Origin of the sequence: Kaistella yananensis, from assembly GCF_026107505.2 — a bacterium.
In the GTDB taxonomy this organism is placed as follows: Bacteria; Bacteroidota; Bacteroidia; order Flavobacteriales; family Weeksellaceae; genus Kaistella; species Kaistella yananensis.
In genome coordinates this window covers 114,020-171,690 of record NZ_JAPCHZ010000005.1, presented here as the reverse complement: position 1 = coordinate 171,690, position 57,671 = coordinate 114,020, and the positions used below count along the sequence as shown (strand labels likewise).

The following is a 57,671-nucleotide window of genomic DNA, read 5'->3' as shown; positions in this document are numbered from 1 at the left end:
GTAAATGATATGATGTTTAACGCAGACCTCGGGATTAATCTCGAAACCGTGAAATCTGAATTTTCACTTCTGAACGAAAATTCTTCAAATTTTTTAAATGCGACTTTATCGCCGAAAATGACGTTCTTCAAAGGAAAATCTTATCTGATGATCGGGTCGGATTTCTCTTTCCTGAATGCTAAAAATTCAAATAATATTCTTGCAGAAGAAGTTAAAAACAATAAAACCTACTGGTTCCCAAAAGCTGAACTGCAGTTTGCGGCTACAGACGAATTTAAATTTTATGCCGGCGTAGAAGGCGGTTTGAAAATGAATACCTATGCAAATATGCTGGAAGAAAATCCGTATCTCGTTTCTGATCAGGAACTTCGTGCAACAGAAACCAAATACAAAGGGTATATCGGGTTGCGCGGCGATGTAAGTCAGATGATTAAATATGATGTGAGCGCAGGTTACGGAAAAATGAATGACATCATGTTCTTCCGTGCCAATGGTCTTTTCAATGATGCGTTTACCTTAGACCGTGCGCCGTATGATTTTGCGAATACCTTCTCTGCTGTGTACGATAACGGAACGGTAAGCGAGGTGAAAGGAACCCTGCAGTTTTTCCCGCTGGCCAATCTTGTTTTGGATGCCGAAATGTATTTTGCAAAATATGACCTTGATAACTACGAACATATCTACAATAAGCCTTTGCTACATGCAAGTTTGGGAGGTAAATACTTTTTGTTAGGCAAAAAACTTCATCTGGGCGCGAAAGCGATTTTCGGATCTGATAAGACCACAAATTCTTTTTCTTTCACAGAATCAGGAACTTCGCCTAATTTATTTGTGTCAGAAGAGAATACCGATGATAAAGTTGGGGGCTTTGCAGATTTAAATCTGTCTGCGGAGTACAAAGTTCACAAAAATTTCAGTATTTTTGCACTCGGAAATAATTTACTGAATACAAACTATCAGACTTTCAAAGGATATAAAGTTTTGGGAGCGCAGTTTTTGGGAGGTGTGAAGATTTCTTTTTAAAAAATTAATGAGGATTTAATTTAAAATTCATCATCAAAAATTTTTAATGGCTCGGTAGTTCAATTGGATAGAATATCAGATTTCGGCTCTGAGGGTTGGGGGTTCGAGTCCCTTCCGGGTCACAAAATCGGCAAACTTCTTTGAAGTCTGCCGATTTTTATTTTACTTTTTACAGCGTAAGATTAGTTATTGGTAACCTTAAGAGTTACATCAATATTATTTCTTGTTGCGTTAGAGTAGGGACACACCTGATGTGCCTGTTCCACTAATGACTGCGCTTCTTCCAGTGATACTCCGGGCACATTCACATCCAGTTCCACTTCCAGACCAAAACCACCGTTTTCGGTTTGTCCGATTCCAACTTTGGCATTTACTTTTGTTTCGCCCGCCGCAGATTTGGATTTTCTAATCATCAGATTCAAGGCGCTGTCGAAACATGCCGCATATCCTGCGGCGAAAAGCATTTCGGGGTTGGCATAATCATCATTTTGTCCACCAAGCGATTTGGGAGTGCGTACATCGAGTTCCAGAATTCCGTTGTCACTTTTTACGTGTCCGTCGCGTCCGCCTGTTGCGGTGACGCTAGTTGTGTATAATGTTTTCATTGATTTTTTTATTTTTTATTTATTTTATCTAAAATTTTAGAAATCGCATGTTTCAGTTCCTGTACATCAGTTTCCGAAAGATTCAACCTATCATTCATTTTTTCGGGAATCAGGCAAGCTTTGTCCTGAAGCCTTTCCCCTTCATCAGTCAAGGAGATTTCTACAACCCGCTCATCCTCAATTTTTCTTTGCCGTACAATATAAGATTTTGCTTCCAGCCTTTTCAACATTGGAGTTATCGTACCGCTGTCTAGAAAAAGTTTTTCACCAATCTGATTTACCGTAAGCCGCTGATGCTCCCAAAGTACCATCATTACCAGATATTGCGGATAGGTAATATCAAGTTCTTCAAGTAACGGACGGTAAAGACCTGTGATTTCCTTTGCGATAACATACAAAGGGAAACATAGCTGATTACCGATTTGTGGAGTTTTGTGCTGATCCATGGGAGGATTTAGTGATTTTCTAAGTTATTTTTTGATGATGAATTCATCCATTGGGATACGAACTTTTTTCATCTTTGAAAGCCAGTCGTTCTCCGAATCTCTGTATCCTAAGTACAGTAAAGTTACACTTTTCAGTCCCAATTCTTTTAAACCCAAAATTTCATCGACCACCTCATTGCTGAAACCTTCAGCAGGAGTGCTGTCAATTTTCAGTTCCGCCGCCTGTGCCATAGCTAAACCTAGTGCGATGTAAGTCTGTCTTGCAGTGTGATCGAAATTTTCTTCTGCGGTCTGTGCGCCGTAGATCACTTTTAGTTGATCGGTATAACTGCTGAAACGACCGCGTGGCAATTCCCGAACATCGGTATGGTAATCGTAAACTTTGTCAATTTTTTCCGCCGAATAATTGTCCCAGGCTGCGAAAACCAAAACATGGGAACAATCTCTCATTACCTCCGGGTTCAGGGCTCCTTTTACCATTTGCTCTTTCAGTTCCTGATTTTCTACGACGATTACGCGGAAAGGCTGTAATCCGGAAGAGGTAGGCGCAAGTCTGGCTGCTTCCAGAATTTTATTCAAATCTTCTTCTGAAACTTTTTTGGTGGAATCATACGCTTTTACTGCGTGTCTCCATTTTAAATCTTCAATTAATGACATTGTATTTTTTTTAAATTTTACTATTTCGAGTTGCAAATATAGTCAACAATTATATTGCGCACAATCTAATTACGTGATAGATATTTTGAATCAATAATCAGGGACAAAAAAAACCGCCTAAGTAGTCAGGCGGTTTCTATTAATAGTTTATTTTCTTAATCCATTTTCTTGGCATCAGCAACAAATTGTGCTAAACCACTGTCGGTTAATGGGTGTTTAAGTAAATTTAAAATCGAAGCTAGGGGAGAAGTCACCACATCTGCGCCAATTTTCGCACAGTTGATAATATGCATTGGTGAACGGATAGATGCTGCAAGAATTTCAGTATCGAACATATAATTATCAAAAATAATTCTGATTTCTTCGATTAAATTCATTCCATCAACTGAAATATCATCTAATCTACCCAAGAACGGAGAAACATAAGTAGCACCTGCTTTTGCAGCCAGCAATGCTTGTCCGGCAGAGAAAATCAAGGTGCAATTGGTCTTAATGCCTTTGTTTGAGAAATATTTAAGAGCTTTCACGCCGTCTTTAATCATTGGGATTTTCACCACTATATTAGGATGGAGCGCTGCCAATTCTTCACCTTCTTTTACCATTTCTTCGTAAGTTGTGCTTAAAACTTCCGCAGAAATATCTCCATCAGCAATTTCGCAAATGGTTTTGTAATGGTTCAGAATCGCCTCTTTTCCGCTGATGCCTTCTTTTGCCATAAGCGATGGATTGGTGGTTACACCATCTAAAATTCCTAAATCCTGGGCTTCTTTAATCTGCTCAAGATTGGCAGTGTCGATAAAAAATTTCATGTATTTATTTTTATTAGGTACTTTATTATGAGCTGATTTTGTCATGAAGATGGAGTAATAAACAGTTCAGCATCATCTTTTCTAAATTTTCACAAAGATAACATATTAACCAGCAATATGGAAATGATAATTGGTTTTATAAAAGCATTAAACAAGCAAAGGCTCAGACGTAAAAAAACCTTACGGTTTCGCGTAAGGTTTATTCTTATACAGGTTAAATTTTAAGTTTCCGAAAGAATTTCTTTATGTTATCATCGAAATTCCTTCGTGCGACTCATGGTGTTTTAATGGGAGTGGCAGCCGGATTTCAGATTTTGCTGCCAGGGCAATCATTTTCATAATAAATTCTTTTGATTTTGATTCTACTCTGGACGTGTTTTCGAATGAAAAAACATGTACGGCGCCGGCGTTTTTCAAAATTGTTCTTGCTTTTTCAAGCTTTTCAGCATTTTTAGAAAATATTCCGGCAACTAAATTTTCCGATTTTTTTCTCAGCACTTTTACCGGTGTATTCGCATATATGCCGAGAAAAGAACCTAAATACGCGCTTAACAGGTTTTTCCTGTCATCTGACAATTCTTTGCAGGCTAGTTTAAGATTTTTCAATCCTGTTTTTTTGAGGATTTTTGCTGCGTTTACTGCCTCATCACAACTTGAAAATAGTCCTACAACTGTTGTTTTCATTGTACTTGTATTTGTTAATTGATATTTGCCATTACAAATATATGCGTAACATAGTTTTTAAAAAACCGTGATGTAACCCTTTTTTACATCAGTGTTTTTAGGATGTGTTTATGTTTTTAAACAAAAATCCCGCGTTGCTGCGGGATTTTCTTTACGATGGAATTCGGTTTTATTTAAATTCGCTCATTTTTAATTTCCTCAACAATTTCCGGATTCAGCAGGGTAGAGGTATCGCCAAAATTCGCGAAATCGCCTTCTGCAATTTTTCTTAAAATCCTTCTCATAATTTTACCGGAACGGGTTTTAGGCAAGGCAGATACAAACTGAATTTTATCGAGTTTCGCAATCGGCCCGATGGTATCACTGATCACCTGGTTAATTTCCTTACGAAGATTATCCCGGTCGCGGCTTTCGCCGGTATCTTTCAGAATCACATAGCCGTAGAGTGCGCTGCCTTTGATATCGTGCGGATAACCCACAATCGCAGACTCTGCAACAGCCGGATGCTGGTTAATACTGTCTTCAATTGGAGCCGTTCCCAGATTATGCCCGGAAACGATAATCACGTCATCTACGCGTCCTGTTATTCTGTAATAACCTACTTCATCACGTAAAGCACCGTCGCCGGTGAAATATTTCCCCGGAAACGCGGTAAAATAGGTTTCTTTATACCGCTGGTGGTCGCCCCAGATCGTTCTGGCAATTCCCGGCCACGGAAAACGGATGCAGAGATTGCCGTCTACCTGGTTGCCAGTGATTTCATTGCGTTTGTCATCCATCAGAACAGGCTGAATTCCCGGTAGCGGAAGTGTTGCATAGGTCGGTTTTGTGGGGGTTACAAAAGGAATGGGCGAAATCATGATCCCACCTGTTTCTGTTTGCCACCAGGTATCTACAATCGGGCATTTTTTCTTGCCTACATGGTCGTTATACCAATGCCAAGCTTCATCATTGATCGGCTCTCCTACGGAACCGATAACCCTTAAACTCGAAAGGTCATGTTTTTCAACCCATTCATAAGATTCCTTAGCAAGCGAACGGATCGCGGTAGGAGCCGTGTAAAACTGTGTCACTTTATGCTTATCTATAACTTCCCAGAAACGGTCGGGTTCGGGGTAGGTGGGAACACCTTCAAAAATAACCGTCGTTGCGCCGTTTGCCAGCGGACCGTAGAGAATGTAGGAATGTCCCGTGATCCAGCCAATATCCGCCGTACACCAATAAATATCATTTTCTCTGTAATTGAATACATTTTTGAAAGTATAAGCCGTGTAAACCATGTATCCGGCAGTGGTGTGGAGCATTCCTTTTGGTTTTCCTGTGGAACCCGAAGTATAAAGAATAAACAGCGGATCTTCAGCATCCATAATAACAGAAATAAAATCTGCCGGTGCTTTTTCGTAAAGCGGTTCAAGCCAAAAGTCGCGTCCTTCCTTCATCTTCACTTCGCCGCCGGTTCTTTTTACTACCAAAACTTTTTCTACTGTGGGACAGTTTTCTACTGCTTCGTCGATGATTCCTTTCAGATCGATGGCTTTATTGCCTCGGTAACTTCCATCCGAACAGATGATAAGTTTCGCTTCACAATCGTTAACACGTGAACTCACCGCAGAAGCCGAAAATCCGGCAAAAATAACGGAATGCACCGCACCCAGTCTTGCACAGGCCAACATTGTTACCGCCAATTCCGGAATCATCGGAAGGTAAATACATACGCGGTCGCCTTTCTGGATTCCCAGATCACGCAGCACGTTAGCCATTTTGCAGACCCTGTCCCGCAGTTCGTTATAAGAAATATGCTGGGCTTCTTCTTTCGGATCGTTGGGTTCCCAGATAATCGCGGTTTTCTCGCCGCGGATACTCAGATGCCGGTCAATACAATTTTTGGTGATGTTGAGTTTGGCGTTTTTAAACCATTTGATTTTTGCTTCCTGCATGTCATATTCCACCACTTTGCTCCAACGCTGGTACCATACAAAGTTTTCATCGGCAATTTTATCCCAGAATTTCTTCGGGTTTTTTATCGATTTCTTATACTGCTTGAAATAATCGGGAAGATCATCAATGAAATAATTTTTCATAATATTCTTAATTTTTTTTGTTTTACTGTTTTTTTTGAAGCCGGGAACCTGCTGTCCGCTCATACTCCTCGCGGCCGGGTTTGACCATTGCATGCTGCGGGGTAACCGCTTCCATCAGGGCTAGGGCGCTGTTATTTTTCCCAGGTTTCGGTTTTTGATTTAAATTTTATCTCTTTTATACACATTCATCATTTCCTGTAATTCCTCTACAATGCTTTCATCATCAATTGTCGAAGGCATTTGGTATTCTTTCCCGTCCAGCATTGTGCGGATGAGTTTCCTTAAAATTTTACCGGAGCGGGTTTTCGGAAGCCGGTTGACTACCATTGCATTTTTCAGACAGGCAACTGCACCAATTTTTTCACGCACGAGGGCAACAATATCTTTTTCTAGTTGGTCCTGATCTGCCTTTGAACCAGATTTTAAAACCGCGATGGCAAACGGAACCTGACCTTTCAAATCATCATCAATTCCAACCACGCAGCATTCGGCGACATCTTTATGTGCGGCGACCACTTCTTCCATTTCAGCGGTAGAAAGGCGGTGTCCGGCAACATTAATCACATCATCAACCCTTCCGGTAACGAAAACGTAGCCGTCTTCATCCATAATTGCACCGTCGCCCGAGAAATAATAGCCCGGAAATTTCGACAGATATCCAAATTTAAACCGTTCCGGATCGCCCCAGATTCCCGTTAACGCGCCAGGCGCCAGCGGAAGTTTAATGACCAAGTATCCTTCGTGATGTGCTTCAAGTTCATAACCTTCTTCACTGAAGATTTTAATATCATAGCCGGGAATCGGCTTTCCGGCAGAAGCTCTCTTGATTTTTACGTCTTCAACACCCGTCATCAGCCCCAGCATCGGCCATCCGGATTCGGTTTGCCACCAATGGTCAATAGCCGGTACACCGACGAATTCTTCATACCAGTCGAGGGTGGCAACATCGCATCGTTCGCCTGCCAGAAACTGGGTTCTCAGCGACGATAAATCATATTTCTTTATAAATTCGCCTTCAGGATCTTCTTTTTTAATGGCTCTGATGGCCGTAGGCGCTGTAAACATCACCGAAACTTTATGCTCCTCGATTACACGCCAGAAGGTTCCTGCATCCGGCGTTCCAATGGGTTTTCCTTCAAAAATAACAGTGGTGTTTCTGTTAATCAGTGGGGCATAAACCGAGAAACTGTGACCAACCGCCCAACCGATATCGGAAGCTGCCCAAAAAGTTTTGCCTTCGTTGGCGCCGTATATATTTTTAATCGCAAATTTCATAGCTACGGCATGTCCGCCGTTATCGCGAACCACACCTTTGGGCTTTCCGGTAGTTCCGGAGGTGTAAAGGATGTAAAGGGGATGGGTGGATTCTACTGGAACACAGTCTACAGGTTCGGACGTGGCGATAAGTTCTTCGAAATCAATTAAATTATTCTCGGTTCCAAAATGGATTCTGTTGCCCAGAAGTTTGCGGTCGTACACCACGATGTGTTCCGGTTTGTATTCTGAAATTGAAACAGCTTCGCGCACAAAAGGCAGATAAGGAATCCGGCGCGAAACTTCCATCCCCGAACTTGCGGTAATAATGGCTTTAGGATTGCAGTCGTCGATTCTGATCGCCAGTTCGGTAGGGGCAAAGCCGCCAAAAACCACGGAATGCGTAACGCCCAGTCTTGCGCAGGCCAGCATAGCGAAAACCGACTGTGGAATCATGGGCATGTAAATAATCGCGGTGTCGCCTTTCTGTAAGCCTAAATTCTGCAGTCCTCCCGCAAATTTTGCCACCTGGTCGCGTACTTCGCTGTAGGTGTATTTTATGATTCGGGAAGTTACCGGAGAATCATAAATAAGGGCCACCTGATCACCGAAACCGTCGTTAATATGTTTATCTAAAGCAAGATAACAGGTGTTGAGTTCACCATCTGTAAACCAGGTTGGGTAACTTTGGCCATCGTCGGTGAGGATTTGGGTTGGTTTTTTAAACCATTCAATATTTTCTGCCTGTTCTGCCCAAAATTTCTCTTTATTTTCCACGCTTTCGCGGAACATTTTGTGCGCTTTCATATCTTAAGTTTTATTTGATTAAATTTTCTACCTGTTCGGTTAGTTTTTTAATAGAGTAGGGTTTTGTTACATAGGCATCAGCGCCCATTTCCAAACCTTTGGAAATATCAGCATCTCCGGTTTTGGCGGAAAGAAAAATCACTTTGATACTGCGGTACGCCTCATTTTTACGGATTTCTGCCAGCGTGCTGTATCCGTCGACATTCGGCATCATAATATCAAGCAGAATAATATCGGGAATCTGGGTTTTTAGGATTTCCAGGACTTCAGAACCGTCTCTGGCGATGAAGACTTCGTAGCCGGCTTTCCGGAAGGCATATTCCAGGGTCATGATGATTTTATGTTCGTCGTCTGCAATTAATATCTTTTTCATGTGGTTTCATTTTTAGTGGGCAAAAAAATCTCAAACTTAACACCGATTTCTTTGTTTTTGGCTTCGATGTTACCGCCATGGGCACTGATGATTCTCTTACATATGGCAAGTCCAAGTCCACTTCCTAAAGGTTTTCTCAGATTTTGGTTCTTGCTCTGGTAAAATTTCTCGAATACATACTGCAAATCTTCCGTCGGAATTGTTTTGCCGGTATTAAAGATTGAGATTTTCAGCATGCTATTTTTTTCCTGAAATTTGGTCTGAATCATTCCCTGTTCGTTGGCGAATTTCAGCGCGTTCCCAAGGATATTCTGAAAAACCTGAATCATTTTCATTTCATCATATTCAAAAATCTCATTCTTCAGTAAATTGACTTCCGAATGGTGAAGATGTTTCTGCTCAAAAAGTTGCAGCAAAGGCTTCAAAGCTTTATGATATGTCTCGATAATATTATTTTCTGCAAGATTCAGTGGCGTTGTTCCGGCCTCGAGTTTATCCAGAAAAAGAATGTCGTTGATGATTTCTGCAAGCCTGTCGCTTTCAGAAATGATGTTGCCCAGGAAATCTTTTTTAATTTCCGGCGGCATTTCTTCATCATCCAGAAGCAGCTCACTCGTCGCACGGATCGCCGTGATGGGCGTGCGTAATTCGTGCGCAACAGAATCGAGGAAATCGTCTTTCTGTTTGTCTTTAATCACCAGCGTTTCGTTCGCGTTCTGCAGTTCTTCCGAAAGTTTTCTGAGCTGCTGCGAATGCTCGGTGAGCTGCTTGTTCATGGAGATGTTTTCTTTCGATTCTTCCAGAATTTTCAACACTTCCGGCAGGGTAATTTTGTCTTCTTTTGTAACGCCTTCAATTAAAATCTTTGCTGATGCGGTACCGATTCTTCCACTGAGAAGGTTCTCTGAAAATTTGATGAACCGGGAATCGGCGCTGTCGTTTTCATCAGAAAGATTGTATTTGAGATTAAATATTTTCAGCGCCTGCCTGGTTTTCTTTTCGCCTAGAAATCTCGTTAGGATGTTTGTGATGTCTGAAATATTGGCGGTTCCTTTCCAAATATAGGCATTTTCGTGATGCTGTATATAATCGTTGATGTCCACATAAAGTTCGGCAAAATTCCGTTCTCTGTAATTCCCCGCTACAAAAGATGATATTATCATAAATAGGCCGCCGTTTACGAGCAGACTCCAGAAAAACGCACTGGCCACAGGCGAGAGGTACGCTAATTTAAAAAAGTTAAATACCGCTGAATTCTGATAGGTTGTTTCAAAATAATTCGGCAGGATAAGATTGAAATAACAGATAAGTACGCCTGCAATTATTCCGGTTACTGCGCCGGCATAACTGCCTCTGCGCCAGAATATGGCACCGAAAAAAGCCGGCGCCAGCTGAGCAATAAGAACAAAAGCGGTAAGTCCCACCGAAAATAAGGTGGCACTGCTGATGAGGTATTTGTAAAAGACAAAACCCAGGATGATGAGTGAGAAAATACTGAATTTCCTGATGTTTACAATGGTTCGGTTGTTGGCATATTCGGTTTCGGTTTTCAGACTGTTGAGCCAGCCGTAAGGGATAATAATGTTGTTTGAAAGCATAACCGATAGGGAAATACTCGAAATAATGATCATCGAGATACAGGCGCTGAGACCGCCCAGAAAAACCATTCCTGCAATCATCATGTTCCCGAATTTCTGCGGAATGAGGATTGAATAGAATTCGGGATTTACATTTTCTCCGAAGAACAGGATTTTGCCGCCCCAGGCAATAGGGAAGACAAAGAAATTCATCAGCAGAAGATAAAGCGGAAAAAGCCAGATGGCAGTTTTCAGGTGTTTTTCGGTTCTGTTTTCTATAATTGTGGTGTGAAACTGCCTTGGAAGAAGAAAAATCGCCGTCATCGAAAGCATGCACATCAGAAACCAGTTGAAGGCGCCCTCCAGTCCGTTGAACTTATTTTTCTGTGTAAAATCGGGTAATTTTGAAGCTTTTTCATAAATGTCATCAAAACCGTTGAATACGCCGAAAACAACAAAAACTCCGAGAATGATAAAGAAAATCAGTTTCAGGAAACTCTCCACGGCAACAGCTGAAGTAATACCGAGTCTTTTCTCCGAAGCATCGACATATTTGGTGCCGTAATAGGCAGAAAACACCGCAATGATCAGCACGACATATGTGGCAGTATCCAGAAAAATATTGTCTGAATTGGCCGTGTGGGTCATCAGGTGAAAGGTATCGGAGATCGCTTTGATCTGTAAACCAATGTACGGAATCACCGCCAGCATACACACAATGGCAACGATTGCGCCCAGAGACCTGCTGTTTCCGTACCGTAAAGAGATGAAATCGGCAATGCTGCTTATTTTATGAACGCGGGAGATTCTGATGATTTTCGAATTGATATAAATCCACGCTGGAATAATGATTACCGGACCGATGTAGATCGCCAGGTATTCCAGACCCTGGTTGGAGGCCACGCCGATGCTTCCGTAATACGTCCACGCTGAACAGTACACTGCCAGCGACAGGGAATAAATGTAGGGATTATTGATCCAGAAGTTGCTCTTCTTTTTTTCTGCCCAGAAGGCGATGAAGAACAGCAGCCCCAGATACAGGATCACCAGTAAAAACAGCAGCGGACTACTCATCGAATTTCCAGAATATTAAAAATGACGCGATACTGGATGCCAGCCAAATCATAAACAGGTACAGATAAATCATCGGCAGCCCCAAGATTTCCTGTGTGTGATTAAACAGAAGTAAAACCGGCGCATTGAGCATCACAAATATGGTGATGCTCAAAATAACCAGTTTCTGCTTGTGTCTTTTTTTCATTTACAAGTTTCTTTTAAAACTTTAAGAAAGGTTTTTTAAACCAGAACTTTAAATTTTGTCGTCCGAATATTCGCCTTTGAAGGAGTACCACCCGAACACTGCCAATCCGCCAACGATGATGGGGACAAGAATCACCAGGATAATCCATCCGAATACATTATCTTCTTGCTTATCCGACATGATTTTCGGGATTCCGAACACGCTTAAGCCATAGTACGCTACTACCGCAGCCAAAATAAGCCATACAATTCCTAATATTTTTTTTACTGAATCCATTTTTTTTGTTTTTTAAAGTTAGAGAAAAATCCGGAAACCGGGGACAACGGTGTGGTAATTTTCAGGTTTCCGGGATTTGTTTTTGTTGGTTTACTGGTGGTCTTCTTCAAGACTTTTATTTTTGGTTTTAAGGTAAAGCGTACCAATTACCAGACATACTGCCGCTACAATGATCGGGTACCAAAGTCCCTCAAGATACCATTCGGCGTGCCCTGCATCTTTGCCCGAAGTCACCAGATAAGTAGCTACTGCCGGCAGCAGACCGCCAAATATTCCGTTACCGATGTGATAGGGCAGTGACATGGAGGTGTAGCGAATGCGGATTGGGAACATTTCTACCAGAAAAGCGGCGATTGGGCCGTAAACCATCGTTACGAAAACCACCTGCACAAATACCAGAAATATCAGGAGCCACCGCGTATCCGGATTTACCGTAATGCTTTCTTTAATCAGTGGTGCTTCAGCTTTTCCGTTGGTCATCACCGGTCCTGCTGCAGCCCAGTGCACAATACTGTCACGTTTCAGCAAAGTTCCGTCTGTAAATGTTTTTTCTGTGTGGAAACTGATAAGGCTGTCTCCTGCAATTTTTTCATGGGCTTTGGCGGTTCTTTTTTCCACAAGACCTTTTTCTGCCAGTACTTTGTCTTCAATATTTACAGCGGTGTACATGGTTTTGTAAATGGGTCTGTAAGCAATAATGGCGATCAACATCCCAATCATCATGATGGGTTTTCTGCCGACTTTGTCGGAGAGCCAACCGAACAGAATAAATAGAGGAGTTCCCAGGAACAGCGCCAGAGCCATCATGGAATCCACCTGTGCAGAATCTATATTCATCACTTTTTGCATGAAACTCATGGCGTAAAACTGCCCGGTGTACCAAATGACACCCTGTCCCATTACCGCTCCGAAAAGAGCAAGAAGCACGAACTTGAAATTCAGCTTATTACCGAAGCTTTCTTTCAGAGGATTGGTTGAGGTTTTTCCTTCTTTTTTTGCCTGCGCAAACAAAGGTGATTCCTTCATATTTCTTCGGATGACGTAAGAAACCCCGACCATAAGAATTGAAATCCAGAACGGTATTCTCCAGCCCCAACTGTCGAATTCTTCAGGTGTAAGCGAAGTTTTGGTGACCAAAATAACGATAAGTGAAATAAACAGACCTGCCGTTGCGGTGGTCTGGATCCAGGAAGTCCAGTACCCGCGGCGATGAGGCTGCGAATATTCAGCGACGTAGGTTGCGGCGCCACCGTATTCTCCACCAAGAGCAAGTCCCTGTAAAAGTCTCAGAATTAACACCAAAACAGGCGCGGCATAACCAATGGTTTCGAAACTCGGTACACATCCGATAAGAAAGGTGGAGAATCCCATGATTAAAAGCGTCACTAGGAAAGTGTATTTTCTGCCGATGATATCACCGAGCCTGCCAAAAAACAGCGCGCCAAAAGGTCTTACCACAAATCCTGCCGCGAAGGTGGCTAGGGTAGAAAGAAATGCTGCGGTTGGATTATCTGCCGGAAAAAATTTGGTGGCGAGAACTACCGCCAAACTCCCGAAAATGTAGAAATCGTACCATTCGATGAGCGTCCCCAAAGACGACGCCATGATTACGCCCCAGATTGTTTTATTCTTTTTTTTCTCCGCAACATACGCGTCATGCTCATGTTGGGTTTTAAATTTCTTGCTCATAATTATATTTGGTTTTTGGTTTAAGTACTATTTATATAGATTTTATAATCATTTAATATTTAATCATTTAATTTTTTTATATCAAGTTTAAAATGAATACATGACCCTTACGGTTCCTCTTAAATTTCCAACGTTCTTCAGGTTGTTTTTAGCAAGCGCTTCAGGATTCAGGTCGCCCCATTTTGCCGCGGTGTATTCCACTTCCGGGGACACACTGAATTTATTCTGCTTGAAATCTATGCGTGCAGAAGCCCGCCAAACCTCATCAAGAATCCGGTTCCCGGAAATGCCCCGCATATAAAGATTTTTAAAGCCGGCATCGGTGCCTGAATTTTTTGTGTAACCAAAGAAAAGTCCCGGAGCAATTTTCGGATGGGCGCTCGCAAGGTCCACCCAGAAAGCTGAAGTTTTGGTGGGTTTATATGATTCAATACCGTTGGTGTTTTCGTAGCCTGCAAAACCTCCGATCATCACAAGGTGGTGAAGGTTTCCGCCGCTAATCCCGTAAAGTTTTGCAATGATTTTTTCGTTGGCGTATTTGAAGTAACCGAAAAACATTTCAGAATTTACTTTCTCATCAGAAGCAAGGCCTCCGGATTCAATCACCGGCTGCAGCGACTGGTATTCGGCACCGGCACCTGCGGTGATACTTTTTGATTTGTATTGAAGCTGCCCGTGAACAGTGGGCATTGAAGAATTGAAGGTCGCGGAATTGGCGGAAGCTCCAGCAGCGTTTGCCGTCTGAAATTCGCGGTCTTTATAAGCAATCACGCTGAAAGAAAGTTCCGGAGTTAATTTCTGGGTCACTTTTACCTGACCAGCCCAGCCGAAAGGGTTGAACAGGATGCCGGTATTGAAATTCACAACGCCTGGAAAGACGTCAGGAACAAAAGTGGGATACCAGGTCTGGCCAAAAGTTACTGCAGTTTTGGGCCAGGTAAGCGTCGCAGTTGCGTGTCTTAAACGGAGCAGGCCTGTGCTTCCTGTACCAGCCGCGCTTTTGTTGAGTTCAGTATTGCCGAAGAAATCAGCTTCGATGTTTCCTGTGGCTTTAGCTCCCCAAACGTCGGGTCCGCGGAATTTAATTCCAACCCTTGAAGTTATGGCCAGAAAATTACTCGCGCCGGTATCATTGATGTCGTTGCCTTTCGCGTCCAGTTTTTCATCTAAAGGATAAAGGTTGAGTTGGTATTCTCTGGAGTAGGCCGACTGGCGGCTGTCGAAACTGTATTCGATTCTTACCCAGCCGTAAATGGATGCGTCCCATTCTTTGGGTTTTTTGGCTTCGGCTTCCAGGGCTTCGATTCTTTTTAAAAGATCGGCGGTGGATACTGTATCCTGAGCGTGTAGCTGCTGCGCGAAGAGTATTGTTGGAAGTATTCCTAACAAAATAGATGATTTCTTCATAGGATGTTAATTTTTAGTTCTTTTCTTTGACATAACTAAAGTGAAACTAAAAATTTGTTTGAAGAAATTTAATATATATGTATGCTAATGGTATAGTTGTATTTTAAAAAATGTTTAAAGGACGATGGCTGTTCTTTTGGACTGATTTATTTCCTGAAACGTTCCCATCTGATCATCATGTACTTATCGCCAAATTCAGTAATGATAAGGCCGGAGCCTTTTATATTTTCTTCTTTCTGCATGAATTCCAAAAGTTCATTCTGCTTAAAAACCTTATATGTGGTATGAAACTCCGAATGTGGGGGTCTGCTGATGTTGTATTTTTTTATCCAGGAACTTACCGTTACATGGGAGATGCCGAGAATTCTTTCGATCTCCCGGAACGAAAGTCCTTCCAAATACAGCTGCAGGGCTTTTGTAACATAGTAGTCGTCAATCTGTTTTCCCAGTTTTTTCACGGTGAAATAATAATTACAGTCGCGGCACCGGAACCGTTGTCTTTCCTTTACAATTCCGCTTTTTACTACGTTGTGCTGCTGGCATTTGGGACAGGTATCTGGCATAACTATACTTTTTTAGCAAATGTATATTAAATTAGCATTAATACAAAATTTAAATATACGGGGACTATCATTTAATGGGTTTTTGGTAAATCACGTTTTTGGTTTTCAGATTAAATTTATATCTTTGCAGCTAATGAAAAGAACATTTCCATTAGACCATGTATATATTGGCAGCGATGCCGGGAACAACAATATTTATTTTATTTAACGAAGTCATTTTGGCTTCGTTTTTTTTTGATTTTAAACTAAAGAACTATGCTTACAACCAAAGATTTAACTGTAGAAAAGATTAATGCTTTACTGAAAAGTGCTCAGGAATTCGCAGAAGGAAAAACCGTGAAAGCGGTGGATGAAATTTATGTTTCCAACCTGTTTTTTGAGGACAGTACCCGTACAAAAACCAGTTTCGATCTTGCACAGCGCAAACTGGGACTTCATGTGGTTCCTTTTGATGTTACGGCAAGCTCTGTAAACAAGGGCGAATCTTTATATGATACGGTAAAAACTTTTGAAAGTTTGGGAGTAAATCTCACCGTCATCCGTCATAAGCAGGATAAATATTATGAAGAGCTTAAAAATATCAGTATTCCGGTGATCAATGGCGGCGACGGAAGCGGAAACCACCCGTCACAGACGCTTTTGGATTTAATGACCATTCAACAGGAATTCGGCAAGTTTAAAGGACTTAAAATAGGAATTGTAGGCGACGTGAAACACAGTAGGGTAGCCAACTCAAACGCCGAAGCGCTGCGTAAACTCGGAGCTAAAGTCTATTTCTCAGGTCCCGAAAAATGGTTTGATGAAGGCACAATCATCAACGGAACTTATCTGTCGATCGATGATTTGGTGACCGAAGTGGATGTAGTGATGCTGCTCCGTATACAGCACGAAAGACACGGCGAGAAAATGAAAATTTCACTCGAAAGCTATCACAGAAAATTCGGGCTTACCAAAGAGCGTGAGAAAATGATGAAAAAAGGAGCCATCATTATGCATCCCGCACCCATCAACCGAGGTGTGGAAATCGCCGGTGAACTGGTAGAATGCGAGCGCTCCCGAATCTTCCAGCAGATGAAAAACGGAGTGTTTGCCAGAATGGCAATTCTGAAAGATGCGCTGGAATCTAAAGGATTTAAATTTAAATAAAATGAAATAGAGTTCAGGAGAGTAGACATCAGATTATTCACTTACAAATACATGATTTGTCTCGAATCCACAGTCTTAAATCTTAGATCTAGTAAAAAAGAATGAAAAAGAAATTAATATTAGAATCCGGTGAAGTTTTTCACGGAGAAGGTTTCGGAGCCAACCTGGATACCGACGGGGAAGTGGTTTTCAATACCGGAATGACCGGCTATCAGGAACTTATTTCTGATCCGTCCTACTGCGGACAGATTGTCTGCATGACCTATCCGCTCATCGGAAATTACGGCATCAACCGTGATGATTATGAAAGTATCGAACCCGCCATTAAGGGTTTGATTGTAAAAGAATTGTGCGACTTCCCGTCCAATTTCCGGAACCAGCTCACCCTGAATGAGTTTTTTCAGAAAAAGAAATTATCCGGAATATCAGGAGTTGATACCCGAAAACTTACAAGAGTGCTGCGGAGCAAAGGAGTGGTAAAAGGCAAAATTGTAGACGAGAATGCTGATGAAAATGCGGTGATTGAAACCTTAAGAACTACCGATTTCCCGACCAATCAGGTAGAAATGGTATCCACAAAAACCGCGTATGCCAACCCCGGCAGAGGATTGAATGTTGTTTTGGTTGATTTCGGGTCCAAACTCGGTATTCTGCGCGAACTTACCCAACGCGACTGCGATGTAAAGGTAGTTTCCCAGAACGTAACTGCCGAAGAAATATTGCTGATGAATCCTGATGGAATCATGCTTTCCAACGGTCCAGGAGATCCGGAAGATGTGAAAGGAGCTTCCGAACTAATCAATGGATTGCTTGGGAAAGTGCCTATTTTCGGGATCTGTTTGGGACATCAACTGATTGCATTGGCTTGTGGCGCAAAAACCTTCAAACTAAAATTCGGTCACCGCGGCGGAAATCATCCGGTACTCGATCTTAAGAAAAATAAAGTTGCCATTACCGCTCAGAATCACGGGTATGCAGTAGATCAAGAAAGTTTGAAAAATACCGATTTGGAAGAAACACATATTGCTTTGAACGATCGTACCAACGAAGGGCTACGGCATAAAATCCATCCATGTTTCAGCGTACAATATCACCCTGAAGCAAGTCCTGGGCCTGAAGACGCCAATTATCTTTTTGATGAGTTTATTGAGTTGATGGAAAGTTTTAAGAACCGAGAGCCGAGAATCGAGAAACAAGACAATGAATAACTTCGAGAAGTTAATTTTTTGGCAGAAATCAATTGAACTGGCAAAGCAGATTTATTTCTGTTGTCAAAACATTTCCAGTGACGAAAAATTTGGATTAATTTCTCAAATGAAAAGATCAGCAGTTTCCATTCCTTCAAATATTGTAGAAGGATCAGGCAGAAATTCCAATAAAGAATTTAACCATTTTCTAGCTGTTGCCTTGGGTTCTGCCTTTGAGTACAGACGCAATTAATTTTGACTAAAGAACTTCAACTCTTAGAACCTGGATTATGCAATGAATTTTTGTCTGATTTAGTAGAAATTCAAAAAATGATTTACGCATTTAAAAATAAACTTTAAAAGAGTTCAGACTCTCGAATCTGAAGTCTCGATTCTTGATTCTCGACTCTAATATCTAATAAAAATGAAAAGAAACGACATAAAAACAATTTTAGTAATCGGTTCCGGACCAATTATCATCGGGCAAGCTGCGGAATTCGATTACGCCGGAACCCAGGCTTGCCTGGCGCTGAGAGAAGAAGGTTACAAAGTGATTTTGATCAATTCAAATCCTGCCACCATTATGACCGACGTAGAAATTGCCGACAAGGTTTATATTGAACCCATCTCGCTGCAGTTTGTGAGTCATATCATCCGGAAAGAACGTCCCGACGCGCTTTTGCCTACTTTAGGCGGACAAACCGGACTCAACATGGCGGTAGAACTTGAGAAATCAGGAATTCTTGAAGAATGCAAAGTGGAAGTTCTGGGAACTAAACTTTCAGCCATCAACCAAGCGGAAGACCGCGATCTTTTCCGCGAACTGATGCGCGAACTCAACGAACCGGTACCTAATTCCGATATCGTGAACACCGTTCAGGGCGCTTTGGAATTTGCCCATAACATCGGATATCCCGTCATTGTACGTCCTGCCTTTACCATGGGTGGCACAGGCGGCGGAATCGCGCATAACGATGACGAACTGAAGGAAATCGCGAGTTTCGGTCTGAAATATTCGCCGGTAACCCAGTGTCTTATTGAAAAATCCATCGCTGGCTTCAAAGAAATTGAATACGAGGTGATGCGAGACAAAAACGACAACGCCATTGTGGTGTGTAATATGGAAAACATCGATCCGGTGGGCGTGCATACAGGAGATTCCATTGTGGTGGCACCTTCGCAAACGCTTTCGGACCGGGAATATCAGATGCTGAGAAATTCATCTTTAAAAATCATCCGTGCACTGGGAATTGAAGGCGGTTGTAACGTTCAGTTGGCTTTGGATCCGCATTCATTTGATTATTATATCATCGAAGTGAATCCCCGGGTATCGCGTTCATCGGCGCTGGCAAGTAAAGCAACCGGGTATCCGATTGCCAAGATTGCTGCAAAAATTGCGGTAGGTTTAACCCTGGATGAAATCATGAATCCGGTGACCGGAAAGACCTACGCGTGTTTCGAGCCGGCTTTAGACTATGTCGTAACAAAATTCCCGAGGTTTCCTTTCGATAAATTTGAAACAGCGGACCGAAGACTTTCGACCCAAATGAAAGCGACAGGTGAAGTGATGGCCATCGGCAGAAACTTTGAGGAATCGCTTCAGAAAGCCATCCGTTCCCTTGAAACCGGTTTAAGACATATCGGATTGAAGACCAAAGATGCCGCAGCCTTAACCGACGCCGAAATCGAAAGAAGAATCCGCGTCTGTGATGACGAAAGACTGTTCATCATCGGCGACGCTTTAAGACGGGGCTACGACTGGGAACAGATTGTTGAATGGAGCAAAATCGATAAGTTCTTCATCTGGAAAATCAAGAAACTGATTGATTTTGAAAAGGTGATTGCTGAAAATAAATTTGATAAAGAAAAGTTATTTCAGGCTAAAAAACTCGGCTTTGCAGACCTTCATATCGCGCATCTGTGGGAATCCGACCAGAAAACGGTATTGGAATTCAGAAGAACAAATGGCGTGATGCCAGTGTATAAAATGGTCGATACCTGCGCTGCAGAATTTGAAAGTGAAACACCTTATTTCTACGGAACTTACGAAGAAGAAAACGAAAGTACGCCTTCAGACCGGGAGAAAATCATCGTCCTCGGTTCTGGACCGATCAGAATCGGGCAGGGTGTGGAGTTCGATTACGCTACGGTACATTCGGTTTGGGCCATTAAAGAACTCGGTTACGAGGCGATTATCATCAACAATAACCCTGAAACAGTTTCCACCGACTTCTCCATTTCCGATAAACTATATTTCGAGCCTTTAACGGAAGAAGATGTCATGAACATCATCGAACTCGAAAAACCGAAAGGCGTGGTGGTGCAGTTCGGGGGACAAACCGCCATCAACCTTGCCAATAAACTGGCTGCTCATGGCGTTCAGATCCTGGGAACTTCGCTGGAAGATTTAGACCGTGCAGAAAACCGAAATAAGTTTGAAGCAGCTTTGCAAGAACTTGGAATTCCTCAACCTTTAGGAAAAACTTGTTTTACCAAAGAAGAAGCCTTGGTCATTGCCAACGAAATAGGTTTTCCGGTTTTGGTTCGTCCGAGTTATGTTTTGGGTGGAAGAGCCATGGAAATCGTGTACGACGAGAATGATCTGAAGCACTACATGACAAACGCGGTGAAAGAAAACTCTGAACATCCAATTTTGATCGACCGTTATTTAACCGGAAAAGAAGTCGAGGTTGATGCCATTTCAGACGGAGAAACCGTAGTGATACCGGGAATTATGGAGCATATTGAAAGAGCCGGAGTGCACTCCGGAGATTCCATTGCAGTGTATCCGCCGCAGAATATCACCGCGAAACAGATCGATACCCTCGTGGATTATACCGAAAGACTCGCAAAAGGTCTTAACGTAATAGGACTGATGAACATTCAGTACGTACTTTCCGACGGTGAAGTTTATGTGATCGAGGTGAACCCGAGATCTTCGAGAACGGTACCTTTCCTTTCCAAAATCACCGGAATCCCAATGGCGAATCTGGCTACTAAAGCGATTCTCGGGAAGAAACTGAAAGATTTAGGCTATAAAAACGGATTGGCACCTGAGCAGCCCGGTGTATTTGTAAAAGTCCCCGTATTCTCCTTCTCGAAACTCACAAAAGTGGATACTTCCCTGGGCCCGGAAATGAAATCTACCGGCGAGGTGATGGGCAAAGATACAACGCTCGAAAAAGCACTGTACAAGGGTTTTGTAGCAGCCGGACGTAAGATGCCGACCCACGGATCCATTCTCTTCACCGTAGCCGACAAGCACAAAGAAGAAGCCGCTGAAATGGCGCGACGTTTCCATGAAGTAGGTTTCAGAATATGGGCTACTGAAGGAACCGCAAGATACTTTGAAGACCATGGCATTCCGGTGAAAATCGGTTACAAAATCGGCGAAGAAGACGTCAACCTTATTGACCTGATTCAGAAAGGAAAGGTGCAGTATGTGGTAAATACCACCACCAAGGGGAAACAGGAGGAAAGAGACGGCTTCCAGATCCGAAGGATGTCGGTAGAGAATGGTGTGCCGTGCCTCACCTCGATGGATACCGTGGAAGCCATTTTAAAAGTCATTGAAAGCATGAGTTTCAAGATGGAACAGATGTAATCAAGACCTAATTTATACAAAAACGCGTCCGTATTGGGCGCGTTTTTTGTTTGTAGGGAAGGGTTTTGATATAGAATTTTTAATTCTTTAGAATACGGCTGTTATTCTACAATCAGTTTGCCGTTCATCATTGCGGCGTGTCCCGGGAATGAGCAAATAAAATCATAACTGCCTACTTCAGGCGCCGTAAACTCAATCGTCACGCTTTCTCCGCCACCGATGGTTTTGGTATGTGCAATAACTTCGGGTAACAAACTTTCAGGAACTTCAAAATCAGGCGCTTTTCCTTCCTGTACGGCTTTGGTGGCAAACGCGGTAACATCAGTACCTTGTTTCAGCAATACAAAATTATGCCCCATCGAAGATTTTGGCAGTTTCCCCACATGGTGTAAGGTAAGACGGATGAGTTTCCCTGCCGGAACTTTAATTTCGCTCTTATCGAATTTCATCGCGTCTTCAGCATTCAGGGCGACTTCGATGGTATCCTGATCCTGTGCGGCGGCAGGTTGCTCTGCTGGGGTTACGGTTTCGGTTTCAGCAGTTGTACTTACCTGCTCTTCGGTTTTATTCTGTCCGCAGGCGACCATCATCATCCCTGCAATTGCTGTTACTGAGAGTTGTTTTAATTTTTTCATACTCATAAAAGTTTAAAAGTTTATATTTCTGATTAATATGCAGTTCAAAGATACCTTAAACAAGATAATAAAACAAAAAAAAACTTGTTTTAATACATAGGATTTTTATCATGTTTGTCAATTTTTTATTTGAATAGGTTATGGTTGCTTAAGATTGATTATCTTTGCCCTTCATAATTTAACAAGTATTTTGAATGAAATGAAGAAAAGTGTGACCGATCGTATTTTAATGATTTTAAAGGGGCGCGGCGAGATTTCTGTAGCAGTTTTGGCTATGGAACTGGGAATAACCAAAGAGGGTGCCCGGTTACATCTCCTGAAACTTACAGAAATGGATTTGGTGAAAAGCATCCAGAAAAATGAAGGCGTAGGCAGGCCGGTTACTTATTATTCTTTATCTCAGAAAGGACTTTCAAAATTTCCCAATACCCATGCCACGGTAACGGTAGAACTGCTGCGTTCTGTAAAAAAACTGTTGGGTGAAAATGCGGTAGATTTAATGATCAATGATCGTGAAAACCAGGTTTACCAACGGTATGAACAGCAAATACAGCACAGCAAAACCATGGAAGAACGGCTGGAGCATCTCAGCAAAATACGTTCAGAAGAAGGGTATATGGCGGAATGGAAGGCCGAAAACGGGGAATACTTTTTTATAGAGAACCATTGCCCGATTGGTGCGGCTGCTGCAGAATGTCACGGGTTTTGCGATGCCGAATTATCAAATTTCAGAAAGTTGATTGGCACCGGATTTCAAATGGAAAGGGTACAGCATATTCGGTCCGGGGAACATCGCTGCATCTACAAAATTTCTTAAATAACGGAACATTTACAAAACCTGTTAATCATTCTTTGTAACAGGTTTTTTTTATGACCATAAAAGTGAATCCGGAAAAATTGAACCGGACATGAAAAAAGACTGGTCTGCTCAGGGTTTTCAAAAACCACTGTGAAAAACCTGTTTCGGTTCATGAGTTTTAAAATGGAACAGAATTTAAATCAAGAGCTGTTTATACAAAAACGCGTCCGTATTGGGCGCGTTTGTTGGTTACGAAGTCTGATAAGTCCGCATGAAGTTCCGTAAATAATGCTTTGATATGTTTCAAAAAAACTTTTAAAACATCGTTAAAATTTTACAATATTGTAATAAACATATTGCGATGAAAAAAGCAGAACAAATCTCTGTAGAATACGACATGTTTCCCACGCAGAAGCCCTTACGGTAGTGTAACCGGAAACTGTTAAAAAGGAATATACCGAATTCCTGAAACCGGTTTAAGGAAAAATGAATAAATATTTGTTGACCCTACGACAAGCTTTTAAAGATATGTTTTCGTTTACCGATAATTTTCTATCTTTAAAAAAAATTATAAGAATGAAAAAACTATTGATTGCAGCTTTTATTTCCTCAACCTTTTTTGCCTATGCTCAGCACACGCTTCCGGCTGCCAGTCCGAGACAAACGGTGGAACAGCAGTTTTCTACCACTAAAATTTCAGTGGATTACGGAAGACCCGGAGTAAAAGGGCGGAAGATTTTCGGTGATCTTGTACCCTATAATAAGGTGTGGAGAGCCGGTGCCAATGGCGCGACTAAAATTACCTTTGGGCAGGCAGTAAATTTCGGAGGAAAAACAGTGCCCGCAGGATCTTACGGTTTGTTTGTAATTCCGGCAGAGAAGGAGTGGAAAGTCATCCTGAACAAAGATGCCCTGCAGTGGGGAGCCTACGCCTACGACGAAAAACTTAATGTAACCGACATTACCGTGCCCGTACAGAAATTGTCGGAAAAGCAGGAGTGGTTCGGCATCGAACTTAATCCTGTGGACGATAATGCAATGGATATGGTGGTGAAATGGGACCAGACCAAAGTGACCGTTCCCGTAAAAGCTGCAAATCCTGAGACCGTTACCAAAGTGGTTGAAAAGCTGAAAGAAATCCGCCAGATCGAACGTGACGCTGCGGCAAAGAAATAATTAGTAAATAAATATGAAGAAAATTTTAAACTGGGGTTTGTTGGTTGTATTGATGATGATTTTCGCCATTTCATGTTCCACCCAGATGACAACATTAGAGAACGGAAAGAAAATCGATAACCGCTTGGTTGGCGTTTGGTCCGGCTCTGAAAAAGATCAGCAGATTGACGGCGTGTCGAAAAAATGGGATATGACACGGAATGCAGACGGCACTTTCATTTTAGACTTTGTTTTTACCCAAAACGGCAGAACCCAGGAAACCCAGGAAACCGGAAACTGGTGGATCGAAGGAAATAAATTCTACGAATATCATGAAGAATCAGGGAAAACAGATGTGTATACCTATTCTGTGCTCAATGAAAACCAGATAAAATTCAAATCCCAAAGTATCAGTGTCGGAATGAACAACGACTCTTATGAGTTTACGGACACCCGCAGGAAATAAACTGAATGTCTAAATCTTTTGAGACATTTTTTTTATTCAGTACCAAAAAATACCTGTCAATTTTTCGGTTGTAAAGTTTTATATACCGACCTAAATTTGCTATAAATTTACAAAATGGAACTTTCTAACGTAATAATGTATCAGGCTTCTGTCGACAAAAACCCCGAATTCCAAGGCGTTTTCTGGATGGGCGTGAAAACCACCGGGATTTTCTGTCGGCCTACCTGCACGGCACGCAAACCGAAGTTTGAAAATGTGGAATTTTTCACCAACACCAAAGATGCCATCCTGAAAGGATACCGGCCCTGCAAAGTCTGCAAACCACTTGCAAATCCCAACGAAACTCCTGAAGGAATTCAGCATTTGCTGAACGAACTGGAGGCGGATCCTTCTCTGAAATTCAGGGATTACGATCTGGTGAAAAGAGGTCTGGAACCCGCAACCGTACGCCGGTGGTTCATGAAGAATCACGGCATTACATTTCATGCCTTCCAAAGGATGTTTAAGCTGAATTCAGCTTTTAAGAAACTGAATTTGGGCGGGAATGTGACCGACACAGCCTTCGAAAGCGGTTATGAGAGCCTGAGTGGTTTTAATGAAAGTTTTAAAAATATCTTTGGCGTTTCACCAAAGCAGTCGAAAAGTGAAAAAGTGGTGGATTTAAAAAGAATCGAAACACCGCTCGGAACCATGATCGCCTGCGCTGATGAACACGGAATCTGTATGCTTGAATTTTCCGACAGGAAAGCACTGCCCACGGAACTTAAAGAGATTTCGAAACATTTTAATGCCAACATTATTCAGGGTGAAAATCAGCACTTCAAAACTTTAGAAAAAGAACTTGCTGAATATTTCGAAGGAACACGCAAGGATTTTACTGTTCCTCTATCACCCGTGGGGACTGATTTTCAGAAAAGTGTTTGGGAAGTCCTTCGTAAAATCCCCTACGGAACAACGAGAAGTTACCAGGAACAGGCGAATATTCTGGGTAATCCCAAAGCGGTGAGGGCCGTGGCAAATGCCAATGGTCTCAACAAAATTTCCATCATCATCCCTTGCCACCGAGTCATCGGCATCAACGGAACGCTCACCGGATACGGCGGTGGAATCTGGCGCAAACAGAAACTGCTGGAGTTAGAAAAATCGATTCTTTTTTAAAGGTCATTTATTTTAACGGAAGGTAATAATTCTTAAAATTTTTATCTTTGAAAAAAAGCTATGGAAAACTTTCTGCAACCCACTTTAGAAAATAGTGAAGTAAAATTGGTTCCTCTTCAGGAAGGTGATTTTGAACGGCTTTATAAGGTGGCCTCAGATCCGGAAATCTGGGCACAGCATCCGAACAAAAACCGGTGCGAAAGGGAACCGTTCCGTAATTTCTTTGAAGGAGCGATGATGTCGGGTGGGGCATTTCTTATTCTTGATAAAGAAAGTGGGGAAGTGGCCGGTAGTACACGGTTTTATGAGTATAGTGAAGAGGAACGTTCAGTTTTTATAGGCTATACTTTTTACGGAACGAAATTTTGGGGTTCCAAACTCAATCCTCAGGCCAAGAAACTGATGCTTGATTATATTTTCCAGTATGTAGATTTGGTAAAATTTCATGTCGGGGCTGAAAACCGGCGCTCCCGCAAGGCTATGGAAAGACTGGGCGCAGAACTGAAAGGTGAAATTGTAGTCGCTTACCACGGCGAACCGGACCGGAATAATGTGGAATACTGGATTACCAGAAAAGCTTGGATTACGCAGAACACCACCCAATCTGTGGTACATCATCAGCAAACAATGAATTCAGAAATCAATTTCCGGAAGGCGACACCTGAAGATGCAGGGCAAATATGGCAGATCCTTCAGCAGGCTATTGTGCGGCGGAAAAATGACGGATCGCGGCAGTGGCAGGACGGCTATCCCAATCCCGAAACGGTGGAGCGCGATATTGCGCACGGAATCGGATATGTACTTACGGAGAACAATGCGGTTGTGGCGTATGCCGCGGTAATTTATAATGACGAACCTGCTTACGAAGCTATTGAAGGCAAGTGGCTTTCAGACGCTGATTTCAATGTGGTACACCGTGTTGCGGTGTCTGATGAGGCTGCCGGAAAAGGCATTGCAACGGAGATTTTCAGAAGGATTGAAGAATACTCCCGTCAGAACGGTGTTTTCAGTATAAAAGTTGATACGAATTTCGATAATACGGCGATGCTTAGGATTCTTGAAAAGCTCGGATACACGTATTGCGGTGAAGTTTATTTCCGTGGTTCGGCGCGCAGGGCTTTTGAGAAAATTTTAAGCTAATATTCCCGTTTCAGATTCTGTTTTTATATTTTAACGGAGCTGTTAAACAGATTTCCTTTATCTAAGATCTGGATAAATTTATTTTGAAGCGCATTCCTGAAACATTTCGGCACCGAAATAAAAGACAAAAAGCCACACAATTCCCTTGAGGGTAAAAAATATTAAACCGCCGATTCCGACACGCTTAAACCATAATTTAAATTTAGAACTTCCGTTGTTTCCAGGTTGCCGATTTTCCATATTAACAATTTGAGCAAAAATAAACATTTTCTTTGCCACCTGTTCAAGACATGGTACTGAGTTAAATCAGATTCATTGGTATTCCTGATTAAAATTGTTAAAAGTTTTTCAGATTTAGCTAAAAACCCTATCTTTAAAGGCAACTCAAATTAATATTTATGTCCAGTAAAACCACCGATTACGGTATTGAAAAATCACTTGAAAACTTAGGAATATCTCAGCAGAATAACGGCGTCTCTTCCGGCGGCAGCTACTTTGCCTCTGGGGATATGCTCGAAAGTTACTCTCCTACAGACGGAAAACTTATCGCAGAAATAAAAACCGCAAGTGCGGAAGATTATACCAAAGTCATCGAAACTGCGAAGGCTGCCTATAAGGAATTCCGCATGATTCCGTCACCCAAAAGGGGCGAACTGGTACGTCAGTTTGGTCTTAAACTCCGTGAGTATAAGGATGATCTCGGAAAGTTGGTTTCTTATGAAATGGGAAAATCTCTGCAGGAAGGTTTAGGCGAAGTTCAGGAAATGATCGATATCTGCGATTTCGCGGTTGGTTTATCCAGACAGCTTCACGGTTACACCATGCACAGCGAAAGACCGGGCCACCGAATGTACGAGCAGTATCATCCGCTGGGAATTGTCGGGATAATTTCCGCTTTCAACTTTCCGGTAGCAGTTTGGTCCTGGAATACAGCGCTTTCGTGGATCTGCGGGAACGTAACCGTGTGGAAGCCTTCAGAAAAAACACCGCTCTGCGCCATCGCCTGCCAGAATATTATTTCTGAGGTTTTAAGGGAAAATAACCTTCTGGAAGGAATTTCATCGATGATCGTAGGCGATCATAAAATTGGTGAACAGCTCGTAAATGATAAAAATATCGCCCTCGTTTCTTTTACAGGTTCTACGCGCGTAGGACGTATCGTTGGAAAGAATGTGGCAGAAAGATTCGGCAAATCAATCCTTGAATTGGGAGGTAACAATGCCATCATCATTACCGAAAATGCCGATCTGGATATGTCGGTAATCGGGGCTGTTTTCGGTGCTGTGGGAACTGCCGGACAGCGATGCACCTCTACAAGACGTTTGATTATTCACGAATCGGTGTATGATGAAGTGAAAAACCGTTTGGTGAAAGCTTACGGACAGCTTAAAATCGGCAATCCACTCGATGAAAACAATCATGTAGGACCGCTGATTGATAAAGATGCTGTTGCACAATATCTCAACTCCATTGAAAAATGTAAGAAAGAAGGCGGAACATTCGCGGTAGAAGGCGGGCTGTTGGAAGGCGAAGATTATAGCTCCGGCTGTTATGTAAAACCGTGCATCGCTGAAGTTGAAAATTCTTATGAAATCGTGCAGCACGAAACTTTCGCACCAATTTTATACCTTATTAAATACAAAACACTTGATGAAGCCATCGCTTTACAGAACGATGTTCCGCAGGGATTAAGTTCTGCAATCATGACGCAGAATCTCCGCGAAGCTGAACTTTTCCTTTCCCAGGCAGGATCCGACTGTGGAATTGCAAACGTAAACATCGGGACCTCCGGCGCTGAAATCGGCGGTGCTTTCGGTGGTGAAAAAGAAACAGGTGGCGGCCGCGAATCCGGTTCGGATGTATGGAAATATTACATGCGCCGCCAGACCAACACCATTAATTATACCACCAGTCTGCCGCTTGCACAGGGAATTAAGTTCGATCTTTAAAACCGACGCAATTAAAATTTTAACCTTAACCAACACTAAATCACAGTATTAATATGAACGCAATTGCACCTCAACCGCAAATAACAAATAAAGTAAAGGAAACGCTTTCGAAACACATGCTCGCCGACGGTTTCGATTTTGTAATGGACATCGAAAAATCTCACGGAAGCTGGATTCATGACCGGAATACAGGAAAGGAATATCTCGATATGTTCTCGATGTTCGGGTCGGCGTCGATTGGGTACAACCACCCTTATCTTGTTGAAAAATCTGCCTGGCTCGGCAAAATGGCGGTAAACAAACCAACTTTGGCTGATGTTTATTCCCAGGAGTTTGCAGATTTCATGGAGGTATTCTCAAGAGTTGCTATTCCTGAAGAACTTCAGTACACCTTTTTTATTGAAGGCGGAACCATGGCAGTAGAAAATGCAATGAAAGCCTGCTTCGACTGGAAAACGAGAAAAAACTTCGAAAAAGGGCTGGACACTGAAGCCGGAATATGCATCCATTTCAAGCAGGCATTTCACGGCAGAAGCGGTTATACTTTAAGTTTGACCAATACTTCAGACCCAAGAAAATATCAGTATTTTCCGAAGTTTAACTGGCCGAGAATCCTTAATCCACATCTGAATTTCCCCATTACCGAAGAAAATTTAGAGGAAACTATTAAGCATGAACAACTGGCTCTGCTGCATATTCAGGAAGCCATCCTCAGCAATCCTGATCAGGTGGCTTGTATTATTATTGAGCCGATTCAGGCTGAAGGTGGTGATCATCATTTCCGGGATGAATTTTTCCAGGGTTTAAGAAATCTCTGCGACGAGAATGAAATTCTGCTGATTTTCGATGAGGTGCAAACGGGTATCGGCATTACAGGAAAAATGTGGGCGTTCCAGCATTTCACTGCGAAACCTGATATTATTTCTTTCGGAAAGAAAACCCAAGTTTGTGGTGTTTTGGCGAACAAGGAAAAATTTGATGAAATTCCGAACAACGTTTTCAGAGAAAGCTCCCGCATCAATTCAACCTTTGGCGGTAATTTCGTGGACATGATGCGCTTCAAGCTGACCATGGAAGTTATTGAAAGAGAAAATCTTGTAGAAAACGCAAAAGTGGTAGGCGAGTATCTTCTGGAAGGACTTAAAAAACTTCAGCAGCAGTTCCCGGATAAAATTTCGGCTGCGAGAGGCCGCGGTTTGATGTGTGCCATCAATCTGCCGGATGGTGCTGCACGTGACAGAATGCGCGAAATACTGTATGATGACGGTTTAATTATACTGGCTTGTGGAGACCAATCGATACGGTTCCGTCCGCATCTTAATGTGACTAAGGAAGAAATCCAGATTGCGCTTGATAAAATTGCGGCCAGCGTAAATAAAATATAATCTTAGGTACTGAATAATAAATTTAATAAAAACTTAACATTCTCTTTAAGAAATTTTAGTTATATTTATTGCTCTAAATGAAGAGATTATGGAAAGAGAAACAAGAGTATCGGTGTTTGAAAGCGAGAGTCCATCAGAAATTCAACTGGTAAAATCCCGTTTGGATGCGGCCAAAATCGTTTCGTTTTTAAACGATAAATACATGTCATTTACGACTACACCTACGGCGAACACCATAAAATTAATGGTAAACCTGAAGGATGAACAGAGAGCATTTAAAATTATTGATGCATTTATTAAAGAATCAGATTTAGACCTTACTGCTAACCTTAAAAATTGATTTTATAATTTTAAATTTTACGTTTTACAGAAAACGGCACCAAATTAATTTGGCGCCGTTTTTTTTGTTTTCAATTTTTTGAACTTTAATACAGGAATTTACATTTTTTCTTTCATCATTTTGATAAAGACAGAAGGTTTCAGATCGAATTTCCTGCGGAAATTGTCGGAAAAATTGTCGGTACTCGAGAATCCTGCGATCGCAGCAAGCTCTTTTACATCGAGATTAATATATTTCACATCATTTTTCAGACGGTCAATAATATAATCTAACCGAAGATCATTGATGTAAAGCGTGAAGTTTTTGCCTTTGTAGGTATTGATGATTTTGGAGAAGTAAGTTGAATTGGTGCCTAATTCTTCACTCAGCGTTTTTTGCGAAATCTGTGGATCAAGAAACTTTTCTTCTTTTTCGAAGGTTTCAAGCTGCTTTAAAATGTTTTCAACAAAAATGGGGTTCAGACCCGAAATTTTATTGTAGAAATCGTAATCGAATTTTGGTGTGTTGGCTATACCATTTTCGTATGTTATAACATTTTCAGTATGATCGTTATTACTGTTCTGGCGGGCGATAATTTCTTCAAACCTCTTTTTATAATTTTGTTTTTCCCGGTAAATCCTGAATCCGAAAAATAGAAATGCAGTAAGCAGGGATAAAAATATGGCTGCGAAGATAATTCTCTGTTTCTGAAGTGTATTTTCGATTCTGTTTTTTTCGGCGACTAATTTTTTGGTGTCGTATTCTTTTACAATTCTTTGGTAGAGGTATTTATAATTTTTTTCGTAGGACCGGTCCAGGAACATCAGTTTGTTGATATATTCCAGCTGTTTTTTTGTGTCGCCGGTGGAGTTGTAGTATTTAATGAGAATCTCGTAGGCTGACCTGAATTGTGGATCCAGCTTTTTTGTTTTTTCGTAATGCTTATCGATTTCCTCTAAATATTTAATGGCCAGCCGCTCTTTGCCAATATGCCAGTAAGAAAGTCCTAAATAAAAAACTTCAGTATTATGAGTCCACTGGTCATTATATAATCTGATCGCTTCTGATAATTTGGAAATTGCAGTGCTATAATCTTTAGAATAATATGCATTGGTACCTTCAGAAGAAATAAAATAGGGGAGATATTGATCAAGCTTATTCAGTTTTATATAGTCGAAAGCTTCTTTTAAAAGTATTTTGTTTTCAGCAAATTGTCCAAGTTTTGTATTAGAATCTATAAGGCTCATTAACGAATAGATGTAATACATTTCATAGTTTTTTCCCAATGAGGATTTATTATGCAAGTTTGCTTTAAAAAATTTAAGACATATTAGAAGTTCTTTTTTAGCGTCTTCGTATTGGCCCAGATAAATTTTGTTTTGTGCAATATAATAAATGGTTTTATTAAATATATACTCATTCCCCGATTCTTGGGAAAGTTTATTCGCAATTAATATATCATCCAATGCTTTTTCATAGAATTCTTCAGCCATATTGATATTTCCATGATTGAGGTAACCATCGATAATTATTTTTTTTATTTCAGATTTTTTAGCTGTTTTTAAGGCACTGTCTGCATATTTTATATTTGAAGGATAATTGCTCGCCATACTTGCATAGCGGTACGCATAAAATAACGCCTCATTGTTTTGTTCTTTCTTGGATTTAGAAATATAGAAATTGATAAGTTCCCACATTTGTGCAGGATTACCACTGTTTTCATCGATCCTTTTTTCAATTTCCTCGTTGCTCAAATTAGATTTTGAGATATTTTGCGCAGAAAAATGCGAAAAAATAATTGCGGTAAAAAGAAAAATAGTTGCGAAGATGTTTTTCAACTGCATGAAACCTTACTAATTGATTAATAGTGATATATGTTTATTGCTGAACGAATTCTTTACAATAATACTGTAATTTTTTTAAAATCACAGCAGGAATTTTATAATATACCTGCTGTTTTTTATAAACTAACGGTTTGTAAATTTGTTTTATATTCTCTTTCCGGGATACATTTGTAAAAATTAAACGAATGAAAAAAATAGCTTTTATATCCGCAGTTTTATTTACTGCCATTTCATTACACTCGTGCAGACAGGCAGACGATGTTTTCTCACAGGAAGAAATCGAAACCTTAAAAAAAGTACAGGACTCTTCAAATAACTCATTTAACAAAACTAATGATAATCCTGTAAAAGAAGAGCCAAATAATCCTGAAGCTTCATTAGTTGACGGAGAAATTGCTCCACCACCAAAAAAGTAACCCCCTAAACTAAATATTTTTTTTTCATCATTTGTGTTTGGTTCTTCCGCGATTTCGCGGAAGAATCTTTTATATCTATAGGTAAAGAAATAAAAAGGCCTGCGTTTGCTCTTCTTCAGAAGTTTCTTTATTTTCGTACCTTTGTAAAATACCCCTTTATTTATGGAAGCGACCTATATAGAAACCCAACAGATTTCTTTTCAGGATTTTAAAAACCAGATTTTAGAAGATTATAAACTAGGAAGAATCTCCCGCGAAATGTCTTATTTAGGAAGACGCGAGGTTTTAACCGGTAAAGCCAAATTCGGTATTTTTGGTGACGGTAAAGAGCTTCCCCAGCTGGCAATGGCTAAAGTCTTCAGAAACGGAGATTTCCGCTCAGGTTACTACCGCGACCAGACTTTTGCTATGGCCATTGATGCGGTAAGCGTTGAAAGTTTTTTCGCCCAGCTTTATGCAGATACCAGTATCGAACGCGAGCCGGCTTCAGCAGGACGCCAGATGAACGGTCACTACGCCACCAGAAGTTTAAATGAAGATGGCAGCTGGAAGAATTTAATGCAGCAAAAAAACATCTCTTCAGATATTTCGCCTACTGCAGGACAAATGCCAAGACTTTTAGGTTTAGCAATGGCTTCCAAGGTGTATAAGTCAGTAAAATTTGAAGGATCCGAAAAGTTTTCCAACGAAGGGAATGAAGTTGCTTTCGGAACCATTGGTGATGCTTCTACTGCGGAAGGTCACTTCTGGGAAACGCTCAATGCAGCCTGTGCACTTCAGGTTCCGATGATTGTTTCTATTTGGGACGACGGCTACGGAATTTCGGTGCCAACACAGAATCAGCGTGCTAAAGCAGATATCGCTGAAATGCTTTCAGGTTTCCAGAGAACTGAAGGACAGCATCAGGGTTGCGAAATCATTCAGGTGAAAGCATGGGATTACCCATCGCTTCTGGATGCTTATGCACGGGCAGAGCATTTCGCCAGAACGGAAAGTGTTCCGGTGGTGGTGCATGTGGTGGAAGTAACACAGCCTCAGGGACACTCTACATCAGGATCGCACGAACGATATAAAAATGAAGACCGTCTGAAGTGGGAAGGGGAATTCGACGGGTTAACTAAATTCAGAGAATGGATTCTGAATTATTCCATTGAAATTGAAGGTAAAGAAGAACAGTTGGCAACCGCTGAAGAACTTGATCTTATCAACGAAGAAGCCAAAAGGATTGTAAAGGCTGGTCAGAAAAAAGCCTGGGACAATTACCAGAGACCAATTTTAGCGTTAAAAGAAGAGGCGCTTGGATTAGTTCACCAACTGGAATCCCAAAATACTGAGATTTCTGCTGAACTTGAAAAATTCGGCAAAATAATTTCGGTAGCGAAGAGAGATATTTTCCATTTGGTTAGAAAATCACTTTTACTCACCAGAGGCAGTCAGTCTGCTGAAAGAGATGCGCTTCAGCAGAAATATCAGGAAATGTTTGCAGTTGAAAAAGATAATTATTCTTCCCATTTATATTCACAGTCCGAATGGAAATCAACGAATGTAAAAGAAATTTCGCCGGTTTTTTCCGAAACTTCAGAGACCGTTGACGGAAGAGTTGTCGTGAGAAACAACTTCGATAAAATTTTCTCAAAATATCCTGAAACCTTAGTGTTTGGTGAAGATGCAGGAAATATTGGCGATGTAAACCAGGGCCTGGAAGGACTTCAGGAAAAATATGGCGAACTTCGCGTAGCCGATACCGGAATCCGTGAAGCTACCATTCTCGGTCAGGGAATTGGATTGGCAATGCGCGGTTTAAGACCGATTGCAGAAATCCAATATCTGGATTATATTCTGTACTGTCTTCAGGGGATGAGCGATGATCTTGCTACGGTTCAGTACCGCACGAAAGGCGGACAGAAAGCTCCGGTGATCATCAGAACCCGTGGTCACAGACTCGAGGGTGTTTGGCATTCGGGATCACCGATGGCAGGAATCATCAATCTTTCCAAAGGTATTCTGGTGCTCGTTCCAAGAAATTTAACCAAAGCCGCAGGATTTTATAATACCATGCTGCAGAGCGACGAGCCGGCTGTGATTGTAGAATGTCTGAACGGTTACCGACTTAAAGAAAAACAGCCTGATAACTTAGGAGAATTCACTGTTCCTGTCGGGAAAATTGAAGTCACTAAAGAAGGTAAAGATGTTACTTTAGTAACCTACGGATCAACCTGGAGAATCGTGATGGAAGCCGCTGAAGAACTCGGAAAAATTGGTATTTCTGCCGAAGTGATCGATGTTCAGTCTTTAATTCCTTTCGATTTAAGCCACGAAATCGCAGAAAGTGTAAAGAAAACCAACCGTTTGGTCGTAATTGATGAAGATGTGGAAGGCGGAACTTCAGCATTTATTATGCAGCAAATCCTCGAAAAACAAAAGGCTTTCAGATACCTCGATTCAGATCCGGTTACCATTTGTGCAGAAAATCACCGTCCGGCCTATGCGAGTGACGGCGATTATTTCAGCAAGCCAAGCGCTGATGATATGGTTGAAAAGATTTATGCCATGTTCCACGAAATTAATCCGGCGAAATTTCCTAAAATTTAGGCGTTAAAACTTTAAATATAAAAAGCAGACTTCGGTTTGCTTTTTTTGTACACTATTCTTGCATGTATCCTTCAAAATTAAATATGATGAAAAAATTATTGATTCCACTGTTTGCCGCGTTTTTAACAGATTCCTGCAGCAAAACAGAAACCCAAACAAGTAATACGGCTACAGAACAGCCCCAGAAAACTGAAAGCATTAACGAAAAAAGCAATGAAATGCTTGCTCTGATGGATGAAATGATGGACGAAATGCATGGCAACGAAATCACCGGAAATAATGATGCAGATTTTTCCAAAATGATGACTGAACATCACGATGGCGCCGTAGAAATGTCAGAATTGCTTCTGGAAAAAGGGAAGAATGAAGAATTAAAAAACTTTGCACGCAAGGTCATCGAGGCTCAAAACAAAGAGGTGCAGCTGATGAAGAAATTTGAAGACCGCAAGGAAGCATCTCCGGACAGCAAAGAATTTGTTCAGGAACTTAACCGGTCTATGGCAGCCATGATGGATAAAAACATTCAGATTCATAACAATATCGATAAAGATTACGCCCAGCAAATGATTCCGCATCATCAGAGCGCCGTAGATAGGGCAAAGGTTTACCTTAAATACGGTAAAGAAAAAGAACTCCTTCAGCTTTGTAAGGATATTGTAAAAACCCAAAACACGGAAATCGCCGAGTTAAAAGAATGGCTGGCTAAAAACTGATGCTTCTTCACTAATCGAAATTGTGTGCGGTAAGGACCTGAAACACTCAGAAATTTTACGTAAATTCGCACTAAATTTTTTAGCACATGAACTACGATATTATTGTCATCGGAAGTGGTCCCGGTGGATATGTAACGGCCATCAGAGCTGCACAGTTAGGTTTTAAAACCGCCATTATCGAAAAGGAAAATTTAGGCGGCATCTGCCTTAACTGGGGTTGTATCCCCACCAAAGCGCTCCTGAAATCGGCACACGTTTTCAATTATTTAAAACATGCTGAAGAGTATGGCTTAAATAAGGTTGAAAATCCAGGATTCGATTTTTCTAAAGTAATCCAGCGAAGCAGAGGCGTAGCGACCAAAATGAGCGGCGGAATTTCTTTCCTGATGAAGAAAAACAAAATCGATGTCATCATGGGAACCGCTAAAGTTCAGAAAGGCAAAAAAGTTGCTGTAACCGATAAAGACGGAAAAACTACTGAATATTCCGGTGAACATATCATCATTGCGACCGGCGCAAGGTCAAGAGAACTTCCGAACCTTCCGCAGGATGGGGTGAAAGTAATCGGATACCGACAGGCACTGAATCTACCGTCACAGCCAAAATCTATGATTGTAGTAGGCTCAGGTGCAATCGGGGTTGAGTTTGCAGATTTCTACAATTCAATGGGGACAAAAGTTACTGTGGTTGAATTCATGCCGAACATTGTTCCGGTAGAAGATGAAGAAATTTCAAAACACCTGGAAAAATCCCTGAAAAAATCAGGAATTGATATTATGACCAATGCTTCTGTGGAAAGTGTTGACACCAGCGGCACAGGCGTAAAAGCAAACGTAAAAACTGCGACAGGAAACATTACGCTTGAAGCTGATATTTTACTTTCTGCTGTAGGAATTTCTGCGAATATTGAAGGACAGGGATTTGAAGAAGTGGACATCCAAACTGACAAAGGAAGAGTTCTGGTCAACGATTGGTACGAAACTTCGGTTCCGGGATATTACGCAATTGGTGATATTCTTCCGACCCAGGCTTTGGCACACGTAGCTTCTGCAGAAGGAATTACCTGTGTGGAGAAAATCAAGGGACTTCACGTAGAGAAAATCGATTATGGCAATATTCCTGGTTGTACTTACTGCAGTCCGGAAGTAGCTTCAGTGGGACTTACTGAAAAACAGGCTAAGGAAAAAGGTTACGAAATTAAAGTAGGTAAATTCCCGCTTTCTGCCAGTGGAAAAGCCACAGCGAACGGAAATACCGATGGTTTCATCAAAGTGATATTCGATGCGAAATACGGCGAATGGCTTGGCTGTCATATGATTGGCGAAGGCGTTACTGATATGATTGCAGAAGCAGTTGTCGCAAGAAAACTGGAAACTACAGGCCACGAAATCATCAAGTCGATTCACCCGCACCCAACCGTTTCTGAAGCGATCATGGAAGCTGCGGCGGCGGCTTACGGTGAAGTGATTCATATCTAAAAATTACAACACAACTTGTATGAAACCACAGATTTTCTGTGGTTTTTTTGTTTGCAAAAATTCATATCTTAACAAAAAAATTAATCACATGAATTATAAGTACATCTTACCTGTTTTTCTTTTTTCGGGAACGGTGCTGTTTTCGCAGGCAACTTCGCAAACCATCGTACCAAATGAAAACCTAATTGCAGAAAATATTCCCGCTATTCCGAAAAGTCTCAGCGAAAAAATCAAGAAATATTCAGAAAGCCGGAGCGCCAATTTCACCGCCATTCATCCCAACGGAAAAGAACTGATTATGGTGACCCGATTTGCATCTACCAATCAGCTTCACAAGATTTCCCAGCCTATGGGAAACCGAAAGCAGCTTACTTTTTTTGAAGAGCCGGTGAATTCTGCTGATTATGAACCTGTAAAAGGCGAGTATCTGGTTTATTCCAAAGACATTGGTGGAAATGAATTCGGGCAGCTTTTCAGATTAGATTTAAAGACGATGGAATCTACACTGCTTACCGATGGCGGAAGATCACAGAACGGCGGCATGGTCTGGAAGAAAGACGGCAGCGGATTTTATTTCACTTCCACCAAAAGAAATGGTGGCGACCGCGATATCTATTTTATGAATCCGCTGAAACCGGAAGATACAAAACCTGTACTGCAACTAAAAGGCGGTGGCTGGCGCATCAATGATATTTCCGATGACGGTAAGAAACTTCTCGTCGGCGAGTATGTTTCCGCAAACGAATCGTATCTCTATCTTTTCAATACAGAAACCCAAAAACTGGAGCCCATTACCGACAGAAATGAAAAACAGATCGTCCAGGGAAATGCCAGATTCAGTAAAAATGCCGACGAAATCTGGTATGTAACCGACCGCGGTAATGAGTTCAACCGTTTAGCTTCTTTAAATCTGAAAACCAAAAAAATCAGTTACTTTACGACTGATATTCCGTGGGAAGTTTCCGGTTATACGCTTTCTAAAGATAAATCGAAAATTGCTTTCGAAACCAATGAAAGCGGACTCAATAAAATGTACCTTATGGATGCCAATTCCAAGAAATATTCAGAAATAAAAGGGCTTCCTGTAGGTCTTGTGAATAATTTTGAATTTACGAATGATGGCAAATCCCTGTTTTTTTCGCAGTCTACCTACGATTCTTCTGCAGATATCTACAGACTGGATCTCGCTACCAATAAAATCGAAAGATGGACCGACAGCGAACAGGGAGAAATGCAGAAAACCGACATGTCTGCACCAAAACTTATTGAATGGAAGAGTTTCGACGGGATGAAAATTACCGGTTTTTATTATCCGGTTTCAAAGAAATTTACAGGTAAAAGACCTGTTCTGATCAATATTCACGGTGGTCCGGAAGGGCAGTCAATGGCTTCATCTTTGGGTTCCGGCAATTATTACACGAATGAAATGGGTGTTGCTCTGATTTATCCCAATGTGCGCGGCTCGTCAGGTTTTGGGAAAACCTATATCGCAAGCGACAACGGATTCAACAGAATGAATTCGGTGAAAGATATCGGCGCTCTGCTCGACTGGATTGCGAAACAGCCCGAACTCGACAAAGACCGTATCATGATCATGGGCGGCAGTTACGGCGGATTTATGACACTGGCTACCGCCTATGAGTATGCCGATAAAATCAGATGTTCGGTGGATATTGTTGGAATTTCCGACTTTAATACTTTTCTTAAAAATACCGAGGAATACCGCCGCGACCTGAGAAGAGTAGAGTACGGTGACGAGCGTGATCCGGCGATGAGCGCCTTTTTCACGAAAATTGCACCACTGAATAATACCGACAAAATTAAAAAACCCATGTTCATTATTCAGGGGACCAACGATCCCCGGGTTCCGGTAACCGAAGCGACGCAGATGCGCGACAAACTAAAAGCTCAGGGAAACACGGTATGGTATCTCGAAGCAAAAAATGAAGGTCATGGTTTCCGCAAAAAAGAAAATGTGGATTTCCAAAGACTTGCGGTGATCCGTTTTATGGAAGAATTTCTTTTAAAATAAACCAAGTAAGAAAGCCATTCCCGCGAATGGCTTTTTATTTTAATTTGTAAGGAGAATTTCGTGAATGTTTTCTATTTTTGACTGTCAAAATTTGTTAGATGTATAATTTAGGTTTAGCCCTTTGTGGCGGCGGTTCCAAGGGGATCGCCCATGCCGGAGTCATTAAATTTCTTGGTGAAAAGAATATCGTGCCGGATGTTCTTGCCGGTACCAGTGCCGGAGCCATTGTGGCAACCATGTATGCTGCGGGAAAAACGCCGGAGGAGATTATAGCCTTTTTTAAATCAGTTTACTTTTTCAAATGGAATCATTTCGCGTTCCGTAAACCGGGAGGCTTTATTCAGTCTGATGTTTTTGCGAAATACCTGAAGCCCATCTTCGAAGACCGCAAACTCGAAGATCTTGATAAAAAGGTTTTTGTGACTGCGACCAATATCATCACCGGAAAACTTGAAGTTTTCGGAGGTAATGTAAAAGTGGTGGATGCGGTGATTGCCTCCTGTGCGGTGCCCATGGTGGCAACTCCTTACAGAATTGGGAATCATCTTTACAGCGACGGCGGAATTTTAAATAATTTCCCTGTAGATGTGCTGAAATATGTAAGCAGAAAAAATATTGGCGTGTATTTCTCCCAGCAGAAATCCATTGAAGAAAGCAGTCTGAAAAATCTTTTTAATATTACTGCCAGGGCCTACGATATTATGACGACGCAGGCCGAGCTTGGCAAGATTACTTATTGCGATTGGCTGATTAATCCGGCAGACCTTCAGAAATATAATATGTTCGAAACTAAAATAACCAGAATGAACGAGATTTTCGCCATTGGATACAAAACTGCAGCTGAAAGTTACGAACTAAACAAAAATGTACTGGGGATAAATTAAGAGCGCGATAATTACCGAAACAAAAGCTAAAAGTAAGACTGCGCCCGCCGCAATATCTTTAATCAAACCAATGTGCTCACTAAATTCGGGGTGTACAAAATCGCAGATTTTTTCGATCGCGGTATTCAGCATTTCTACACTTAAAACTGCAAAACAAACCAAAAGGATAATAGCAGCGTGTTCCGGTGAAAGTTTCAGATAAACGATTAGAAAAATGTTGATCAGCAGTGCCAGAACTTCGAGCTGAAAATTTCTTTCAGACCTAAGCATACGGATGATACCGTTGACGGAATTTAAAACACTGATGTGAAATGCGGGTTTTCTCATGGTTAACGAACGCCGGTGTTAAATAAAAGTCCGCTCATGAACACAGCAGAACCATTTGAATAAAATGTTTAATACACGGCTGTACTTCATCAAATTAAACCTTTTTACTTTATAATCAGTTTATTGTTTCATATCGTACATTACCAGTGCTGTAACCAGTTTGGGCTCGATATAGGTGCATTTTGGCGGCATCTTAATGTTTTTATCCGATACTTTCAGAAGATCATTAAAACTTATCGGATAAATTCCGAAACCGACTTTAAACTCTCCGGAATCTACTTTTTCCTTGATCTTATTAATCCCTTCAAGCCCGGAATTTCCTTTTATATAGGTGATTTTATCGGTGGTTTTCGGATCTTCAATACCAAGAATATCCTTGAAGATAAACTCTTCCAGAAGAAAATGATCCAGGTCATTCAATTCGCTCTGCTTTTTGCGCAGATCGTGTTTTACGTGAAGCGAATAAAATTTGCCCCCCAAATACATCGAGATATGGAATTTTTGTGAAGGATAGTAAGGTGTGTCTCCTTTTTCATGAATCAGAAAATTTTCTTCAATTTTTGAAAGAAATTCTGTTTCCGACAGTCCGTTTAAATCATTTAAAATCCTGTTATAATCATGGATTTTAATCGACTGGTTCGAAACGATAAAACTGAAAACGTAATTGTAATGTTCGGTACCTGTATGTTTTTTGTTTTTCTTCTTCATGTTGGCCGCATTCAGCGCGGCAGAGCCGATCCTGTGGTGTCCGTCTGCTATATAAAAAGAATCAATCTTCTCCAGCACTTCTTTAAACTGAAGCATTTTCAGGCGGTTATCGATACGCCAAACTTTATGTCGCACTCCATTATCATCCACATAATTGAGCACCGGAACATTTTTTTCCTCATGATTCATCAGCAGCTCTACCTTAGGATTTGCCATATAGGTAAGCAAAACAGGTTCAGCCTGAATGTTTACTTTTTCCAGATAATAGGCAAGTTTTTCTTTTTTATGGGTGAGGGTAGATTCGTGTTTTTTAATCCTTCCGTTCCGGAAATCATCAACACTCACCAATCCCAGGAGTCCGCGGAAAACAGATTTATTGGGCAGAAACTGTTCATAAAGATAATACGATGAGCTATCCTGAACGAGTTTTTTATCATCGAGAAGTTCTTCGAAATTGGTGCGTATTTTCCTTAGATTTCTGTCGATATCCTTAGATTTACTTACCACATAAGGTTTAATCATCTGAATATAAGATGAATCCTGCTGTGCTTTTTTAGTGATTTCTTCCTGCGAAAAATTGTCTAAAGGATGGGTTGGGAATATATCAACGTAATCTTCACTCGGTCTTATTCCCCGGAATGGTTTAAAAATAGGCATCGTATCTCTATAGTTTATTTTTAATGTCAATAATTTGAGCGGCAAGTTCTGCTCCAATTTTTTCCTGCGCATCCATGGTATTTCCGCCTAAATGCGGCGATAACGAAAGATTGGGATTCATAAGAAGTGGGAGTTCCGGGGTTGGCTCATTCTCAAAAACATCCAGTGCGGCACCGGCAATTTTTCCGGAATCGATGAACTGGAGTAGGGTAACTTCATTTAAAACTCCGCCACGTGCTGTGTTTACTATGAAAACTCCGTCTTTCATCATTTCAAACTGTGGAGTATCAATAATATATCCGTCGGATTTTGGGGTGTTGATGCTCAGGAAATCTACCTCTTTAAAAAAATCTTCCTGGTTGGTGGTGGAAGTGATTTCGAAATTTACGGTCTGCCCGTCGAAGAAATCCAGGAAAAGGGTTTCCGTACGCGGTTTTCTGGTAAGGACTTTCGCTTTCATCCCCAACGAAATTCCAATTTTTACCACTTCCTGGCCAATTCCGCCAAAACCGATCACTCCTAATGTCTTTCCTTCAAGTTCCACCGCGGACGAGAATGATTTCTTCAGCGCTTTAAAGTGCGTTTCGCCTTCCAGCGGCATCAGACGGTTGGATTCGTGAAGGAATCTTGCCAGCGAAAAAAAGTGTGCAAAAACCATTTCTGCGACTGACCGGGATGATGCTTTTGGAGTATTGATGATATAAAGGCCTTTGTCAATGGCATATTCGGCGTCGATATTATCCATTCCCACCCCGCCACGTCCTACAATTTTCAGGCCGGGGCAGGCATCAATTAAATCTTCGCGCACTTTTGTTGCGCTTCGAACCAATAGGACATCAATGTGATTTTCGTTAATGAAACTGATGAGATGTTCCTGGGAAACCCGGGTTTCTACCAATTCGATTCCGGCTTCTGCTAAAGCATTTTTACCTGATTCTGAAATACCGTCGTTGGCTAAAACTTTCATAAATATTATTCAAATTAACTAAGTAAAATACAAAGTGTGTTTGTGTAATTATTTCAAATTTTTCATTACCTCCACCAAAACCTGAACACTTTCGATCGGCAGTGCATTGTAAAGACTGGCTCTGTAACCGCCTAAACTCCTGTGCCCATTCAATCCGCTGATTCCAGCAGCTTTCCAGGCAGCATCGAACTCATCTTTTTTAGATTCGTCTAACAGCTGGAACGATACGTTCATTAGGGAACGGTCTTCTTTCTGGCAGAAGGTTTCAAATAAAGGATTGCTGTCGATTTCTTCGTAAAGGAGTTTTGCTTTGGCTTCGTTTCTGGCTTCAGCAGCGGCAATACCGCCATTTTTTTCCAGATGCTGTAAGGTGAGCAGGGTAGCGTACACCGGAAAAACAGGGGGTGTATTGTACATGGATTCTTTGTCGATATGACACTGGTAGTTCAGGATCGACGGAATAGTTCTTCCGGTATGACCCAAAATACTTTTTTTAACCACCACAAGCGTTACGCCTGCAGGTCCCATATTTTTCTGTGCTCCGGCGTAAATCAGGTCAAACTGTGAATAGTCGATCACACGGGAAAAAATATCTGAACTCATATCACAAACCATAAGCGTATCAACCTTAGGGAACGATTTCATCTGCGTTCCGTAAATGGTATTGTTGGAGGTACAGTGGAAATAATCGTATTCGCTTCCTACGGTATAATCTTTCGGAATGAACGAATATTTTTGCTCCTTTGAAGAGCCTACGATATCAACGGTTCCGAAATTTTTGGCTTCTTTAATCGCGCCTGCAGCCCAGGTTCCGGTATCCAGATACGCGGCTTTGCCGTTTTCGGCTCTCATGAGATTATATGGAACCATTAAAAACTGTAAACTTGCGCCCCCACCAAGGTAAAGTACTTCGTAATCATCGCCCAGGTTCATGAGTCTTTTTACGATTGCTCTGGCTTCATCCATCACCGCAACAAAATCTTTGCTCCGGTGTGAGATTTCGAGGATCGAGAGTCCAATGCCGTTGAAATCGAGGATGGCTTCTGCTGATTTCTGAAAAACTTCCTGCGGCAATATGCAGGGACCTGCGCTGAAATTGTGTTTTTTACTCATGTTTTTAGTATTTGAAAATCCGAAAGTTGCGTATTTCTTTTTTAATTCCGTAAAGTTAAGAGATTTAAGAAAAAAAAACGCCCACAAAAAGTGAGCGGATTATATTATTCTCCGTGTAAGAAAGCTTTTTTCTCGAGCAAGCTTTCCTCCGATTCTACATGGTCTTCATCCGGGATACAGCAGTCTACCGGACAAACTGCCGCACACTGCGGCTCTTCGTGGAAGCCGATACACTCTGTACATTTATCGGTTACGATAAAATATACATCATCGCTTACAGGTTCCTGCGGTGCATCTGCATCTACCGTTAAACCGGATTTCAAAACAACCATTCCTTTCAGTGCGGTGCCTTCTGAAGCCTTCCAGTCTACCGCGCCTTCATAAATGGCGTTATTGGGGCATTCCGGCTCACAAGCACCACAATTAATACATTCGTCTGTTATTCTGATAGCCATTGCTACTTTAATTTTAAATTTCCGCAAAGATACAAATAATTCGCCTCATAGTACTAATTTTCGATGGCTAAGGTTGGAAAATATTCGTCAGTTTCTGTATTGCTGCGTAACGGAAGACCTTTGTTTAAACTGCGGCTGCAATTCTAAGAAGTGATAAAAATAAGCGTTAAAATAAGTACAAAAAATTGTTTGGTTGAAGGCGAAATTCGGTTTATTTTCTGTCCTAATGTGTTTTTCAAGGTTTTGCATATTTCATGCGTTTGATCAGTTTCGTGGTGTGATATCCGTTAAGTGCTGAACCGGTAAGTGTTTCTGTCTTTTCGATATCAAGTACGCCCTCTTCCAGCCAGATGTTTTCGGGAAAGTACAGATCCTTTATTTCTCCAATAATCAAAAAGGTATCATTGCTTTTCACTGCCAACGTTTCTTTCAATTCTAAACCAATTTGGATTTTTGATTCTTTAACGAAAGGTGCTGCAAAATTATTTTTGTACACCGCAGTAAGTCCCACGGCTTCGAATTCTGATTGTTCTCTTGGATATCTTGCCGAGGTTTGATGGGCTTTTTCGAAAATATCTGGTGTTATATGGTTAATTGTGAAAAATTTTGTCTGTTGTATATTTTCAATAGTATGCCGCTCCACAGAATGCGGTCGGGAAATAAAACCCATGAGGGCGGGATCGGCACCTAGGTGTATCACGGAGTTAAAAACGGCCAGATTGGTTTCGTGCTCCCGGCTTGCTGTTCCTATTAAATTAAGACTTTTGAAGCCACTCAGGGAATTGATTAAAGCAGTTCTTTTGCGATGTTCAATCTGTTGGATATCTAAACTGTTGAGATGGATGTTCATTTACGTTTTCTTTCAATAGATGCTGAAATATTTCTAATTTCAGGCTGCTTAAAGCTGAATATTATATTTTTACTGAACCCATTCCGCCATCGATTCCTATAATTTGACCGGTAATCCAGCGGGCATTGTCTGAGATTAAAAAAGCTGCCATTTCTGCCATCTCCTCCGCCGTGCCAATTCCCTGTAAAGGATGTCTTTTGGCTGCCGCTTCCCGTTTTTCGGGGGTTGACAGAAGCTGGGCCGCAAGTGAAGTATCGGTTAAAGATGGTGCTATAGCGTTTACACTTATTTTTTGTGACGATAATTCTGCAGCAAGACTCTTGGTTAATCCCTCGACCGCACTTTTGCTTGCCGCCACCGAAGCATGAAAAGGCATCCCAAGTTTTGCAGCGACCGTACTGAACAGAACAACAGAAGCATGATCAGATTTTTTAAGGTTAGGCAAAATTTTCTTAATTATTTTTACCGCACCAATCACATTGATCTCAAAATCATTCCTGAAATCATCTTCTGTAAGTCGGTTGATAGGTTTTAGGTTGATGCTTCCCGGAGCATAGATTAAGCCGTCGATGGTTTCAGGGAAATTAATATCATCCAGATTTCCAGAAAGGATATCCAAAGGATAGAATTCGATATTTAACTGGTTTATTTCAGCGTTTTCTGTTTTTGATATGCCAATAATCCGGTGCTGTTCCGATAAGATTTTTGCAGCAGCTAATCCTATTCCTTTTCCGCAACCAACGATTACAATATTTTTCATCTTTTAATTATTTAAGATTTTTACTTCTTTTTGAAATTTTGTTCAGGCTTATGGTGCGCTGCCTGCTGCATTTGAAACGGTTTATTTCAGCAGATCTCTTCAGCAGATGTTTTTTACTGATCCCGGAGTTTACGCGTTTTCTCCAAAGTTTGAAGCTTGATGACTTTAACTGTAAACGCATTAACTGTATCACTTCGGATTCGCTGAGGGAAAACTGATATTTTATGGCTTCAAAAGGAGTCCGGTCTTCCCAGGCCATCTGGATGATGCGGTCGATCTGTTCGATGCTTAAATTTTTCATTGGTCATAATATTTATAATGAAACGGTATGCTTTTTAGAGACAGAAGCTTTTTGCTGTAAATCTGCTTGCAGACAATTTCAGTTTCCACTCTTTGCACCAGTTAAAGGGCTGCCCGCGGGTTTCAAATATTTTTGAAGGTAATTCGGATGGAATTGCTAATCTTTAATAAACTTTTTGTAGTTATTAATTTCGATATGTTTAGACCCAAGATCATGCATCATATTGTAAAGACCGAAAAAAGTTCGGTTGATATAAATAAAATGCTTAGAGCCACGGTTGGTGTTCATTCCCTTGATGTCATTCAGTTTTGCATAACGCTGCCCTAATTCGGCTATTTCCCTGAAGAAATTTTCATCCGAAAAATCAAAATACTCCTCATTAAAAGGTCTTGTAAACAGTTCCAGCAATTCGTAGAATAGTTTAGAGAAAAACTCTGTTTCCTGGGCTGAATCTTCTTCACGTAAGATTTCTAATTGGTGTAGTTTTTCCATGAAAATCTCCGGTTTGTCTAAATTTTCTTTTTTTGCCAACTCAAAGTATGGGATGTAAAAATCTAACGGAACTTCTTTGATGCAGCCAAAATCGATAACCAGAAGTTTATTGTCTTCTGACACCAGAAAATTGCCGGGATGTGGGTCAGCATGTACTTTTTTCAGCACGTGCATCTGGTACATGTAAAAATCCCAAAGTGTTTGACCTACCAAATTAAGCTCCTGATCATGGTGATGTTTTTTGGTAAAATCAGAAAAATGAATGCCGTGCATCCAATCCATTGTAATGATTTTTTCGCAGGATAATTCCGGATAGTAATTCGGGAAGCTGATGTTCGGAAGATGACTGCATTCATCGGCAAACGCCAGGCTGCTGTTTAATTCCAGGTTATAATCGGTTTCTTCGTAAAGTTTGTCTTCTACTTCCTTAAAGTAAGTTTCGGATCCCTCTTTTTTGATGTTGAACATTTTAATGGCCATGGGTTTTACCATTTTCAAATCGCTGGAAATACTTTCGCGTATGCCGGGATACTGAATTTTCACCGCCAGGACTTTATCGCCCAAGCTTGCCTGATGCACCTGACCAATACTTGCTGCATTTATGGATTCGGGAGAAAAATGATCATAAATTTCCTCAGGATTTTTACCGAAGTATTTTCTGAAGGTTTTTTTTACCAGCGCGGCCGAGAGTGGTGGTACAGAAAACTGGGACAAAGAGAATTTTTCCACATATTCCAGCGGGAGTATATTTTTTTCCATGCTCAGCATCTGGGCAACTTTTAACGCTGAACCTTTTAACTCTTTCAGGGAATCATAAATATCTTCCGCATTGTCGTGATGCAGGATTTTACGGGCTTCACCTTCTTCCTTTGTTATTTTGTTGCCATAATACTTCAGGTAATTTACACCTACTTTTGCTCCTGCTTTTAACAGGCTGCCGGTTCTTTCTAATTTACTTGTAGGTATTTTGTCTAATGTCTTCATTTTACCTTATTTTAAATTTCTCTTTCCATAAAAATTTCCCCAGATCAATGGCTTTTCTTAAGGGTTCGTTATCGAGGAATTCAAGGCCTGTGTCAATGGTTTTTTCAATGAAGATGTCGGTTTTTTCAAAATCCGGCGACTGATCCATCTTCCAGAATTCTAAAACAGAAATCAGGTGCAGCCACATAGCCGCCTGTCTGGATTTTGTATTGAGGTTACGTATTTTTTCACTCGCTTTTTCTGCCATTTCCCAGTTTTCGAAATCTAAACTGTTGGTGAAATCGATAAAGCTGCCGCGCAAGGTTTCTAATATTTTTAGACTCTGTAGTTTGTTGTCGCCTAAAATCTTTAATACAATGGAGCGGTTCATGCTAAGGTTTTCAAAAAAAACAAAATAGAGATTAAGCAACTGTTCTTTTGCTGTAGACACCCGCTCTTCCTGCCCAGTAACCAACGCTACAGATTTCTGGAAAAAATGGTTGAGTATTTCTTTTTCTACATGCTCAAAGCCTGAAAAAAAGTGATAGAAATCCTTTTCCTCGAAATTGTTTTCTTTGGCAAACAGGTAAACATTTTTCGGCCGGTCGCCATGATTTAGAAGATAGTCACTGTACTGCGTGAAGATAAAATCCCGCGTTAATGGTGTATGATTATTCATTTTCATTGATTTATAAAAAATATAGTACAAAAATAAACTATTTTATTAATATAAAAGTATATATTTGTACTATAATTTTTAAAAAAGAATATTGTGATACAGATTCAGGCACAATCTACCATTCCTACAGATTTTGGAAATTTTACAGTGTATGCTTTTTCGGAGCATGAAGAAGACTGGAGTCCGCATTTGGTATGGGTAGCAGAAAATACAGATTTTAATCGTACCGTAAACGTACGTTTTCATTCAGAATGTATTACGGGAGAAGTTTTTCATTCAAAGAAATGCGAATGTGGACAGCAATTAACCGAATCCATGAAGTTTGTTTCAGAACATGGCGGAATGATAATTTATCTGCGTCAGGAAGGCAGAAATATCGGGATTATCAATAAACTTAAAGCGTATTCGCTGCAGGAGAAGGGTTATGATACCGTTGAAGCTAACCTGATGCTGGGATTGCCCGCTGACGGAAGAAATTTTGATGTAGCGATTGAAATACTGAAACTACTGAACGTAAAAGAAATAAATTTACTTACCAATAATCCTGAAAAAATTAAATCTCTGAACAAAAGCGGCATTAAACTGAGTAACAGACTTCCCATGGAGATACAACCTAATGAAGTGAACCGAAGCTATCTCAGTAAAAAACGAAATTACTTTGGTCATATGCTGGAAAAAGTTTAATTAATTCCCGAAATGTTCAGTGCTTACTTCAATATTAAACGTAAAGGGAAAAACAAAGTTTCAGAAATAAAAAAAAATAACTGCAGACTCAGCCTACAGTTATTTTTTTCCTCTATCGGTGATTTAGTACATCGGATTGAGAAACCCTGAATTCATCAGTTTGAACTGATTTTATTCATTTCCCTGCTGCTGTGAAGGTGTTCGTAGGCTTCATTGAGCAGGTTTTTGGAGTCTATATTTTTTTCGTAAATCGGTAAATGAAAATGATTAAGTTTTTTCAAAAGCCTTATTAATTCCATCTTTTCGTTGGAGGTTAAGTTTCCCGATACAATATCTGTAGCCATCCTTATTTTATCCATCTGCATTTCTAAGGCGCTGATACCGCTTTGGGTAATGGAAATCACTTTCTGTCTTTTGTCTTTCAGCGAATCTTTTTGGGTTACCCAATTCTGTTCGATTAACCTGTTGATGATCTGCATCCCGACCGGTTTTTCATGTACATTTTTTTTAATTAAATCCATTTTCGACATTTCGCCAAACGCTTTCAGATTGATGAGATAGATGAAATCCTCCTGGGTAGAGAAACTCGAACCGAAAATGGCTGATTTAGAATAGCTTTTGGCGTAACGGTTCAGGTGAACAAGAAGCGTGTTAATCACACTTTCCGGGCTGCGTCCTTTTTCCTTTCCAATCCAGCCGGGCAATTCTTCGTTCTTTGCCACGGTATTGCTGGCAGCCAACCAATCCCTAAAAGCATGCATAGAAACATCTTCATTATTGTCGTTTTCAGCTTCAAATTCTTCTACCAGATCTATAATATCCTTAATCAACTGATATTTCATAAATTTAAATTTAGGAAACAAATGTACTAAATTTATTTAAAATTTAAGTTTCTTCAATAAAATCTAGTATTAAAGGTTTAAAAATATACTAAAAAATATAATTTCAGTCATGTTCATCTTTTTTAGTTCTTAAGATTTAATTTGAAGCGAAATATGCGGCCCGTTATTTTATTACGGTTGCTTCGGCCTGAAATAAGGAAAAAACTAAGCTAAGGTATTATATCAAATAAAGTTTTACAAATACTATCTTTGCAGGAGATATTTACAGGCTTAGTGTATGCCAGAGAAATATTGCGATTAACGGTTTGATAAAACGTGTAGAGGTGAAAATTTGAAAGTCATCCATAAATTATCATATCCCAATTTATTAAAAAATCCAGAATTTAAATAGGATGAGCAGAGAGAGTAAAATTTCAGGACTTTGTGAATTAGGCCTGTACATCAAGAATTTCACAGTAAAAAAAGAAGACGATTATAACGGCGATGATGAAAAATTTGCTGCTTTGTTACGAAAATCCGAAATTGAAAATCCATGGTTTACAATTGAAAACCAAAAGTTTGCTTTAAACCAATGGGCAGATTTATTAAATGAGGTAAACCTGAACGAATGGCTATCGCATTATAAAGCTCCACTCTTTCCAAAAAGAGTTGGCTTAATCCTGGCCGGAAACATTCCCATGGTGGGTTTTCATGATGTGATTTCGGTGGTTTTAAGCAATCACATTCCGATTATTAAACTCTCATCTAAGGATAAGCGGATGCTGCCATTTTTAATGGATAAATGGAATGAATTTTCAAACGGAAATGTGCCGTATGAAATAGTGGAAAGACTCGAGAGTTTTGATGCTGTAATTTCCACAGGAAGCAACAATACCGCTCGATATCTGGAGTATTATTTTAAAGACAGCTTGAGTATCATCAGAAAGAACAGAACGTCGGTAGCAGTGCTGAAAGGTGATGAAACTGATGAGGAATTACAGCTCCTGGCAGAAGATATCTTCCGTTATTATGGCTTGGGATGCAGGAATGTTACGAGACTTTTTATTCCAGATGATTTCGTGATTGACAGGATTTTTGAAAATTTCCTGAAGTTTAAAGAAATCATTAATCATAACAAATACGCCAATAATTACGAATATAACCGGGCGGTTTATCTGCTGAACCAGGAGAACTTCTGGGACAATAATTTTGTAATGCTGAAAGAGGATGAAGCACTTTTTTCGCCGCTTTCGGTTATTAATTTCTCCCGTTATTCAACTCTTGACGATGTTCGTGATTTTATTGCAGTCAACGAAGAAAATATTCAGGCTGTGGTGGCAAAACCGGAATTGGGATTCGAAAGTATAGGTTTGGGCGAAGCACAGAATCCAGGTCTCGATACTTATGCAGATCACGTAGATACAATGAAATTCCTGGAGGTTATTTAGTGACCAGCTGAAATAGAATTTGCGTGAAGTAAAAATTAATAAGTAATTATATTATAGCATTCTAAATATCAATTACTCATAATTGCTTTAACTATATTTTTTTGTTATCCTGTTGTTAAAATCTGTTTTTCTTCTGGTTTAGAAAAGTTTCAAAAATCATAACTTCCTGCCCGAATTTTGCCTCAATACGTTCGGTGATATTTTTAAATTCGATATCAATAAATTCCTGACGTTTTTCTATGTCATCAAATATCAACAGAAGGTTTGTGTTTTTGCCTTCGCTGATCATATCACTTTCTACTTCAGAGAGTATATATTTTTCAACATCCATAAGGTTTTCAACCATATTTTCGAGATCGGTTTTTATGTACTCATCCCATGATGCCACAAGAACGGCGGGCGTGTGAAAGGTAAGGCTCAGAATGCTCATTGCTTTTAAGTTTTTTTTAAGTTTTGTTGATAAATTTATAGCGCAAAAATCGCTAAATTTTTCGTAAATTAGCACGTTCTTAAAATTAGAAAGAAAAGAATGATCACGCATTAACATAAGTGCTTGATTTTCATTTTATTAAAAAATATTATGCATAAAGAAGGAGAAAGGTTAATTCCTATCAACATTGTTGATGAAATGAAATCCTCTTATATCGATTATTCGATGTCGGTAATTGTTTCCAGAGCTTTACCCGATGTAAGAGATGGCTTAAAGCCGGTTCACAGAAGAGTTTTATACGGAATGTACAATCTGAATGTTTTTTCGAACAGAAAACATTTGAAATCTGCAAGAATTGTCGGTGATGTTCTTGGTAAATATCACCCGCATGGCGATTCCTCTGTTTATGATGCAATGGTGCGTATGGCCCAGCCGTGGAGTCTGCGCTATCCTCAGATTGATGGGCAGGGTAACTTCGGTTCGATGGATGGGGATCCGCCGGCAGCAATGCGTTATACCGAAGCAAGACTGAAAAAGATTGCGGACGATGTTTTGGCTGATCTCGACAAAGAAACCGTAGATTTCCAGAATAACTTTGATGATTCATTGACGGAGCCTTCCGTAATGCCTACTAAAATCCCGAATCTTCTGGTGAACGGTGCCTCAGGTATCGCTGTGGGTATGGCGACCAATATGGCGCCCCATAACCTTGCAGAGAGTATTGATGCAATCGTTGCCTATATCGATAATAACGAAATTACGATTGATGAGCTCATGAAGCACATCATCGCTCCGGATTTCCCTACCGGCGGAATTATTTATGGTTACGACGGCGTTCGCGATGCCTTCCATACCGGAAAAGGCCGCATCGTTCTCCGTGCGAAAGTAAATTTCGAAGAAATTGGAAACCGAAATGCTATTATTGTAACCGAAGTTCCTTACCAGGTCAACAAGGCAGAAATGATTGCCAGAACTGCTGAATTGGTAAAAGAAGAAAAGATCCCGGGAATCTACGAAATCCGTGATGAGTCCGACAGACAGGGGCTTAGAATAGTTTACGAACTTAAAAATGATGCAATTCCGAACGTAGTTCTGAATATGCTTTATAAATATACTTCGCTTCAGACCTCTTTCAGTGTCAATAATATTGCGCTGGTAAAAGGAAGACCGGAGCAGCTTAACCTGAAAAGCATCATTCACCATTTTGTAGACCACCGTCACGAAATCGTGATCAGAAGAACCGAGTACGAGCTTAGAAAAGCAAGAGAACGTGCTCATATTCTTGAAGGTTTCATGAAGGTAATCGGCACCCAGGATGATCTCGATAAAGCGATTGCAATCATTCGTCACAGCGCGAATCCTGCTGAAGCGAAAGAAGGTTTGATGAAAGAATTCGATCTTTCAGAAATTCAGGCACAGGCCATTCTGGATCTCAGACTGGCGAGGTTAACCGGAATGGAACTCGACAAGATCCGTGCAGAGTATGAAGAAATCATGAATTTGATTAAAGATTACGAAGACATTCTTGCAAACGAGTCCAGAAGATTCGAAATTATTAAAGCTGAACTTCTTGAAATGAAAGAGAAGTACGGCGACGAAAGACGTTCAGAAATCGATTATTCAGGCGGCGAAATGTCGATTGAAGACTTAATTCCGGACGAAAAAGTTGTTCTTACGATTTCGCACGCGGGTTATATCAAAAGAACTTCGCTTTCAGAATATAAAATCCAGAGCCGTGGCGGCGTAGGAAACCGCGCAGCAACCACAAGAGACGAAGATTTCCTCGAATATATTGTGGCTGCTACCAATCACCAGTACATGCTTTTCTTCACCGAAAAAGGAAAATGTTTCTGGCTCAGGGTTTTCGAAATTCCTGAAGGTTCCAAAACAGCGAAAGGAAGAGCAGTTCAGAACTTAATTAATATAGAACCAGACGATAAAATTAAAGCATACATCAGAACAAACGATCTGAAAGATACAGATTATGTGAACCAGATGAATGTGGTGATGATTACCAAGAACGGAACCATCAAGAAAACTTCCCTCGAGGCTTACTCAAGACCGAGAACCAATGGGGTAAACGCGATCGAAATACGTGATAACGACCAGTTATTAGGGGCAAGATTAACGAATGGTAATTCCGAAATTATGATTGCGACCAAAAACGGAAAATGTATCCGTTTCCCTGAAGAAAAAGCCAGAGCAGTAGGCCGTGGATCGATCGGTGTACGTGGTATTTCGCTTGAAGATAACGACGAAGTTGTTGGCATGATTGTAGTAAATGATGTGCAGAATGAGACTGTTTTGGTCGTTTCAGAAAAAGGTTACGGTAAACGTACCGCGGTAGAAGATTACCGTGTTACCAACCGTGGCGGAAAAGGGGTAATTACCTTGAATATCACCGAGAAAACAGGTAATCTGATCGCCATTCAGAATGTAACTGACGAAGACGGATTGATGATCATCAACAAATCTGGAGTAGCCATCAGAATGGGTATGGATGAAATGCGCGTAATGGGAAGAAACACCCAGGGCGTGAAGGTCATCAACCTCAAAAATAACGATTCTATTGCTGCCATAGCGAAAGTGGAAATGGATAAAGATGTGGAAGAAGAAGAGGAAAATACTCAGGAACCGCTTCCGGGTGCTGTAGAATCTGCACTTCCGGAGTTCAGCGACGTGCCTCAGACCGGTGACAACGCCATCAGCAATATGGGCGATGAAGCTTACCTGAAGAAAATTGAAGAAGAAGAGGAAAAAGAAAATAACAGGATAGCGAAAGAAAAAGAAGAGGGAATTACCGATGATGAAAACTAACAGTAAACCAATTTTTTTAAAATTAATATAATGAAAAAAATATTTTTCAGCATTGCATTAGTTTCTGCAACTGTTGCATTTGCACAAAAAAAGGAAATCGCGGCGGCAGTGAAAGCCATTGACGCCGGCGATGTTGCGGCTACCAACTCGCAGATTGCTGCAGCCGAAGCAGTAATGGGTGGTAAAACCTATATGGTTGAGCCTGCTGTTCTGGAGCAGTATTATTATGCAAAAGGTTTGGCGCTTTTAAAGTCAGGTAAAAACGCAGAAGGTGCAGCTTACCTCGCGAAAATGAGCGAACTTGGTAAAGAAAAAATATATACCGGTAAAGACAGCAGCAAAAACAAAGTGTATTATGTTGGTAAAGCAGCCGCAGATCAGTCAGGAATTCAGGGACTGAAAGAAGATACTTACCTTCCTGTCTTAACAGGTAAGATTGGCAACACCATTAACCCACTTATAGAAGCTGCCAATAAAACCGCGATGAATGCTTATACATCAAAAAATTATGCTGCAGCAGCACCAAAATTCAGAGAGGTTTATGATCTCTTGAAAGCAGGCGGGCAGGATAACAAACAGTATCTGTATTACTCGGGGCTAAATTATGCGCTTGCAGATAAAAAGAATGAAGCAATCGAGGTTTATAATGAACTCATCAACTCCGGATATACAGGTGTTTCAACCACATATTTTGCTAAGAATAAAAAATCAGGTGAAGTAGAGCCGTTGGACAAAGTAACCTGGGATCTTAACAAAAAGATGGGAGCAACTTCAGAATATTCCGATTTTACCAGCGAAACTTCTACAAGTATCGAAAAAGAACTGTACGAAACCAATGCAGCACTGATGGTAGATGCTGAAAAATATGATGACGCTTTAGCACTCATTGAGAAAGGATTGAAAAAATTCCCGTCAAATTCCAAGCTTACAGAACTTCAGGGAACTGCTTATTACAAATCCGGTAAGATGGATCAGTTTATTGCAAACCTGAAAGTTCAGACCGAAAAAAATCCTTCAGATGCCAATAACTGGTACAACCTGGGAGTTCTTCAGAGCAAGGATCCTGCAACAGAGGCAGAAGCAGTGAAGTCGTACAAAAAAGCTGTAGAGTTGAATCCGGCTTTCGCTCAGGCGTGGCAAAACCTTACCTATGTTACTATGGGTGACGATGCCAAAGCGATTGAAGATTACAATGCAGCTAAAAAAGCAGGCAAAACAGAAGCTGCAAATAAGATTATCGAGGCAAGAAGAGCAAGACTTGCTGCAGCACTTCCTTACGCTGAGAAATGGTACGAAAGCGACCAGAATAATATCGACGCGGTTTCTTTGCTGAAAGGCTTATATATGTCTAACAAAAAAGAAGCGAAATTCCAGGAATTTAAAGCCAAAGAAGCTGCAATGCAGGCTGCAGGCAAAAAATAATACGTAATCAGTTTCTAACTGATGATGGATGCACCGAAATATTCGGTGCATTTTTTATATTGAAATATCAGTTTTCTAAATTCATTTCCCTCGATTTAAAAGAAAATTTAAGAAATATGGGTTTCTGAATCCTCAATTTCTTCGTAAATTCACACCAAATTTTAAAATTATGACCTCATCAGAAAAAATATCGGCATTACGCCAAAAAATGCACGAAAATCAAATCGACGCATTTATCGTTTATTCCGCAGATCCACATATGAGCGAGTACCTCCCGGAGGAATGGCAGGAACGCAGCTGGATTTCGGGATTTACAGGTTCGGCAGGATTTGTGGTAATCACCGCGGACAAAGCCGGATTATGGACAGACGGAAGATATTTTGTTCAGGCACCGAAAGAACTCCAGGGTTCCGGAATTGTTCTGATGAAAGAAGGTGCAGAGGAAACGCCACACTATATCGACTGGATCATCGCTGAAATTCCGCAGAACGGAACCGTTGCAGTAAATGCTCTGGCAACTTCCAACTCCAATTGGGAAATGCTTCAGGAAAAGCTTTCTGCGAAAAATATTACTTTAAAAGACCAGCCATTGCTGAAAGAAATCTGGACCGACAGAAATCCTGGCGCTAAGAAAAACCCCATATTTGTTCATCCGGTAGAAAGAGCCGGAAAATCGGTCGCAGAAAAGCTCGCAGATATCCGCCAGAAAATGGAAGGCCTCGGCGCTTCGGTTCATATTATTTCCAGTCTTGATGATGTTGCGTGGACTTTAAACTTAAGAGGAAGCGACGTACAGTCGAATCCTGTGTTTTTAGGATATATCATTCTGACTAAAAATGAAGCTAAACTCTTCGTGGATCTTGAAAAACTGGAAGTAGAAGCCAGAAAACAGATGGATGAATCTTTGGTGAAAATGATGCCTTACGAAGAATTCTTCACCGAACTTCAGAACATTAAAAATGAAACAGTCCTTATTTCACCCAACAGCAACCAGTCGATTTTTGAAGCATTAAAATCTGACAATCAGTTCATCAAAGCCCCAGTTCCCGGTAATCTGATGAAAGCAGTGAAAAACGCCTCCGAACTCGAAGGTTTCCGTACCGTAATGCAGCGCGATGGCGTAGCGATGGTGAAGTTCCTTTATTGGCTTACCCATCAGGCGGGTAAAGAAGAAATGACCGAATATTCCATCGGTGAAAAACTGAGAGGCTTCCGTGCTGAAGGCAAAAACTTCGTGGGCGAAAGTTTCGGCAGCATCGTAGGTTATATAGAAAATGGTGCGATCATGCACTATTCGGCTCCTAAAGAGGGCAGCAAACCGGTGACCAATGATTCTTCAATCCTTGTAGATTCAGGAGGCCAG

Annotated in this window: 52 protein-coding genes and 1 tRNA gene (2 of these 53 running past the window's edge); 25 read left to right on the top strand and 28 right to left on the bottom strand. The window is 40.9% G+C overall.

Annotated elements, in window-relative coordinates; translation table 11 throughout:
* Positions 1 to 1,023, top strand: the 3' portion of a protein-coding gene (locus OK344_RS10010) for a TonB-dependent receptor (protein ID WP_265144658.1). 759 nt of this gene lie to the left of the window's left edge; only the last 1,023 of its 1,782 coding nucleotides appear in the window; the start codon falls outside the window, past its left edge; its stop codon occupies positions 1,021 to 1,023.
* Positions 1,024 to 1,071: 48 nt separating this feature from the next.
* Positions 1,072 to 1,145: transfer RNA gene (locus OK344_RS10005), tRNA-Arg, on the top strand.
* Positions 1,146 to 1,205: 60 nt separating this feature from the next.
* Here the strand turns inward: OK344_RS10005 and OK344_RS10000 are convergent.
* The 14 genes from OK344_RS10000 to OK344_RS09935 form a co-directional block, all read right to left on the bottom strand.
* The gene (locus OK344_RS10000) at positions 1,206 to 1,628 is read right to left on the bottom strand and encodes an organic hydroperoxide resistance protein (protein ID WP_265144657.1); all 423 of its coding nucleotides are present in this window, start codon (positions 1,626 to 1,628) and stop codon (positions 1,206 to 1,208) included.
* Between the two features lie 8 nt (positions 1,629 to 1,636).
* Positions 1,637 to 2,074, bottom strand: coding sequence for a MarR family winged helix-turn-helix transcriptional regulator (locus OK344_RS09995; RefSeq protein WP_265144656.1), 438 nt, complete (start codon positions 2,072 to 2,074; stop codon positions 1,637 to 1,639).
* A 24-nt stretch (positions 2,075 to 2,098) separates the two neighbouring features.
* Positions 2,099 to 2,731 carry an NAD(P)H-dependent oxidoreductase gene (locus OK344_RS09990; RefSeq protein WP_265144655.1) on the bottom strand — a complete coding sequence of 211 codons (633 nt, stop codon included), beginning with the start codon at positions 2,729 to 2,731 and terminating at the stop codon, positions 2,099 to 2,101.
* Between the two features lie 155 nt (positions 2,732 to 2,886).
* Positions 2,887 to 3,540 (bottom strand): fructose-6-phosphate aldolase, encoded by a 654-nt coding sequence (gene fsa / locus OK344_RS09985; protein WP_265144654.1) that lies wholly within the window; start codon positions 3,538 to 3,540, stop codon positions 2,887 to 2,889.
* Positions 3,541 to 3,783: 243 nt separating this feature from the next.
* Positions 3,784 to 4,224, bottom strand: coding sequence for a hypothetical protein (locus OK344_RS09980; protein WP_265144653.1), 441 nt, complete (start codon positions 4,222 to 4,224; stop codon positions 3,784 to 3,786).
* 173 nt (positions 4,225 to 4,397) lie between these two features.
* A complete protein-coding gene (acs, locus tag OK344_RS09975) occupies positions 4,398 to 6,368 on the bottom strand; it encodes an acetate--CoA ligase (protein ID WP_265144652.1) in 1,971 nt (656 codons plus the stop codon).
* A gap of 96 nt (positions 6,369 to 6,464) precedes the next feature.
* Positions 6,465 to 8,366: an AMP-binding protein gene (locus OK344_RS09970; protein ID WP_265144651.1), complete on the bottom strand. Its 1,902-nt coding sequence runs from the start codon at positions 8,364 to 8,366 to the stop codon at positions 6,465 to 6,467.
* A 10-nt stretch (positions 8,367 to 8,376) separates the two neighbouring features.
* On the bottom strand, positions 8,377 to 8,739 hold the full coding sequence (locus OK344_RS09965) for a response regulator transcription factor (RefSeq protein WP_265144650.1): 363 nt from the start codon (positions 8,737 to 8,739) through the stop codon (positions 8,377 to 8,379).
* Complete coding sequence (locus OK344_RS09960) at positions 8,736 to 11,390, bottom strand: ATP-binding protein (RefSeq protein WP_265144649.1); 2,655 nt, start codon at positions 11,388 to 11,390, stop codon at positions 8,736 to 8,738. The genes OK344_RS09965 and OK344_RS09960 overlap by 4 nt, the downstream gene beginning before the upstream one ends.
* A complete protein-coding gene (locus OK344_RS09955) occupies positions 11,383 to 11,577 on the bottom strand; it encodes a hypothetical protein (RefSeq protein WP_265144648.1) in 195 nt (64 codons plus the stop codon). Before OK344_RS09955 ends, OK344_RS09960 begins: the two co-directional genes overlap by 8 nt.
* A 48-nt stretch (positions 11,578 to 11,625) precedes the next feature.
* The gene (locus OK344_RS09950) at positions 11,626 to 11,853 is read right to left on the bottom strand and encodes a DUF6814 family protein (RefSeq protein ID WP_088468975.1); all 228 of its coding nucleotides are present in this window, start codon (positions 11,851 to 11,853) and stop codon (positions 11,626 to 11,628) included.
* A 90-nt stretch (positions 11,854 to 11,943) separates the two neighbouring features.
* The gene (locus tag OK344_RS09945) at positions 11,944 to 13,542 is read right to left on the bottom strand and encodes an MFS transporter (protein WP_265144647.1); all 1,599 of its coding nucleotides are present in this window, start codon (positions 13,540 to 13,542) and stop codon (positions 11,944 to 11,946) included.
* Positions 13,543 to 13,629: 87 nt separating this feature from the next.
* Positions 13,630 to 14,949: a hypothetical protein gene (locus OK344_RS09940; RefSeq protein ID WP_265144646.1), complete on the bottom strand. Its 1,320-nt coding sequence runs from the start codon at positions 14,947 to 14,949 to the stop codon at positions 13,630 to 13,632.
* 146 nt (positions 14,950 to 15,095) lie between these two features.
* Positions 15,096 to 15,512 carry an IS1/IS1595 family N-terminal zinc-binding domain-containing protein gene (locus OK344_RS09935; RefSeq protein ID WP_265144645.1) on the bottom strand — a complete coding sequence of 139 codons (417 nt, stop codon included), beginning with the start codon at positions 15,510 to 15,512 and terminating at the stop codon, positions 15,096 to 15,098.
* A gap of 255 nt (positions 15,513 to 15,767) precedes the next feature.
* Here OK344_RS09935 and OK344_RS09930 point away from each other — a divergent pair, with 255 nt between their 5' ends.
* The 4 genes from OK344_RS09930 to carB all read left to right on the top strand — a co-directional run bounded on the left by OK344_RS09930 (position 15,768) and on the right by carB (position 21,449).
* Positions 15,768 to 16,658: an aspartate carbamoyltransferase catalytic subunit gene (locus tag OK344_RS09930; RefSeq protein WP_088468979.1), complete on the top strand. Its 891-nt coding sequence runs from the start codon at positions 15,768 to 15,770 to the stop codon at positions 16,656 to 16,658.
* Between the two features lie 101 nt (positions 16,659 to 16,759).
* Positions 16,760 to 17,866, top strand: coding sequence for a carbamoyl phosphate synthase small subunit (locus OK344_RS09925; RefSeq protein ID WP_265144644.1), 1,107 nt, complete (start codon positions 16,760 to 16,762; stop codon positions 17,864 to 17,866).
* The gene (locus tag OK344_RS09920; protein WP_306400488.1) at positions 17,859 to 18,098 is read left to right on the top strand and encodes a four helix bundle protein; all 240 of its coding nucleotides are present in this window, start codon (positions 17,859 to 17,861) and stop codon (positions 18,096 to 18,098) included. The genes OK344_RS09925 and OK344_RS09920 overlap by 8 nt, the downstream gene beginning before the upstream one ends.
* A 171-nt stretch (positions 18,099 to 18,269) precedes the next feature.
* The gene (carB, locus tag OK344_RS09915; RefSeq protein WP_265144643.1) at positions 18,270 to 21,449 is read left to right on the top strand and encodes a carbamoyl-phosphate synthase large subunit; all 3,180 of its coding nucleotides are present in this window, start codon (positions 18,270 to 18,272) and stop codon (positions 21,447 to 21,449) included.
* 101 nt (positions 21,450 to 21,550) lie between these two features.
* On the opposite strand, the gene OK344_RS09910 is transcribed toward carB, so the two are convergent.
* The gene (locus OK344_RS09910) at positions 21,551 to 22,084 is read right to left on the bottom strand and encodes a plastocyanin/azurin family copper-binding protein (RefSeq protein WP_265144642.1); all 534 of its coding nucleotides are present in this window, start codon (positions 22,082 to 22,084) and stop codon (positions 21,551 to 21,553) included.
* Positions 22,085 to 22,283: 199 nt separating this feature from the next.
* Here OK344_RS09910 and OK344_RS09905 point away from each other — a divergent pair, with 199 nt between their 5' ends.
* The 8 genes from OK344_RS09905 (at position 22,284) to OK344_RS09870 (ending at position 30,476) form a co-directional block, all read left to right on the top strand.
* Entirely contained in the window at positions 22,284 to 22,901 is a 618-nt protein-coding gene (locus tag OK344_RS09905; protein ID WP_265144641.1) for a helix-turn-helix transcriptional regulator, read from the top strand.
* A gap of 558 nt (positions 22,902 to 23,459) precedes the next feature.
* On the top strand, positions 23,460 to 24,059 hold the full coding sequence (locus tag OK344_RS09900; protein ID WP_265144640.1) for a DUF2911 domain-containing protein: 600 nt from the start codon (positions 23,460 to 23,462) through the stop codon (positions 24,057 to 24,059).
* Between the two features lie 13 nt (positions 24,060 to 24,072).
* Positions 24,073 to 24,504, top strand: coding sequence for a lipocalin family protein (locus OK344_RS09895; RefSeq protein ID WP_265144639.1), 432 nt, complete (start codon positions 24,073 to 24,075; stop codon positions 24,502 to 24,504).
* Positions 24,505 to 24,618: 114 nt separating this feature from the next.
* Positions 24,619 to 25,662, top strand: a complete 1,044-nt coding sequence (locus OK344_RS09890; protein WP_306400487.1) for a bifunctional transcriptional activator/DNA repair enzyme AdaA — start codon at positions 24,619 to 24,621, stop codon at positions 25,660 to 25,662.
* A gap of 60 nt (positions 25,663 to 25,722) precedes the next feature.
* Entirely contained in the window at positions 25,723 to 26,802 is a 1,080-nt protein-coding gene (locus tag OK344_RS09885; RefSeq protein ID WP_306400486.1) for a GNAT family N-acetyltransferase, read from the top strand.
* A 398-nt stretch (positions 26,803 to 27,200) separates the two neighbouring features.
* Positions 27,201 to 28,751, top strand: a complete 1,551-nt coding sequence (gene amaB, locus OK344_RS09880) for an L-piperidine-6-carboxylate dehydrogenase (RefSeq protein WP_265144638.1) — start codon at positions 27,201 to 27,203, stop codon at positions 28,749 to 28,751.
* Between the two features lie 53 nt (positions 28,752 to 28,804).
* Positions 28,805 to 30,136: an L-lysine 6-transaminase gene (gene lat / locus OK344_RS09875; RefSeq protein WP_265144637.1), complete on the top strand. Its 1,332-nt coding sequence runs from the start codon at positions 28,805 to 28,807 to the stop codon at positions 30,134 to 30,136.
* 88 nt (positions 30,137 to 30,224) lie between these two features.
* The gene (locus OK344_RS09870; RefSeq protein ID WP_088468988.1) at positions 30,225 to 30,476 is read left to right on the top strand and encodes a DUF2007 domain-containing protein; all 252 of its coding nucleotides are present in this window, start codon (positions 30,225 to 30,227) and stop codon (positions 30,474 to 30,476) included.
* A gap of 98 nt (positions 30,477 to 30,574) precedes the next feature.
* On the opposite strand, the gene OK344_RS09865 is transcribed toward OK344_RS09870, so the two are convergent.
* On the bottom strand, positions 30,575 to 32,209 hold the full coding sequence (locus OK344_RS09865) for a helix-turn-helix domain-containing protein (protein WP_265144636.1): 1,635 nt from the start codon (positions 32,207 to 32,209) through the stop codon (positions 30,575 to 30,577).
* Between the two features lie 275 nt (positions 32,210 to 32,484).
* Here OK344_RS09865 and OK344_RS09860 point away from each other — a divergent pair, with 275 nt between their 5' ends.
* The 6 genes from OK344_RS09860 (at position 32,485) to OK344_RS09835 (ending at position 40,414) form a co-directional block, all read left to right on the top strand.
* Positions 32,485 to 32,715, top strand: a complete 231-nt coding sequence (locus tag OK344_RS09860) for a hypothetical protein (RefSeq protein ID WP_265144635.1) — start codon at positions 32,485 to 32,487, stop codon at positions 32,713 to 32,715.
* 162 nt (positions 32,716 to 32,877) lie between these two features.
* A complete protein-coding gene (locus OK344_RS09855; RefSeq protein ID WP_265144634.1) occupies positions 32,878 to 35,307 on the top strand; it encodes an alpha-ketoacid dehydrogenase subunit alpha/beta in 2,430 nt (809 codons plus the stop codon).
* 83 nt (positions 35,308 to 35,390) lie between these two features.
* Positions 35,391 to 36,020 carry a DUF305 domain-containing protein gene (locus OK344_RS09850; RefSeq protein ID WP_265144633.1) on the top strand — a complete coding sequence of 210 codons (630 nt, stop codon included), beginning with the start codon at positions 35,391 to 35,393 and terminating at the stop codon, positions 36,018 to 36,020.
* 86 nt (positions 36,021 to 36,106) lie between these two features.
* A complete protein-coding gene (lpdA, locus tag OK344_RS09845; protein ID WP_265144632.1) occupies positions 36,107 to 37,498 on the top strand; it encodes a dihydrolipoyl dehydrogenase in 1,392 nt (463 codons plus the stop codon).
* An 88-nt stretch (positions 37,499 to 37,586) separates the two neighbouring features.
* Positions 37,587 to 39,530 carry a S9 family peptidase gene (locus tag OK344_RS09840; RefSeq protein ID WP_265144631.1) on the top strand — a complete coding sequence of 648 codons (1,944 nt, stop codon included), beginning with the start codon at positions 37,587 to 37,589 and terminating at the stop codon, positions 39,528 to 39,530.
* 98 nt (positions 39,531 to 39,628) lie between these two features.
* Entirely contained in the window at positions 39,629 to 40,414 is a 786-nt protein-coding gene (locus OK344_RS09835) for a patatin-like phospholipase family protein (protein WP_265144630.1), read from the top strand.
* On the opposite strand, the gene OK344_RS09830 is transcribed toward OK344_RS09835, so the two are convergent.
* From OK344_RS09830 to OK344_RS09785, 10 genes are all read right to left on the bottom strand, one after another.
* Positions 40,385 to 40,741 carry a diacylglycerol kinase family protein gene (locus tag OK344_RS09830; RefSeq protein WP_265144629.1) on the bottom strand — a complete coding sequence of 119 codons (357 nt, stop codon included), beginning with the start codon at positions 40,739 to 40,741 and terminating at the stop codon, positions 40,385 to 40,387. The two genes, OK344_RS09835 and OK344_RS09830, sit on opposite strands and share 30 nt — an antisense overlap.
* Before the next feature lie 120 nt (positions 40,742 to 40,861).
* Complete coding sequence (locus tag OK344_RS09825; RefSeq protein WP_265144628.1) at positions 40,862 to 42,106, bottom strand: DUF1015 domain-containing protein; 1,245 nt, start codon at positions 42,104 to 42,106, stop codon at positions 40,862 to 40,864.
* A gap of 7 nt (positions 42,107 to 42,113) precedes the next feature.
* The gene (locus OK344_RS09820; RefSeq protein WP_265144627.1) at positions 42,114 to 43,073 is read right to left on the bottom strand and encodes a D-2-hydroxyacid dehydrogenase; all 960 of its coding nucleotides are present in this window, start codon (positions 43,071 to 43,073) and stop codon (positions 42,114 to 42,116) included.
* A 48-nt stretch (positions 43,074 to 43,121) separates the two neighbouring features.
* Positions 43,122 to 44,186, bottom strand: a complete 1,065-nt coding sequence (gene serC, locus OK344_RS09815) for a 3-phosphoserine/phosphohydroxythreonine transaminase (RefSeq protein ID WP_265144626.1) — start codon at positions 44,184 to 44,186, stop codon at positions 43,122 to 43,124.
* 104 nt (positions 44,187 to 44,290) lie between these two features.
* On the bottom strand, positions 44,291 to 44,641 hold the full coding sequence (locus tag OK344_RS09810) for a 4Fe-4S binding protein (RefSeq protein WP_088469000.1): 351 nt from the start codon (positions 44,639 to 44,641) through the stop codon (positions 44,291 to 44,293).
* Between the two features lie 235 nt (positions 44,642 to 44,876).
* Complete coding sequence (locus tag OK344_RS09805; protein WP_265144625.1) at positions 44,877 to 45,491, bottom strand: flavin reductase family protein; 615 nt, start codon at positions 45,489 to 45,491, stop codon at positions 44,877 to 44,879.
* Between the two features lie 61 nt (positions 45,492 to 45,552).
* The gene (locus OK344_RS09800) at positions 45,553 to 46,251 is read right to left on the bottom strand and encodes an SDR family NAD(P)-dependent oxidoreductase (RefSeq protein WP_265144624.1); all 699 of its coding nucleotides are present in this window, start codon (positions 46,249 to 46,251) and stop codon (positions 45,553 to 45,555) included.
* 7 nt (positions 46,252 to 46,258) lie between these two features.
* The gene (locus OK344_RS09795; RefSeq protein WP_265144623.1) at positions 46,259 to 46,552 is read right to left on the bottom strand and encodes a TIGR03643 family protein; all 294 of its coding nucleotides are present in this window, start codon (positions 46,550 to 46,552) and stop codon (positions 46,259 to 46,261) included.
* Positions 46,553 to 46,708: 156 nt separating this feature from the next.
* Entirely contained in the window at positions 46,709 to 48,028 is a 1,320-nt protein-coding gene (locus tag OK344_RS09790) for an ABC1 kinase family protein (protein WP_265144622.1), read from the bottom strand.
* A 1-nt stretch (position 48,029) separates the two neighbouring features.
* Complete coding sequence (locus tag OK344_RS09785) at positions 48,030 to 48,686, bottom strand: TetR family transcriptional regulator C-terminal domain-containing protein (protein WP_265144621.1); 657 nt, start codon at positions 48,684 to 48,686, stop codon at positions 48,030 to 48,032.
* Positions 48,687 to 48,779: 93 nt separating this feature from the next.
* Between OK344_RS09785 and ribA the strand changes: the two genes are divergently transcribed.
* Positions 48,780 to 49,370: a GTP cyclohydrolase II gene (gene ribA, locus OK344_RS09780; protein WP_265144620.1), complete on the top strand. Its 591-nt coding sequence runs from the start codon at positions 48,780 to 48,782 to the stop codon at positions 49,368 to 49,370.
* A gap of 155 nt (positions 49,371 to 49,525) precedes the next feature.
* Here the strand turns inward: ribA and OK344_RS09775 are convergent, their stop codons facing one another.
* Positions 49,526 to 50,212, bottom strand: a complete 687-nt coding sequence (locus OK344_RS09775; RefSeq protein ID WP_265144619.1) for a MarR family winged helix-turn-helix transcriptional regulator — start codon at positions 50,210 to 50,212, stop codon at positions 49,526 to 49,528.
* A 392-nt stretch (positions 50,213 to 50,604) separates the two neighbouring features.
* Between OK344_RS09775 and OK344_RS09770 the strand changes: the two genes are divergently transcribed.
* Entirely contained in the window at positions 50,605 to 51,639 is a 1,035-nt protein-coding gene (locus OK344_RS09770) for an aldehyde dehydrogenase family protein (protein WP_265144618.1), read from the top strand.
* 115 nt (positions 51,640 to 51,754) lie between these two features.
* Here the strand turns inward: OK344_RS09770 and OK344_RS09765 are convergent, their stop codons facing one another.
* A complete protein-coding gene (locus OK344_RS09765; RefSeq protein ID WP_265144617.1) occupies positions 51,755 to 52,069 on the bottom strand; it encodes a DUF4286 family protein in 315 nt (104 codons plus the stop codon).
* Between the two features lie 150 nt (positions 52,070 to 52,219).
* On the opposite strand from OK344_RS09765, the gene gyrA reads away from it, so the two are divergent.
* The 3 genes from gyrA to OK344_RS09750 form a co-directional block, all read left to right on the top strand.
* The gene (gene gyrA / locus OK344_RS09760; protein WP_265144616.1) at positions 52,220 to 54,886 is read left to right on the top strand and encodes a DNA gyrase subunit A; all 2,667 of its coding nucleotides are present in this window, start codon (positions 52,220 to 52,222) and stop codon (positions 54,884 to 54,886) included.
* Between the two features lie 30 nt (positions 54,887 to 54,916).
* Positions 54,917 to 56,308: a tetratricopeptide repeat protein gene (locus tag OK344_RS09755; protein WP_265144615.1), complete on the top strand. Its 1,392-nt coding sequence runs from the start codon at positions 54,917 to 54,919 to the stop codon at positions 56,306 to 56,308.
* A 169-nt stretch (positions 56,309 to 56,477) separates the two neighbouring features.
* Positions 56,478 to 57,671, top strand: the 5' portion of a protein-coding gene (locus tag OK344_RS09750; protein ID WP_265144614.1) for an aminopeptidase P family protein. Its footprint extends 579 nt past the window's final position; 1,194 of the gene's 1,773 nt are visible here — the first part of the coding sequence; it begins with the start codon at positions 56,478 to 56,480; the stop codon falls past the right edge of the window.

Excerpts from the sequence above, each read along its gene's own strand:
- OK344_RS10000 (WP_265144657.1), bottom strand. The coding sequence starts at position 1,628 with ATGAAAACATTATACACAACTAGCGTCACCGCAACAGGCGGACGCGAC.
- OK344_RS09995 (WP_265144656.1), bottom strand. The coding sequence starts at position 2,074 with ATGGATCAGCACAAAACTCCACAAATCGGTAATCAGCTATGTTTCCCT.
- OK344_RS09990 (WP_265144655.1), bottom strand. The coding sequence starts at position 2,731 with ATGTCATTAATTGAAGATTTAAAATGGAGACACGCAGTAAAAGCGTAT.
- fsa (WP_265144654.1), bottom strand. The coding sequence starts at position 3,540 with ATGAAATTTTTTATCGACACTGCCAATCTTGAGCAGATTAAAGAAGCC.
- OK344_RS09980 (WP_265144653.1), bottom strand. The coding sequence starts at position 4,224 with ATGAAAACAACAGTTGTAGGACTATTTTCAAGTTGTGATGAGGCAGTA.
- acs (WP_265144652.1), bottom strand. The coding sequence starts at position 6,368 with ATGAGCGGACAGCAGGTTCCCGGCTTCAAAAAAAACAGTAAAACAAAA.
- OK344_RS09970 (WP_265144651.1), bottom strand. The coding sequence starts at position 8,366 with ATGAAAGCGCACAAAATGTTCCGCGAAAGCGTGGAAAATAAAGAGAAA.
- OK344_RS09965 (WP_265144650.1), bottom strand. The coding sequence starts at position 8,739 with ATGAAAAAGATATTAATTGCAGACGACGAACATAAAATCATCATGACC.
- OK344_RS09960 (WP_265144649.1), bottom strand. The coding sequence starts at position 11,390 with ATGAGTAGTCCGCTGCTGTTTTTACTGGTGATCCTGTATCTGGGGCTG.
- OK344_RS09955 (WP_265144648.1), bottom strand. The coding sequence starts at position 11,577 with ATGAAAAAAAGACACAAGCAGAAACTGGTTATTTTGAGCATCACCATA.
- OK344_RS09950 (WP_088468975.1), bottom strand. The coding sequence starts at position 11,853 with ATGGATTCAGTAAAAAAAATATTAGGAATTGTATGGCTTATTTTGGCT.
- OK344_RS09945 (WP_265144647.1), bottom strand. The coding sequence starts at position 13,542 with ATGAGCAAGAAATTTAAAACCCAACATGAGCATGACGCGTATGTTGCG.
- OK344_RS09940 (WP_265144646.1), bottom strand. The coding sequence starts at position 14,949 with ATGAAGAAATCATCTATTTTGTTAGGAATACTTCCAACAATACTCTTC.
- OK344_RS09935 (WP_265144645.1), bottom strand. The coding sequence starts at position 15,512 with ATGCCAGATACCTGTCCCAAATGCCAGCAGCACAACGTAGTAAAAAGC.
- OK344_RS09930 (WP_088468979.1), top strand. The coding sequence starts at position 15,768 with ATGCTTACAACCAAAGATTTAACTGTAGAAAAGATTAATGCTTTACTG.
- OK344_RS09925 (WP_265144644.1), top strand. The coding sequence starts at position 16,760 with ATGAAAAAGAAATTAATATTAGAATCCGGTGAAGTTTTTCACGGAGAA.
- OK344_RS09920 (WP_306400488.1), top strand. The coding sequence starts at position 17,859 with ATGAATAACTTCGAGAAGTTAATTTTTTGGCAGAAATCAATTGAACTG.
- carB (WP_265144643.1), top strand. The coding sequence starts at position 18,270 with ATGAAAAGAAACGACATAAAAACAATTTTAGTAATCGGTTCCGGACCA.
- OK344_RS09910 (WP_265144642.1), bottom strand. The coding sequence starts at position 22,084 with ATGAAAAAATTAAAACAACTCTCAGTAACAGCAATTGCAGGGATGATG.
- OK344_RS09905 (WP_265144641.1), top strand. The coding sequence starts at position 22,284 with ATGAAGAAAAGTGTGACCGATCGTATTTTAATGATTTTAAAGGGGCGC.
- OK344_RS09900 (WP_265144640.1), top strand. The coding sequence starts at position 23,460 with ATGAAAAAACTATTGATTGCAGCTTTTATTTCCTCAACCTTTTTTGCC.
- OK344_RS09895 (WP_265144639.1), top strand. The coding sequence starts at position 24,073 with ATGAAGAAAATTTTAAACTGGGGTTTGTTGGTTGTATTGATGATGATT.
- OK344_RS09890 (WP_306400487.1), top strand. The coding sequence starts at position 24,619 with ATGGAACTTTCTAACGTAATAATGTATCAGGCTTCTGTCGACAAAAAC.
- OK344_RS09885 (WP_306400486.1), top strand. The coding sequence starts at position 25,723 with ATGGAAAACTTTCTGCAACCCACTTTAGAAAATAGTGAAGTAAAATTG.
- amaB (WP_265144638.1), top strand. The coding sequence starts at position 27,201 with ATGTCCAGTAAAACCACCGATTACGGTATTGAAAAATCACTTGAAAAC.
- lat (WP_265144637.1), top strand. The coding sequence starts at position 28,805 with ATGAACGCAATTGCACCTCAACCGCAAATAACAAATAAAGTAAAGGAA.
- OK344_RS09870 (WP_088468988.1), top strand. The coding sequence starts at position 30,225 with ATGGAAAGAGAAACAAGAGTATCGGTGTTTGAAAGCGAGAGTCCATCA.
- OK344_RS09860 (WP_265144635.1), top strand. The coding sequence starts at position 32,485 with ATGAAAAAAATAGCTTTTATATCCGCAGTTTTATTTACTGCCATTTCA.
- OK344_RS09855 (WP_265144634.1), top strand. The coding sequence starts at position 32,878 with ATGGAAGCGACCTATATAGAAACCCAACAGATTTCTTTTCAGGATTTT.
- OK344_RS09850 (WP_265144633.1), top strand. The coding sequence starts at position 35,391 with ATGATGAAAAAATTATTGATTCCACTGTTTGCCGCGTTTTTAACAGAT.
- lpdA (WP_265144632.1), top strand. The coding sequence starts at position 36,107 with ATGAACTACGATATTATTGTCATCGGAAGTGGTCCCGGTGGATATGTA.
- OK344_RS09840 (WP_265144631.1), top strand. The coding sequence starts at position 37,587 with ATGAATTATAAGTACATCTTACCTGTTTTTCTTTTTTCGGGAACGGTG.
- OK344_RS09835 (WP_265144630.1), top strand. The coding sequence starts at position 39,629 with ATGTATAATTTAGGTTTAGCCCTTTGTGGCGGCGGTTCCAAGGGGATC.
- OK344_RS09830 (WP_265144629.1), bottom strand. The coding sequence starts at position 40,741 with ATGAGAAAACCCGCATTTCACATCAGTGTTTTAAATTCCGTCAACGGT.
- OK344_RS09825 (WP_265144628.1), bottom strand. The coding sequence starts at position 42,106 with ATGCCTATTTTTAAACCATTCCGGGGAATAAGACCGAGTGAAGATTAC.
- OK344_RS09820 (WP_265144627.1), bottom strand. The coding sequence starts at position 43,073 with ATGAAAGTTTTAGCCAACGACGGTATTTCAGAATCAGGTAAAAATGCT.
- serC (WP_265144626.1), bottom strand. The coding sequence starts at position 44,186 with ATGAGTAAAAAACACAATTTCAGCGCAGGTCCCTGCATATTGCCGCAG.
- OK344_RS09810 (WP_088469000.1), bottom strand. The coding sequence starts at position 44,641 with ATGGCTATCAGAATAACAGACGAATGTATTAATTGTGGTGCTTGTGAG.
- OK344_RS09805 (WP_265144625.1), bottom strand. The coding sequence starts at position 45,491 with ATGAACATCCATCTCAACAGTTTAGATATCCAACAGATTGAACATCGC.
- OK344_RS09800 (WP_265144624.1), bottom strand. The coding sequence starts at position 46,251 with ATGAAAAATATTGTAATCGTTGGTTGCGGAAAAGGAATAGGATTAGCT.
- OK344_RS09795 (WP_265144623.1), bottom strand. The coding sequence starts at position 46,552 with ATGAAAAATTTAAGCATCGAACAGATCGACCGCATCATCCAGATGGCC.
- OK344_RS09790 (WP_265144622.1), bottom strand. The coding sequence starts at position 48,028 with ATGAAGACATTAGACAAAATACCTACAAGTAAATTAGAAAGAACCGGC.
- OK344_RS09785 (WP_265144621.1), bottom strand. The coding sequence starts at position 48,686 with ATGAATAATCATACACCATTAACGCGGGATTTTATCTTCACGCAGTAC.
- OK344_RS09775 (WP_265144619.1), bottom strand. The coding sequence starts at position 50,212 with ATGAAATATCAGTTGATTAAGGATATTATAGATCTGGTAGAAGAATTT.
- OK344_RS09770 (WP_265144618.1), top strand. The coding sequence starts at position 50,605 with ATGAGCAGAGAGAGTAAAATTTCAGGACTTTGTGAATTAGGCCTGTAC.
- OK344_RS09765 (WP_265144617.1), bottom strand. The coding sequence starts at position 52,069 with ATGAGCATTCTGAGCCTTACCTTTCACACGCCCGCCGTTCTTGTGGCA.
- gyrA (WP_265144616.1), top strand. The coding sequence starts at position 52,220 with ATGCATAAAGAAGGAGAAAGGTTAATTCCTATCAACATTGTTGATGAA.
- OK344_RS09755 (WP_265144615.1), top strand. The coding sequence starts at position 54,917 with ATGAAAAAAATATTTTTCAGCATTGCATTAGTTTCTGCAACTGTTGCA.